This window comes from Niallia laureatilytica (genome assembly GCF_046613985.1).
Classification (GTDB): Bacteria; Bacillota; Bacilli; order Bacillales; family Cytobacillaceae; genus Niallia.
Genome location: NZ_JBKKHP010000001.1, coordinates 979,392 through 1,030,977 on the forward strand (window position 1 = coordinate 979,392; position 51,586 = coordinate 1,030,977).

Consider the following 51,586-nt stretch of genomic DNA (forward strand, 5'->3'; position numbering starts at 1 on the left):
CCCTTTTTCATTCACTAACGAGATTCCGATAATTGGCGCATAATGATAGTTATCTTCTAACACTTCCACATACAGGACGTTCTCGTCGGCAAAAATATCTGCCGTAATCTCCTTCACATGTTCAAATTCAATTTGTTCCAGCTCTGCAGCTTCTTCCACAGGTGCATCTCCAAGCTTGTCCAAAAGAGAATTAAAGCCGAGCTCCTTGAAAAATGGGCGGAGCTTCTCTTCGTTCATGCCCGGAAATTCCAGTTCCCCTAATCCTACAGTTAACGGAGCCTCTCTTGTAATCGTGGCCAGCTCCTTGCTCATTAACGCTTGGTCTTTGAATTCCTCGAGTTTTTCTTTCAGCTTTTTACCACTGACTTGATCGATGGACTGCAGAAGATTTTCAAGTGTTTCAAATTCCTTCAACAGCTTAATCGCCGTCTTTTCTCCGACTCCTGGCACCCCAGGAATATTATCAGAACTATCACCCATTAATCCCTTCATGTCAATAATCCGGTCTGGAGTCAAGCCGTATTTTTCTTGAATATGATCAGGCGTATATGATTCAATATCTGTAATCCCTTTTCTCGTAATGTAAACAGTCGTTTTATCTGAGCTCAGTTGAGTCAAGTCTTTGTCACCTGATATAACAACAACCTCATATCCATCCTGTTCGCCTTGCAAGGAAAGTGTACCGATAATATCATCTGCTTCATAATTCTCCAGCTCATAGTGGCGGATGCCATATGACTGTAAGAGCTCCCTTATATATGGAAACTGCTCCGATAATTCAGGCGGAGTCTTTTGACGACCTCCCTTATATTCACTGAAGGTTTTATGCCGGAATGTTGTTTTGCCAGCATCAAAAGCAACGAGCATATGTGTCGGCTTTTCATCCTCCAATATTTTCATCAGCATCATTGTAAAACCGTAAACTGCATTTGTATGTACACCTTTGTCGTTGTTCAGCAGGGGCAAGGCAAAAAACGCCCTGTATGCAATGCTGTTCCCGTCAATCAGAATCAGTTTTTTCTTCAAATTCAGTTCCTCCATTCCTTATGTTCCTCTATATCAGCCGCCTTTGCTTTAACAGCAAAATAAGTAATATTATTATGGTCTAATCTCTTTTATTTTACCATGAGTAGATAAAGATTGTAAGGAATAGCCCTTGTTCATAGCCTGCTCATGCTAATCCCTTTTATAAGACAGAAAAGCATTTACTACCGTTAAAAAATAGAAAAAGTGCAGAAAACAATTCTGCACTAAAAAGATTATGTATAGATGCACCTAATTAATTGATTTTCAACGATAGGATCTCTTTTAAGTAGATTAACTCTTGTAAATGTAAGAAGCCGAAAGCGGGGTGGCTTTCGGCTTCAGCTCTTAACCTAATGGATAAGGGGGGTCTTCACTAGTATTTTAGCAAACCCTTGTAAATACTTTGCAAACCATATGTAAAAGTAATGTAAACTTGTACAATTAATATGGGAACTTTTTATGCAGCAATATGGTGAAAGTTGTTCCTTCGCCAACTTCACTATCCACCTTTATTAATCCTTTATGGAGTTCAACAAGATGCTTTACAATTGCCAATCCAAGGCCAGTTCCGCCAGAGTTCCTGCTTCTTGCTTTATCGACTCTGTAAAAGCGTTCAAAAATCCTTGGAATTTCACTTCTTTCAATACCTATTCCCGTATCTGCTACAAAAACTAATACATCCCTTTCCTTGTTTTCGACAGAAACGGAAACCTTGCCGCCGCTTGGTGTATAAGAAATCGCATTAGATATCAGATTCATAAACACTTGAATAAGACGGGCCCTGTCACCTTCAATCCAAACTTCCTCACTAGGACGTTGAAAATCAAGAATTAAATTCTTGGCATCCGCTTTATTCGCAAGAAGTTTGCTGACCTCTTCCAAAATATCCAGGATATTAATTGGCTCCTTAACTAATGAGAAGTTATGCTGCTCCAGCTTTGTTAAGTCAAGTAAGTCCTGAATAAGCGATTGCAGCCTGTCACTCTCTTTTAATATGATTTGCAAAAACTCTACTAATGCCTCTCTATTATCCATCGCCCCGTCCAATAGAGTTTCCGAAAATCCTTTAATAGAGGTGATTGGTGTCTTCAGTTCATGAGATACATTGGCGACAAAATCTTTTCTGATTTGTTCGAGTTTTTTCAACTCTGTAATGTCATGGAAGACGAGCAATATGCCCATCCACATATCATTTGTCCCGATTATAGGCACACCATAAACTTGGAAGCTTTTTTTCTCAAAATTAATAGTAAGCTGTAATTGCTTAACAACCTTATGCTCCGTCATAAAAATTTCTTCAACTAAATCAGATATTTCTCTATGTTCTATAACGTGATAGTAAAGCTTGTATAAATAATCAGATGAATTAACAGTAAATAAATCCTTGTAAGCTCTGTTTACTAGATTTATATACCCTCTGCTGTCAATCAGCAACAGCCCGCTCCCAATATTTTCAATAAGAGTTCCAAGCCGGTCCTGCTGAATCTCCTGAGCCTTAACCATCTCTTGCAGGTTTTTTGCCAGCTTATTTAAAGAGGAGCTGAGCATACCTGTCTCATCCATATTATCCTCATATGTACGTGCATGATAATTGCCTTTTGCCAAATCAACCGCTACCTTTGCAGCAGATTCGATTGGTCTCATATAGCGGAACACAAGTGTTAAACCAATAACAAAGATTAAAACAAAAGCAATGAGCAATGCAGCAAGGACATATGTATTCATCTGCTGATACGCATCCTTCTGTGATGACAAATCAAGACCTAAAAAAAGATAGCCTTGCTTGTCCCCATTAAACTTCAGCTCTTGCCAATAATAATGGAAACTCGTATCTCCGCCAGTAAAGTCATCTTGCGGCTGGCTCGATGCTTTGCTGACGACTGAACTCAGTGATTGTAAAAATTCATCATGCGCCTTTTCTCCCTCATCAATGAGGATATTTCCTTTTGTGTCTGTTACTGTTATTTGGATATCCAAAAGCCTGCTGTATTCTGCCATCTCACTTGCATCTATATCCTCAATAGAATCAGCATTGGCCATTTGAGCTACAAGCAAACTGCTTTCCCTTTCCAGCCTCGTATCAGACGAATTTATGTAAGAAGATTTATTTAACTGGTAAATAAACAAACCCAGCACCAAAAAGACAATGGCGACGACCAGAAGTAAACTGGCCAGCAGCCTGGATTTAAATGTTTTCATTTTATTTTGGTTCCTCTAGTTTATATCCTAATCCACGAATCGTTTTAATGTAGATTGGCTTCTTCGTGTTATGCTCCATTTTCTCACGCAAATGGCTTATATGAACATCAACGATTCTTGTGTCTCCAACAAAATCGTAGTTCCAAACCGCACTTAACAGCTGATCTCTAGTTAGAACACGTCCTTTGTTTCTCGCCAAATACAGAAGCAGTTCAAATTCCTTTGGAGTAAGCTCTAAAAGTTCTTCCTTGAAATATGCTTCATAGTGGTTTGGCATGACTTTAAGCTCCCCAATTTTAAGCGTATCTCTTTCTTCCTTTTCCTGCTCTGATGATTCTGATATTAGCTGAGAGCGTCTTAATACTGCTTTAATACGGGCAATAACTTCCCTTGGGCTGAATGGTTTTGTCATATAATCATCTGCACCAAGCTCCAAGCCAAGAACCTTATCGAACTCATCATCCTTTGCAGTCAGCATAAGAATGGGTGTAAATATTCTTTGCTGCCTCAAGTTTTTGCAGACATCCATCCCGTCCATCTTCGGAAGCATCAAATCAAGGAGGATGACATCAGGATTTGACGTAACCGCAAGATTCAGCCCTTCCTCACCATCCATTGCTGTTATAACATCATAGCCCGCCTGTTGCAGGTTATATTTTAGTAGTGTTACGATAGACTGCTCATCATCAACCACAAGAACTTTCTTCTTCATAAATGCCTCCAAGTTTAAAAAATTCCCCTAAGTCCCCCAAAATTTACATGTCTATTATAGTATAAATCAGCAGCAGACGAACAACAAGCTAAGCTTGCTCTATCCTTCCTACTTCCTGCATATTTTTGGTCCGTATTGGAGAGTAGGTAAAAAAGACCCATCTAGTACTAGATGGGTCTTTTTATAATACATTTTATGTAAGCACATTAAGAACATTTTTCACGGAAATTACTGACTTGTCCAATGCTGCTTTCTCTTCTTTTGTCAGTTCAAGTTCAATTACCTGCTCGATACCGTTTCCGCCAAGTATGGTCGGAACTCCCAAGTATATATTAGAATAGCCGTATTCTCCATCAAGATAAGCAACTGCAGGCAAGACTCTTCTTTGGTTTTTGATTATCGCTTCGCACATTTCGGCAAGTGATGCTGCCGGAGCGTAATAAGCGCTTCCATTTCCGAGCAGATTAACGATTTCAGCACCGCCGTTTCTTGTTCGGTCAATAATCTCATCCAAGCGATGCTTTGGTATCAATGTTTCCAGCGGAATACCACCAGCATAGGAATAACGGATTAAAGGAACCATATCATCTCCGTGGCCGCCAAGAACAAAGCCAGTAATATCCTTAACAGATAAATTCAATTCCATTGCTACAAAGCTTCTGAATCTTGCTGAATCCAGGACACCAGATTGTCCAATGACTCTATTTTTCGCAAAGCCTGACTCCTTGTACACCGTGTATGTCATTGCATCTACCGGGTTGGAAAGGACAATGATAATGCAATCCGGCGAGTACTTGACCACTTCATTTGTGACCGACTTCATAATACTTTGATTTGTTTGCACTAAATCATCTCTGCTCATCCCAGGCTTCCTTGCGATACCCGCCGTGATAACAACTATATCCGAACCTTCTGTATCCTTATAATCTGATGTTCCTTTAATATTTGCATCAAAGCCTTGTACTGGACTCGCCTCAAACATATCAAGCGCTTTTCCCTTTGTTGGATTTTCCATCTTCGGAATATCAAGCAGCACAATATCGCCAAGCTCCTTTTGAGCCAGCAGAAATGCAGTCGTAGCACCAGTAAATCCGCCGCCAATAATGGAAATCTTTTTGCGCAAACTCATACTAATTCCTCCTTTAAATCTTTTTTATGCAATAAAAGAGGGAAGAGGCCCCTCAACACTCTTCCCTCGAATAGACTAAGCCTTAACAGTCAAGGGCTTGATTTTAGCAGGTATTCTTTTGGAATACTTGGCAAATTCAAACGATGAGCTATTTTAGTCCATATTTTTAATTAATTCATCACCGAATTCAGAACATTTCACTTCAGTCGCTCCGTCCATTAAACGAGCGAAATCGTAAGTTACCACTTTAGAAGCGATAGTCTTTTCAACTGATGAAACAACTAACTGAGCTGCCTCATTCCAGCCTAAATGTTCAAGCAACAGTACACCTGAAAGTAGAACAGATGAAGGATTCACTTTATCTAATCCAGCATATTTTGGCGCAGTTCCATGTGTCGCTTCAAAGATAGCATGACCTGTTTCGTAGTTGATATTCGCTCCTGGAGCAATTCCAATTCCGCCTACTTGTGCTGCAAGCGCGTCAGAAATGTAGTCTCCATTCAAGTTCATTGTAGCAACTACATCGAACTCAGTTGGACGAGTCAGGATTTGCTGCAAGAAGATATCAGCAATGGAATCTTTTACGATGATCTTTCCAGCTGCTTCAGCTTCTGCCTGAGCTTTATTTGCTGCATCTGAGCCTTGCTCTTCTTTAATGCGGTCATATTGCGCCCAAGTGAACACTTTATCTCCGAATTCTTTCTCAGCTAGTTCATAGCCCCAGTTCTTAAAGGCACCTTCTGTAAATTTCATGATATTGCCTTTGTGTACAAGTGTTACAGACTTTCTGCCTTCTTTGATGGCATAGTTAATTGCAGCACGCACTAAACGGCTTGTGCCTTCTTCAGAAACCGGCTTGATTCCTAAACCGGAAGTTTCCGGGAATCTGATTTTGTTAACACCCATTTCATCTTGAAGGAATTTTAGTAGTTTAGCAGCACCTTCAGACCCTTTTTCATACTCGATTCCTGCATAGATATCTTCTGTATTTTCACGGAAGATAACCATGTCTGTATCTTGCGGTCTTTTAACAGGAGAAGGCACGCCTTCAAACCATCTAACAGGTCGCAAGCATACATAAAGGTCAAGCTCTTGACGAAGTGCTACGTTCAACGAACGAATTCCACCGCCGACAGGAGTTGTTAATGGACCTTTTATAGCAATCAAGTATTCTTGTATTTGTTCCAATGTTTCAGAAGGCAGCCATTCACCTGTTTCATTAAATGCCTTCTCTCCAGCCAACACTTCTTTCCAAACAATCTTACGATCACCGCTATATGCTTTTTCTACGGCAGCATCCAGCACTCTTGAAGCTGCAGCCCAGATGTCAGGACCGATTCCGTCACCTTCGATAAATGGTACGATTGGATTTGCTGGTACATTTAATACACCATCAACTACTGAAATTTTTTCACCTTTCATATGTATCCCTCCGTTAAAAAAGTATTTCCTGCAAAAGAAGCGTTACTCCTTTTGCAAGAATGGCTAAAGTAAGTTGCGCATATTGGCTTCGTCTAAGAAGGGCGCTCGGCACGTATGCCGCTTAATCGCACATTCCCCGCTTTAGGAGACTCCTGACTTTGCTTGTTCTATGCTGCAATAAGTATATCATAGACGCGTAAATTTAGCGTTCATGAACTGGAATGTAAACAGCTCTTTCAGGTCCTGTATAATCAGCTCTTGGCCTGATCAAGCGGTTATTTTCGTATTGCTCTAAAATATGGGCAAGCCATCCGGAAACCCTGCTCACAGCAAAAATCGGCGTGAACAAATCATGATCTATTTCCAGGCTGTGATAGACAGACGCAGAAAAGAAATCTACATTAGGAACAAGGCCTTTCTTTTCCTTCAGCAGTTCTTCAATCCTTAAGCTCATTTCAAACAGCTCTGATTGACCCGTCAATTCTGTCAGCTTCCTTGCCATTTCCTTCAAGTGCTTAGCACGCGGATCACCTTTACGGTAAACGCGGTGACCGAAGCCCATGATTTTTTCCTTCTTATCCATTTTGTCAAAAATATAAGCATCAACATTATCAACACTGCCGATTTCTGTCAGCATCTTCATGACTGCTTCGTTAGCACCGCCGTGGAGCGGTCCCTTCAATGCACCAATTGCAGATGTGATACCTGAATATACATCAGACAATGTTGCCACACAAACCCGTGCTGTAAACGTAGAAGCATTCAGCTCATGGTCTGCATGCAGCACTAATGCTTTATTAAATGCCTCTACCGCAATGCTCTCAGGCTCTTCTCCTGTCAGCATATATAAAAAATTTGCTGCAAAGTTCAAATCTTTTCTCGGTGCAATCGGATCAAGCCCTTTTCTTAATCTTGAGAAGGCTGTAACGATAGTAGGGATTTTGGCTTGTAATCTCAATGCTTTTTGATAGTTTGTGCTTTCATCCATAAAGTCAGCATCCTTATCGTAAACACCCAGAAGGGATACTGCTGAACGGAGTACAGCCATTGGGTGCACATTTGCAAGCGGCAACAGCCTAAGCTGTTCAAGCAGCGGCGCAGGCAGCTCTGCATTATCAGCTAACTCTTGCTTTAAATCATCCAATTCTGCTTCTGTCGGCAATCTTCTGTTCCACAGTAAAAAAACTACTTCTTCAAAACTGGAGTTTTCCGCCAAAACATCAATGTCATAACCAACATACGATAATGAATCATCAATGATAGAGCTGATAGAAGAAGTGGTTGCAATTATTCCTTCTAGACCTCTTGTTACTGCCATAAACTATCTCTCCTTTTCTCCTTACTTCTCTCCAATACATCGCAAAATATAAGTCCCCATATTATTCATGAATGTAGTTACGTATATAATTACAGATTTCTTTAATGAATCTTGCCTCTACATTGAATTTTTAGATTATTCAGACTAAAATTTGATTAAGACTTGTTTGGAGCCATTTAATAAAAAATTAGGTAGCAGCTGAAAAACAGCCTCTAAAAAAAGTTCACTATTTTGTTAGATTAACTGATTATGTACCTAAAAATCAATAAAAATTGTTTTGCGGATTGATAAAACCAGATTTTGAGGGGCCTTTTTCTAACATTTCCACCATAGTATCATTTCTCTTTTCTGTTAAAATAAGACATTGTAAATGCTTACATTTTTCGTCAAAAAAATAAGGAATACCATCTTTATAATACGGGTGTTCCGTAACTACATTTTTATTATACCTAAAAATTCTCCAAATGTCTCATATTTTACACCTATAAACTATCAATATAGTAAAAAATATTACATACTTACCATGCCTTTAGTAAAATATATTCTTTTCACACCGCTAATATTCCGGATTTTTTAGCACGGCATTGGAGACAAGTTGTGACATATAAATTATTTTTCTGCTAAAACAGTAAGTAAAAAAAAGGAAGCACAGCTGCTTTCATCTGTGCCCCCTCACCACTATCTTCCGACAGCTGCTCCATCACTTCTCGGGTCAACACCGCCATAGAAAAACCCTTGCTCATCAATGAGAATTGCGTTCGCATGACCCATAATCCCAGCATAGTCATCAACTCTATTCACTGAATGGCCTAGCTTTTGCAGCTTTTCCAAAACGTCATTTGCCACCCGACCTTCGATTTTCAATTCTTGGGTTTTTTCTCCCCAAGTTCTGCCCCATACAAATCTTGGACCGCTGATTGCAGCTTGTGGGTCCATCCCGTAGTCAAGCATTCTAGTGATCATCACCGTTTGTGTTTGCGGCTGTCCTTCACCGCCTTGTGTGCCGTATAGTACATATGGCTTATCTTCTTTAAAAGCCATCGCCGGCATCAACGTATGAAAAGTCCTTTTATTTGGTTCTAATGCATTAATATGGTCTGCATCAAGGGAAAAGAAGGAGCCTCTGTTTTGCATCGTAATTCCTGTATCTCCGGCAATAATTCCTGATCCAAACTCGAAATATAAGCTTTGAATAAAGGAAACTGCATTGCCGTCTTCGTCCACAACTGCAGCATGCGCAGTATCACTGCCGACAGGCTGTGTCGGCAAATCACATGTATGGTCAAATGATATGGAGGCAGCCAATTCCTTTGCATATTCTTTGCTTAATAATTTTTCTAACGGTATATTATGCCACACAGGATCTGTTAAGTGATTGTTCCGATCCTGGAAGCTTTTTTTCACAGCCTCCACTAATAGATGGTAATATTCGTATGATTCATGTGGGATTGCTGATAAATCGAAATTTTCCAAAATATTAAGTATCATCAGACCAACAAATCCTTGCGAGTTAGGTGGTACTTGGAATATGGTATAGTCCCGATATGTGGACGAAAGAGGTTCAGTCCATTCACCTTGATGTGCAGCAAAATCCTGTTCTGTCAGCAAACCGCCCTTTTTTTGGATACTGGAAATAATTCTCTTTGCTAAATCTCCTTTATAAAAATCATCTCTTCCTTTATCCGCCAAGCTTTGAAGTGTACACCCAAGATTTTTCTGCACAAACTTGCTGAATGTATTGGGCACTTTTCCCTCAGGCAAAAATACTTTTGCCATGTCTTTATCTGACTGTAACAGTTCGATACTCTTTACCGTATTTTCATATTGGTCATTGGAAACAGGGAATCCATTTTCGGCATATTCAATAGCAGGTGCAAGCACTTCCTTGAGTGACATCCTTCCATATTCCCTTAGGACTGCATCCCAGCTGTCTACCATCCCTGGCACTGTAATAACACTTTCTATTCCGCGAAAAGGAATCGCCTCTTTGCCTTTATATTTGTCTCTCGTTACTTTTGAACCGGAACGGCCACTGCCGTTGTAGGAGCGGACCTTCTTTTTTTCTGCATGATAAGCAAGCCAAAAGGAATCACCGCCAAGACCTGTCATATGAGGATAAACAACTGCAAGGCAAGCACTCACTGCAACAGCAGCATCAAATACGTTCCCTCCTTGTTGTAAAATCCTTTCACCAGCCTGTGAAGCTAAATAATGGGGGCTGACCACCATCGATTTTGTGCCGACAATTACTTTCTTCAAATCAGCTTCTCCTCCCTTTTCAAAGTGGCGATTGATTCAATCGAATTAACATCCGCTTGTTTTTTATCTGTCGTGAACAAAAATAATACTGCACCGATAATTAGCAGCCCCCCTGATAAATAGAAGCCAAATTCAAGACTTCCTGTCTTATCTGCAAAATAGCCTGTTATATATGGTGCAAAAATAGAGGAAAGCATACCGCTGAAGTTGAAAAACCCATAAACTCTCGAATACATGGACTGTGGCGTAATATCTGCCATATAAGAAATCAATACTGGGTCTAGCGCTAATTTCCCAAGCAAACCGTACAGGCATAAACCAACGATTAAGAAGGAGTAATTTTCTGTGTAAGGAATGACAAACTGACAGATTGCCCCTGCCAGGGAAAGCCCGATAATAAGCGGTTTTCTGCTTTTAATTCGATCAGATAAATAACCAAAAAGAATTGCTCCAGGAATGGAGGCCCACGGTACTAAGGAGGAAATAATGCCTGTTTGCGAAGCCTCTATATCTCTTGCTGTCTGCAAATAGTAAGGAAGCCATGTCAGCATTCCGAAAAAGCCATATAAGGAACAGAAAATCAACACATAAACGAATATATGGTTTTTTGTAAAAATGCTTTTTAATTCTACTTTTTCTGCTCCTTGAACAGCCTGTTTTTTCTCTTTATGTGAGTTATCGCGGACAAAAATACCAATTAAGATACCGACGATTATCGTTGGGATGGCAAAGACATAAAAGGGAAACTGCCACCCTTTATTTAAAGTATAGGTAAAGTAGCTTGATGACATAAATCCAAGTGAGATACCAAAGGCCATGCCGCTGTTTATAATCGCAGAAACGAGGCCGCGGTACTTCTTCGGAGTAATGGTGGAGGAGATGCCGTATTGCGAGCCATAATAGGTGCCCTCACCTAATCCAGTAAGTGCGCGCATCAGTAGAAATATCCCAAATGTTGTAGATGCACCACTCAAATATGTTCCGATACCAAAAACGATAAAGCCGATCACTAACACTTTGACACGGCCGAACTTATCTGCCAAAAACCCTGTAGGAATTTGCATGAAGGCATATGCAGCAAAAAAGACGGTCGCCATTAATCCTAACTGCGTTTGATTTAAACTCCATTCCTCGCCGATACTGCCCATGACAGGTGATAAGATATTTCTGTCAGCATACATAAATACCCAGCCTAAAAAGAATAAAAAGATAGTGAGTACAGGACGTGTTTTTTTCATGTAATTGTCTCCTTTTACTAAAATGTTGACACAATCGTACCATGATAAAAACAAAAGGAAATGAATTCTGTCAGATAATCTGACAGTGTTTTTTCGTTTTGAAAATAATTATCTTTAAATAATTTCATTATGTATAAATTAAAAACTTAAAATTTACTATTCGAAAGTTGGCAGCATTTACATGAAAGGATTTCTTACAATATGTAGAGGAGATACAAAAGTGAGAGGAGATGAAACAAAAGAACAATAAAGGGAACCTCAGAACGTGTTCCCTCGCCTATTTCGCTATTTAAACCACTCCATAGCCCTCATCGCCATGTATGCAATCCCTGCTCCTATTAACGGACCAACAGCAACCCCTTTAAACAAGGAAACAGCTAAAATGGTTCCTAATACAAGTGCAGTAGTGATTTGGGGATCTGATGACAGCAAGTTAACCCCGCCTTTGGCAAGCAGTGCGACTGCAATTCCAGATAAGAGGGCAATCCATGCAAAAGGAGATTTAAAAGCGGCAGAAAGATCTCGGAAACCGATTTCACCAGTTGCGATGGGTGCCAGTACAGCTATTGTAATAATGGTAACCCCCCAATTAATCCCCTTTGACTGGATGAAAGAGAAGGATTTTGCATCAAGGCCGATCACCTTTAAAATCAATAATGCTCCGACTGCGAACAGCAGAGATGTGTTTTTGGCAATAAGGGCGATAATGACAAGCAAATATAAAAATAGGTATGATTGACTAAACATATTATGTACTCCTTTCTAAAGCTAAATTACCATTTATTGACCCATCCTTTTCCTTTCCTCTATAATCAATGATATAAGCATAGATGAGCCGTTAACAGATTATACTTTATGGCTGCATTGTTTAAGTTTACATATGAAATGATAACATTTCGGAAAGACTGCTATGTATTTTCCAAAGAATGGAGGACGTCTATTGAACCTGACTTTGATTCACCGTTCACTTCGTCTGCTGTTTGTAATTGCAGTGACGGTACTAGTATTTGTTGGTTTTTTTTATTTATCAAAAATAACCTATCCCTTTATTATCGGTTTTTTGATTGCGTTCCTGATGAATCCACTTGTAAACTTCCTGCAATTTAAGTGTAGATTACCTAGGTCCTTTGCCGTAGTTTTAAGTATTATTATCATTTTATCTGTGTTTGCAGGCCTTATTACACTGTTAATCGCAGAAATTGTCACAGGTGCTGCCTATCTTGCTAATGTCGTACCACAGCATATTAATACACTGATTGAATACATAGAGAACTTTTTTACCGCCCAAATTATCCCGCTTTACAATCAGCTTGCAAGCACATTTAACAGCTTAGGTACTAACCAGCAGGATACCATTATTTCCAATATCAAAAATGTTGGAGAGCAAATCGGGACAAGTGTGGGAGCGTTTATCCAATCGTTTTTCCAAAACATCCCGATTATCTTGTCTTGGTTTCCCAATGCTGCTACTGTGATTATTTTCTCTTTATTGGCCACCTTCTTTATCAGCAAAGACTGGAATCGCCTCATACGAAAACTTTCAAAATTGCTTCCTCCGCGTTTGAGCAGAAGCGGAAAATCCGTGTTTGTCGATTTAAAGAGAGCATTGCTTGGTTTTTTGAAGGCTCAGCTTACATTAGTATCTATCACAACAGTCATCATTTTAATCGGCTTAATCATTCTTAGAGTCGATTACGCAATCACTATTGCCTTAGTAACTGGGATTGTTGATATTATCCCTTATTTAGGCACTGGGCTAGTCTTTGTTCCATGGATTATATACGAAATGATTGCCGGACAAATGCCTTTAGCTGTCGGACTGACAGTATTGTATATAGTAGTTCTTGTGCAAAGACAAATCATGGAACCAAAAATCCTTTCTTCTAGCATCGGTGTTGATCCTCTTGCAACATTAATTGCCTTATTTGTCGGCTTTAAGCTGATCGGTTTTTTAGGATTAATCATCGGTCCAGTCACACTTGTCATTATTAGCACATTGAATAAAGCTGGAGTTTTCGCTGATTTATGGAGCTTCATAAAAGGAGACGAAAAAAAGATATAACAAGCAAACAAGCGGCCTGGAATAAATCCTGGCCGCTTGTTTTTTCCTACATTCATTGTTGAATGATAATCCTGTTCTTTTGCAGCAGTTTTTTCTGCATGTAGTTAAGCAGCAGCTTCTTGCAAAGCTTCCTCGTCGGTGGAAGCAACAGTAAAGCACCTGCAATATCAGACAGAAAGCCTGGCAGCAGCATAAGTATTCCTCCGAGAAGTACACAAAAACCGTTCAATATGGCATCGCCTGGAAGTCTTCCTGAATTTAATTGCTCTTGAACATTTTTTATGGCTTTTACGCCTTCCTTTTTAAGAATAAAAGCTCCCAGCGCACTGGTTACCACCACTAACAGCAAAGTCTCCGGTATGCCGATAAACCGTCCTGACAGCAGAAATGCAGCCAGTTCGACAAGCGGAAGAAACAATAATGCGATAAAAAGATTGCGCAAAATGATGCTCCTCCTTCAAAACCACTTTTCTCTATTATAGCTTTTTCTGCTTGATTAGAAAAATATTTAGTGAATGCATATTCTTCCAAACAAAACAAAACGCCAAGGGTAAAGAACCATTGGCGTTTTTATTATTAACTATTACAGCACACTTGCATGTCCGCTGTAGATTGTTCCAATACGGGAATCAACTGTAATTTCTTGTCCATCTTCGAAGATGCTAGTTGCATTTTCAACACCTACGATTACTGGGATACCAAGATTTAGTCCAACTACAGCAGCATGGCTTGTTAATCCGCCCTCTTCTGTAATCAAAGCACTGCATTTTTCCAAAGCTGGAACCATGTCACGATCTGTTCCTGTAGTTACTAAAACAGAACCTTGCTTCACTTTATCAAGTGCATCCTTCGCATTGTTAGCAACGATAACTTTACCGTAAGCTGTTTTGCGGCCGATACCTTGACCTTTTGCTAAAACGTCTCCAACAACATGAATTTTCATGATGTTTGTAGTTCCTGTTTCCCCAACTGGCAGACCAGCTGTAATAACAACCGTGTCACCGTGTGTCACGATAGAGCTGTTAACACTCTCTTGTACTGCTACATCTAGCATTTCATCAGTAGACTCTGATCTTGTGCTTAGACGTGGATAAACACCCCAAACTAGAGCAAGCTGTCTTAAAATATGCGCATCATATGTCACAGCAACAATTGGAGCTTCCGGACGGAATTTAGAAATCATTCTTGCCGTTTGTCCACTTGCAGTTGGTGTGATTACTGCTTTAACATCAAGATTCAAAGCAGTGTGAGCAACAGATTGTCCAATTGAATCAGTGATGTTGTGCTCAATCTCTCTGCTGCGTTTTGAAAGGATCTCTTTATGGTTAAGAGCTGTTTCTGCTCTTGACGCGATATTATGCATTGTTTGAACAGCTTCAACAGGGTATGTTCCAGCAGCTGTTTCTCCAGAAAGCATGATAGCATCTGTACCGTCAAAAATCGCATTTGCTACATCACTTGCTTCCGCTCTTGTTGGACGCGGATTGCGCTGCATGCTGTCAAGCATTTGCGTAGCAGTAATAACCGGCTTACCTAAGATATTACATTTTTTAATCAATAATTTTTGAACCAATGGAACTTCCTCTGCAGGTATTTCCACACCTAAGTCACCGCGTGCTACCATTAAGCCGTCGGAAACTTCCAAGATTTCATCGATGTTATCGACACCTTCTTGGTTTTCGATTTTAGGAATGATATGAACATGAGAAGCGTTATTGTCTTTTAACAACTGCTTAATTTCAAGTACGTCAGATGCACGGCGAACAAATGAAGCTGCGATGAAGTCAATGCCTTGCTCCACTCCGAATAGAATGTCGTTAGCATCTTTTTCTGTGATTCCTGGAAGCTTAACAGAAACGCCAGGCACGTTAACACCTTTTTTGTTTTTCAATGTGCCTGTATTGAGGATTTTTGTATGTATTTCTCCTGCTGCTTTATCAATGCTTGTTACTTCAAGTCCAATTAAGCCATCATCCAAAAGGATTTTGCTTCCTGCTTCGACATCATCGATAAGTCCTTCGTATGTAATGGAGAATTTTTCTGTAGTACCTTCTACTTCTTTCATAGAAACAATGATGTTGTTTCCAGCTACAAGCTCAATAGCACCGTCTTTCATATTATTCGTACGAATTTCCGGGCCTTTTGTATCAAGAAGAATCGCGATGTTTTTACCAGTAACTTCAGATGCTTCACGGATGTTTTTAATACGAGCTCCATGCTCATCAAAATCACCATGAGAGAAGTTTAAACGTGCAACGTTCATACCTGCTTCCATAAGTTGTGTCAGCTTTTCAACACTTTCACTAGCAGGACCGATTGTACATACTATTTTTGTCTTACGCATTATTATTGCCTCCAATTTAAATATTTTTTATTCATGGCAGAGACTCCAAGTAGAAATAATTCTAATTCGAGTCTCCTGTTCTATCATTAGATGGACAATTCTTTTGATAGGCGATATAAGTTCTTGTCGATTGTATGTTTGCGTGATAATGCTTCAATTATATCATAATCTACCAATTGGTTCTTTTCGATACCAACTGCTCGTCCGCCTTTTCCTTCTACAAGAAGCTCGACTGCGTATGCGCCAAGTCTGCTTGCAAGCACACGGTCTGCTGCAGTTGGAGAACCTCCGCGCTGCATATGACCCAATACAGAGACGCGAGTGTCAAACCCAGTGTGCTCTTCAATTTGTCTGCCGATTTCGACACCTGAGCTTACACCTTCAGCAACAATGATAATGCTGTGTTTTTTGCCGCGTTCACTACCTTTTTTCAGACGGTCAACCACTTCTTCAATATGGAAGCCTTCTTCTGGAATAAGGATTGTTTCAGCTCCGCCAGCAAGACCTGCCCAAAGTGCAATGTCTCCAGCGTTTCTTCCCATAACTTCGACAATAAATGTACGCTCATGGGATGTTGCTGTATCGCGGATTTTGTCAATCGCATCAATAACAGTGTTCAAAGCTGTATCAAATCCGATAGTCAGCTCTGTTCCTGGAATATCGTTGTCGATTGTTCCTGGCACGCCGACACATGGATACCCTTGTTCTGTAAGCGCCTTCGCACCCATGTAGGACCCGTCTCCACCGATAACTACAAGACCATCAATACCGTGCTTTTTAAGCTGCTCAATACCTTTTTGTTGACCTTCTTTTGTTTTAAACTCTTCACAACGAGCAGAAAATAAGAATGTTCCGCCGCGGTGAATGATGTCTCCAACAGAACCAACTTCTAGTTTCTTGAAGTTTCCATTGATTAGACCTGCATATCCGCCAATTACTCCGTATACTTCCACGTTATGGAAAATAGCTTTACGCACAACTGCTCTTACTGCTGCATTCATTCCTGGCGCATCTCCGCCGCTAGTTAGTACCCCAATTCTTTTAACCATTACAATCACCTCATACAATTTAATCCACTGCTATGTAGATAAAAACATACATATACTAAATTATATAACATCTTTCTGCAATATCTGTCACAAATATTACACATAAAAAGATAATATTCCCTAAAAAATAGTAATTCCCAAGGCTTTCTTTTCCTTATTATGATAATTTAGCGTTCATTTAATTACATTTGACTATAACAATTCTAACATATCATGAAGGCTCATCTATCTCAACTTTATCTAAAAAAAAAATTAAAGACGGAATTGTCAGCAAAATCTTATTTGCTCCCTCTTTTATCTTTTCCCGAATAAGAAAGCTTAAACCCTCTAGCATGCTATTTAAGAATCTTTGATGATTCCTTTTTTGCCGACATCTGCATTTTCTCATTTTCCGATGATAATTGCTATATTTTCATTCAATATTTTTATATTAAGATTTGCACAAAAAAAAATAAAGCTTAAACAAGAAGCTTATGCTTCCCATTTAAGCTCTTTACGTTAGAATCACTCAGAGATATGTTCTCCGATGCTTTTGAATTTATTGTAACGGTGTTCAACAAGCTCACCTTCTGTCATTGCCCTCAATTCCTTAAGGGATGCAAACAACACCTGTTCAATCTCACCAGCTTGTGCTTCGACATCGTGATGTGCTCCGCCTCTTACCTCTGGAATGATCGTATCAACAATACCCAGCTCCTTCAAATCAGGTGCCGTGATTTTCATCTTTTCTGCAGCTTGCTTTGCCAGATTAGAGTCTTTCCATAGGATGCTTGCTGCACCTTCAGGAGAAATAACGGAATACGTGGAGTTCTCAAGCATATGCATATGGTTACCAACACCTAATGCCAGCGCTCCGCCACTTCCTCCTTCTCCAATTACGATGCAGATAACAGGCACTTTTAAAGAAGCCATCTCAAATAAATTTTTCGCAATAGCTTCACTTTGCCCGCGTTCTTCTGCCGCTTTTCCAGGATAAGCCCCTTTTGTATCAATAAAGCAAACAATCGGCCGTCTAAACTTATCTGCCTGTTTCATTAATCTCAATGCTTTTCTGTATCCCTCAGGATGAGGCATACCAAAGTTTCTGCGGATATTTTCCTTTGTATCCTTCCCTCTTTGGTGGCCTATAACTGTTATCGGAAGACCTTTAAATTTAGCAATACCGGCAACTATTGCTGCATCATCACCAAATGTTCTGTCACCATGCAGCTCGATAAAATCGGTGAAAAGATATGGAATATAGTCAAGAGTTGTCGGTCTGCTTGGGTGTCTTGCAATCTGCACCCTGTCCCAAGGCTTCATGTTCTCATATATATCCTTTTCCAATTTCTCCAATCGTTTTTCCAGTTTTTCAATTTCAGTAGAAAGATCAACATTTGCTTTTTTCGAGAAATCTTCAAGTTCTTTAATCTTGTTTTTCAGTTCAACGACTGGCTTGTCAAATTCTAGTTCTACCATTCTGAATCACCGCCCGCTTGATGCATTTCTAATACTAAATGGAGTTTTTCTTTCATTTCCAGTCTCGGTATAACGGCATCGAGCTGACCATGCTTTAATAAAAACTCAGATGTTTGGAAGTCTTCCGGCAGCTTTTCGCCTATCGTCTGTTCGATAATTCTTCTACCTGCGAATCCGATCAGGGCGCCTGGCTCAGCAAAGTTATAGTCTCCTAACGAAGCAAAACTTGCAGACACTCCACCTGTTGTTGGATGTGTCATCACCGTAATGTACAACCCGCCATTGTCGCTGAATTTCTTCAATGCTGTACTTGTTTTAGCCATTTGCATTAAACTGAGGACACCTTCCTGCATCCTTGCACCGCCTGATGCTGTGAAAATGATGAATGGCACAGAAAGTTCATCTGCTTTTTCTATTGCCAAAGTGATTTTCTCTCCGACAACCGATCCCATGCTTCCCATTCTAAAGGAAGAATCCATGACAGCGACTACTACTTGAAGACCATTTATTTCACCAGTGCCCGTTACAACCGCTTCATTCATATGCGTTTTTTTCTGATCGCCTGCGATTTTTTCCTCGTAGCCTGGGAAATTTAATGGATTGCCTGTTTTCATTTCCTTGTTCATCTCTGTGAACGTGCCTTCATCAAGCAAGCTGTCGAGCCTCTCATAGCCTGTCATTGGCAAGTGGAAGCCACAGTTCAGGCAAACCTTGAGGTTCTTTTGCAATTCCTTTGTATACATGATTTTTTTGCAATTGCTGCATTTTGTCATGACACCTTCTGGAACATCATGTTTAGATGATTCTGAAGGGATGGTTGCATATTTCTTTTTTTTCGATTTCGAAAATATTTCCTTTATCATCAATGTGGAAGCCTCCCCATTTTTTTGCATTTTGCGCTTTATCTAAGACCATATTTTTAATCTTAGCAGCACATTATAGAAAAAAAAGCATACTGATACTTGCCTGACTGGCATTTTTAAAAAGTATCTAAAAATCAGGATAATAAATAAAATAATAGCTAATTTTCTTTAAAGTTGCTTTTTTTCCCTATAGTTCATGATCAGTTCTAGTTCATTTTTGCTTTTTATATTATTTAATAGCAGCAAATAGTCTTCTTTTGTCCAGTAGACATTGGAAAACCCTAAAGAATAATAATAATCCTTTAGAATAGTCCATAAACGAAACAGCAAATAGTTGTCGGCTATATGGACAATCTTGAAAAAGAAATCACTCTCACTGACCTTTTCAGACTCAACCCATTCTGTGATTTCGGCCAGCTCTTTCTCTGTCATTTTTTCCATTGCAATTTGCAAACAATTCAATTGTATAAAGTTCTTTGTTTCTAATACATCCAATTTAGCCTTTTCATCACGCAGTATAAATGTGCTGATTAACTGTACAAGACGATGTCCTTGAAAATCCCGAAGAAAAGTGCCTTCGCCTTTTTTCGTCTCAATAAGCCCTAAAAGCTCTAAAGCCCTCAGCGCCTCTCTTACAGACGACCTTCCTGCATTTAGCCTTTCGGAAAGGGTACGTTCAGAGGGAAGCCTGTCTCCAGGTTTTAAGCCATCCTGCTCAATCATGTCCCTTAATTGATTGACTATGTCCAAATAAAGCTTGGAGCTGTTAGAAGAAGACTCGTTCACCGTTCATCATCACCTGCTTCTTGTTAGCATGTCCTTAAAACTTCTGGTCATCTTTCCTTTTCCCGCCATAAAAACTTCCTGTTTCTGTAAGAAAACTCGCGAACTTAGTGGTCAGACCAGTTGACTTATTAAACAATATAACAAGATTGCAGAGTTGTAAAGTTAATCAGACAAGATTACGTGATTTGTACCAAGCAATTCTTCAAGCCTTTGAAGGCATTCCTTTACAGGATCGATGAAGAAATCTTCATTCAGCTGAATTGTCTTTCCAGATTGCACATAGTGGATAATAACAGGGGTAGCCCCTTTATAATTGTTAATGATGTCCAATAGTCTTCCTTTTATTTCATCTGTTTCATTTTCCTGGACAATCTTAATAAATAATTTATGTTTGTTTGCTTTCTGTGATTGGACGATTTCCAAAACATTTGCAGCATCTTGGATAACAAATTGTTTGTTTCCGTTCCGTTCATCAACTTTCCCTTCCATAAATACAATTTTTTCCGTTTGAATCAAGTTTTGCAGTTTTTTATAAGCTGCCGGAAAAGCGACTGCCTCCATTTCCCCGCTCTGGTCACTTATGGAAAGGAACGCCATCGGTTCCCCTTTTTTTGTTCGGATTGCTTTCCAGTCCGTTATATATACTATAGTCCTGTATTTTCCGCCTGGAGCCATCTCACCTAAATGATTAGAGCGAAGCAATTGCTTGTATTGCTCATATATGGAAACTGGGTGATTAGATAGATAGAGTCCGAGAACCTTTTTCTCTAATGAAAGCTTATCCTCTGCGTTCATCGGATCTACTTGGACATATTTCGGCTTAAAGAAGAAGCCTTCTTCACCGAACAGATCATCTTGTTCCATGCCATCTGGATGAACAAGTTGAGCATGCTGAATTGCTACATCAATGGTCGCAAGCAATGTTGCCCTGTCCTCTCCAAATTCGTCAAAGCAGCCTGCGTATATAAAGGCTTCTATGATTTTTCTGTTTACTATCTTTGGAGAGGTTCGCAAACAGAAATCAAAAAGATCCTCAAATCTTTTTTGCCTTCTCGCACGGAACACTTCTTTCAAGACAGCTGCTCCGACCCCTTTAACAGCCGCTAAGCTGTATAAAATCTCACTGCCTTCGACCATAAAGGCGAAATGACTCTTATTAATAGAAGGAGGCAAAACCTTAATACCCATTTGCTTTGATTCCTGGATATACTGCATAATTTTCCCTTCATTTCCGACTGCTGACGTCAGAAGAGATGACATGAAAAACAGCGGATAGTTCGCCTTTAAGTAGGCAAGCTGGTAGGCAATCATACTGTATGCTACTGCGTGACTCCTATTAAACCCGTAATCTGCAAATCGGACAATCAGTTCATAAATTTCATCTGCGGCCTTTTGTGTATATCCCTTTGCCAACGCACCATTTACAAAATGAACCCGTTCTGACGCTAGCACATCCCGCTGCTTTTTGCTCACTGCTCTGCGAAGCAAATCTGCTTCGCCTAGAGTAAAACCTGCCATTTTAGAAGCAATTTGCATAATCTGCTCTTGGTAAACAATTACCCCGTATGTTTTCTCTAAGATTACCTGCAAATCAGGGTGGTAATAATCAATTTCTTCTTTGCCGTGCTTCCTGTTAATATATAACGGGATGTTCTCCATTGGACCGGGACGGTAAAGGGCATTAACAGCTACTATGTCTTCAAACTCTGTTGGTTTTAGCTTTTTCAAGACATTTCTCATTCCGTCAGATTCCAACTGAAATATTCCTGTTGTTTCTCCTTGGCTCAAGAGTTCAAACACTGCTGAATCATCTAAAGGAATTTCTTTAATTGCGATTCTTCTATGTGTTTGGCGCTGAATGGTTTCCATGATAGATTGCAGCAAGGATAAATTCCTTAACCCGAGAAAATCCATCTTTAATAATCCCAGTTCCTCCAAATGCTCCATGCTGTACTGTGTTAAATAAACCTCTTCATTGCCTCCTTGAATCGGGACAATCTGTACAAGGGGCTCCTCGCTTAACACTACCCCAGCAGCATGTGTAGACGCATGTCGCGGCAGCCCTTCTATTTTGCAAGCTGTTTCAAAGATTTGTTTATTTTTCGGAGATTCCGCAATAAATGCTTGAAGCTGCTTTGATTCCCGCAGGGACTGCTCCAATGTGATTCCAAGCTTCGAGGGCACTGATTTTGAAAGCTGCTCCAACTCTTTCATCGATAACCCAAAAACCCTGCCAACATCTCTTAAGGCAGCTTTTGCTGCAAGTGTCCCAAATGTAATAATTTGTGCTACATGCAGCTCCCCATATTTGTTTTTAACATATTCAATAACCTGTTCCCGCTTGTCATCCGGGAAATCAATATCGATATCTGGCATCGTAATCCGTTCAGGATTCAAGAAGCGCTCAAACAGCAAGTCATATTTTATCGGATCAACGTCTGTAATGAACAACACATATGCAACCATCGAGCCTGCAGCAGAACCCCTTCCAGGACCTGTTAGGATTTCGTTGTCTCTTGCATATTTCATAAAGTCCCAGACAATCAGAAAGTAATCGCTGTAGCCCATCCGGTTGATTACATCCAGTTCATAACGAAGGCGTTCCATATGTATTTTCGAAGGATTTGTATATCTAGCTTTCAGCCCTTGCTCGCATAAGTCCAGTAAATACCCGTCGGCTGTTTGTCCGGCTAAAAGAGGGTATTTTGGCAATGCAGCGACCTTCTCTCCAAGCTGGAATTCACATGCTGAAGCAACCGCCCAAGTATTCTCCAACGCCTCCGGCTCCTCGCTGAACAGCTCTACCATCTCCTGCTTGCTTTTCAAATAACGCTCTTCAGATTCCCATTCATCCTCTACTACCTCAGCTAAGGTGATGCCATGTTTAATTGCATTCAAACAGCTTTGCGCAAAACGGTCTCCCTTGCTTGTATACTTGACATCATTTACAGCAATCAGTTTTGTTGCTGAAGACTCTGCTAATTCTTTTAGCTTTTTATTCAAGGCTGTCTCTGCTTCTATCCCGTGCTTTTGTAGCGATAAATAAAAATGACCGGGAGCGAGTATGCTCTTAAATAAAGCCACTGTTTCTTTAGCGTGCTCTAGGTCTTCTGCCAGCAGAGACTGCTCTATTTCACCACTATGTCCTGGAGTAAACGCAAACAGCCCGTCAGCATAATGCTTTAGCCATCTGATTGGAATGCCTTGTTTGTTTTTAGTCTGGATGGCACTTGATAATTTCAACAGGTTTTGGAAGCCTTCCCCGTTTTTTGCCAGCAGCACTAGAGGGAAGGCCGTATCTGTGTGCTTTTCACTGATAATATCGACAGTTAAACCGATAATAGGTTTAATATTCTGCTTGATACATTCCTTATAAAAAGCTGCCGTCCCATACATAACATTGCGATCGGTCAAGGCAAGCGCACTGAATCCCCTTTCCTTCGCAGCGGAAACAAGCTGTTTAACGGACGCTGTACTCGACAGCAAGCTGTACGCGCTTGATACTTGCAGATGAACAAAAGACATATAATCACCACTCTTTTACAAAAACTTTCTACTATTATTCTTTATCGCCACAATCATTTAATTGTTCGACTATGGCAACTAATTATCCTTTTATTATAGTTCTATTGCATAAAAAAAGAAAATATGTTCTTACTTTTTCATTGTCTATACGAATTCCTTATAGCAAAGCCTAATTCATTTTAATATGGAAGTTTTTTCGTGTTTCCAAACTCCAACAATCATAATTCCCCCAGTTTGTCCATATGTATGATTAAGAGAATAATAGGGACTGTGAGGTTGACAAGATGAACCAAGAACCATTTTTCCCGGCATTTATAGAAAGCTATTTTATTGCCCTTGGTGTTGTGCTCGGAGGTGCCCTGTTAGGCGGTTTAGCCGCATTTATGACAGGCAAGCCTCTCTTGACAGAAATAACGAAATTGTCGGATATGATTAGGATTTGGGCGATTGTTACAGCTATAGGCGGCACTTTCGATGCAATCAATACAATTGAAAAGGGTATTTATGACGCCGGAACGAAAGATCTTTTCAAACAGATACTATTGATTGTTTCTGCATTCGGCGGGGCCCATACTGGTGCAACGATCTTACGATGGATAACACAGGAGTATATTTAACATGAGGATACCACCGTTTTATAAAAATGTTTCCCTTCAGCGTTTTTTTGCTGGAATGGTGATAGGAGGCTTTATAAGCTGGTGTGTCTTTCTGTTTATGTTTGGTGTTTGGCAAGAAAGGTACAGCACTGAAATAAAAAATCAAAAAAGCACGATTGCAGACTTAGAAAAAGATAAGGAAATATGGCAGCAGGAGTTTTCCGAGCTGAATAAAAAAGCGGAGGAAAAACTGACAATACAAGGAATAGTCGTGAAAATAAACAGCAAAGACAAGGAAAAATACGATATCAAACCATTTAATGCTTTAGAAATGGAAGATGCTATTAAGGAAGATCTGCGGACAATTGTGGCTAAAGATATGGAGCTTGTATATAAAAGCCGGGCCCTGCTCAAGAAATCTATCGAAAATAAAGTGGTCGAATCAGATCAAAAGCGCTACAGATTCAAAGTCTCTGAGCTTATCATTTATACGACTGTATATGTAGAGCTGAGTGTAACCTTTGCCGATTAGCAGTATGATAAAAAACCCAAGAAATAATTCTTGGGTTTTTATTTTTTATTTACAAAGCTCATCTAAATCACGGATAACGTCTTGTGCAACATCCCAGCTAAATATACTCGCTCCAGATGCGAGGGGATGACCGCCCCCATTGTACTTTTTCGCAAGGACATTAATAATAGGACCTTTAGAGCGGAATCTGACCCTGATTTGATCGTCTTCTTCAATAAAGAACACCCATGCTGTAATACCCTTTACGCTTCCCAGTTCGCCGACAAGTAACGAAGCTTGCGAAGGAACAGCCTCAAAACGGCTTAATACCTCCTTATCAAGCTTCATATATGCTGCTCCGCTTGGAAGCATCGTAAAATTCTGCAGCACATATCCATTTAATTTAACGATATTTGGTTCAAGCTCATACATTTGATTGTACATGTCAGGCCGTGTGAAGTTGTAATTTATTAATTCTCCTGCATAGCTGAAGGTTTTTTCTGTTGTGCTTGGATATAAAAACCTGCCTGTATCTCCGACAATGCCGGCATAAAGCAGTCTTGCTCCTTCATCGTTCAGCTTCAAGCCTTGATCTTTGCCAAATAAATAAAATTCATAAATCATTTCGCTTACAGAGCTTGCCGAAGTATCGACCCAAACAATATCCCCGTATGGATCGTCATTAGGATGATGGTCAATTTTTATCAGCATACGCCCTTTTGTATATCTACTATCACATACTCTTTCTTGATTGGCAGTATCGCAAACAATAACTAAAGCATTCTCATACATGCTGTCCTCAATTACATCAAGTCTTCGTAAAAAATGAAGCGATTCTTCTTCCTTCCCTACTGTATAAACTTTTTTGGCAGGGAAAGATTTTTTGATGATTTCAGCCAAGCCTCCTTGAGATCCATATGCATCTGGATCTGGACGGACATGCCTGTGGATTATAATGGTTTCAAATTGTTTAATTGCATCTAATATGCTTTGTTTCATCTTCTATTTCTCTCCTTTCTAGTGTCTGTCAATTAACTGGCACATCATCATAGCCTTGCCGACAAGCACGCCTTGATTGAACACTTCTACATCGACTTTCCCAAATTTCCGGCCAACTTCCAGGATTTTCGGGACTATTTCAATGGTGCTGTCAATCTGAACTGGTTTTATAAAATAGATTGTTAAGTTTTCCACCACTAAATCGCCTTTTTTATGCCCTCTCAGCACTCGGTTTGCAGCTTCTGCAACAATGGTGGTGAACACTCCATAAGAAATGGTTCCTAAGTGATTTGTCATCTGCGGGGTAACTTCGCAAGTAAAGGAATTTTCTGACTTCGGTTTGCCTTTAGAAACATTGATTTGTTTTGTAATGATATCATCAATTGTTTCGCCAATCTGCGGCTGTCTCTGATTCATCTGCAGCGCTTTTAAGACATCCTGTCTGCTTATGATTCCCTGGAGCCTATTTGCTTCATCAACTACTGGAAGCAGCTCAATCCCTTCCCAAACCATAATGTGGGAGCAAGAGGCTACACTTGTTTTGCCGCCGACTGTAACAGGGCTTTTCGTCATAATCTTTTCAACTGATATTTCCTTTTGTTTACCGATAATATCTTTCGAAGTAACCATGCCTTGTACTTTCATGTTGGCATCAACAACTGGAAACCTGCCATGCATTGTCTCTTCATTATATTTCTGCCACATGGAAACAGGATCATCTGTCTTTAAATAAATCGTCTCTTCCAAAGGAGTCAGAACATCCTCTACAAGCACTATTTCCTTTTTAATCAACTGATCATAGATTGCCCTGTTGATCATGGTAGCAACAGTAAAGGAATCATAGCTTGTTAAAATAATCGGAAGCTGCAGCTCATCAGCAAGCCGCTTCACATGTTCCTCTGTATCAAATCCACCGGTAATTAAAACAGCCGCACCTGCTCTTAATACATGCTCCTGAGCCTTTATTCTGTTCCCAATGATCATTAAATTGCCTGCACCTGTATAGCGCATCATTGCATCTAGTTTCATCGCTCCAATGACAAATCGGTTTAGGGTTTTATGAAGTCCATCCCTTCCGCCAAGAACTTGTCCATCTACAATATTTACTACCTCAGCAAATGTCAGCTTTTCAATATTTTCTTTCTTTTTTCTTTCAATCCTTATCGTTCCAACCCGTTCAATCGTGCTGACATACCCTTTATTCTCAGCCTCCTTAATAGCACGATAGGCTGTTCCTTCGCTTACGCTCAGCGCCTTTGCGATTTGCCTGACGGAAATTTTTTCTCCAACGGGCAGTTCGTCGATATAATTCAGAATCTGTTCATGTTTTGTTGCCACTGTTCACCCTCCTTTTGGGTTTCATTCTCTATGTAGTCAACTCATAAACCTAATGAAAACGGGTAAGTTTAGTGAGTTTAGCTCTTTCGGTTGTCTTCTCTTTTATTATAGAATGTCCACTCGTTCGATTCAATCCAATATGTATATAACAGTGAAATTTTTATCGTCTTAATTATTAGTACAGTTTTGACCATTTAGTTATTTAATACTTGTATGACAAAGAAAAAAGAAAGTAACGAAAGAATTGTTACAAATAATTCATATATCTGTTATAGAATTAGAAGCAAAAAAAGAAGCTTGCCAAATCCCTTCTTCATTATCCACCAATGTTGCCCAATTATGCGAATGGACTCACCTGTGATTGAGAAGCTTTGACAAGCTTAAGTATTTTATTGATAGTAACGGATTTTTCTTTTCTTTTGCAGCTGCTGAAGTGTTTTTTTACTGTTCTGTTGTTTTGCTTTTGGCGTATACAGCAATGCAGTTAAGTTTCCTGCAAGCACAAAGATGGCAAATGCGAGCCAAGTAACAGAAAAGATTCCTGCCAAGCCAGCATCATACGGAGCAAGCCTTGGTACACCATAATATAAAAGAACACCACATAACAGAATGCATAATAAATACCGATTCTTCTTCATATTTTTCCTCCTTTTTTCACTTATAACCATTCTATGCGGACAAGTTTAAAAAAAGTCATTCTTCTTGAATATTTCGCATTACTAAAGGTTTACAAGCAATGGAGTTGTTGATAATCTTAAGAAGCGATAACATATATTAAGATAATGTTTAACTTTATTAAAGGAGGAATTATTCCTTGGAGAAGCAATTAAAGGAACTATCAACATGGATGGAACAAGAGGCAATCGATTTCACCTTCTTGACATCAACAGATAATATTTTTTATTTGAGCGGATTTTACAGTGATCCACATGAAAGACTACTGGCACTGATACTTTTCCCAAAAGAAGAACCGATTCTTGTATGTCCTGCAATGGAGCAAAATGATGCAAGAAATGCAGGCTGGAAGTATGACATAATCGGTTATAGTGACACGGATAATCCATGGGAAACAATTCAGGAAAAAGTCAGCAAAAAATCAGCAGCAAAACGAATTGCTGTTGAAAAAGAACATATGAATATTTCTAGATATGAAGCATTACAGCAATATTTCCCTGCCATTGAGAAATACTTGCCTGCAGAGGAAAAGCTGAATGAAGTGAGAATGGTCAAATCAGAGCAAGAGCTTTCCAAAATCCGCGAAGCTTGCAAGTGGGCAGATTATGCGATTGAGGTTGGCTGCAGCGAGATTGCAGAAGGCAAAACAGAAATGGAAATTTTGGCTGCCATTGAGTATGAATTGAAGAAAAAAGGCATCGGCAAAATGTCCTTCTCCACAATGGTGCTAACAGGCAAAAACGGTGCGTCACCACACGGCACTCCAGGGAATACAAAAATCAAAAAGGGAGATTTAGTTCTGTTTGATTTAGGCGTTGTTGTGGATGGCTATTGTTCCGATATTACAAGAACGGTAGCTTTCGGGGATATAAATGATGAACAGCAAAAGATATATGACACAGTATTGAAAGCCCAGCTCGCTGCTCTTGATGCATCTGTTCCTGGAGCTAAATGTATGGATGTGGACATGGCAGCACGAAATGTGATTAAGGACGCTGGTTATGGAGAGTATTTTCCACATCGCCTTGGACATGGTCTTGGTATAAGTGTTCATGAGTTTCCATCCCTCACATCAACAAATCCACTTACATTAAAAGCGGGTATGGTTTATACAATTGAGCCAGGTATATATGTGCCAAATGTAGCAGGTGTGCGAATCGAAGATGATGTGTATGTAACGAAAGATGGCGTGGAAATCCTGACGAAGTTTCCGAAAGAGCTTCAAGTAATTTCATAATGAATGAAGAAGGGGCTGACTCAAATGACCGTTTAACGGAGTTTTGAGTCAGTTTTTTTGCTTATTTCTCTTCTTGGCTGCGGATAATCAAGCTGTCAATGGCGCCGTCATTATAGGCGTCCATCACTTGTGCCGTAACTTCCAAATGACCATTTTCATCATAATCAAAGTTCGGGTTTCCCTTTATTTCCCTCATGATGGCTGTCCCCTCCTGTTTTGAAATGCTTTTTTATTTTTGCTTATTAAAGTTAATGTTATGCAATAGGAGGGTATATAATTAAATAGAAGAAATAGGAGGGTGTTAATATGGGGTTAACGTATAAGAAAATCATTGTTGCTGTCGACGGTTCGGAGCAAGGAGAAAAAGCCTTTGAAAAGGCTGTATCTATTGCAGCAGAAAATAATGCAAAGCTTATTTTAGCACATGTTATTGACACACGTTCTTTCGCTACAGTTGCAGCATTTGATCAATCTGTTGCTTCGAAAGCAGACGAATTTGCCAAAGAAATAATGGAAAAGTATACAAGGAAGGCAGCCCAAGGCGGTGTAGAAAATGTGGAGAAAGCAATTGAATTCGGATCACCAAGAGCTGTTATTCCAAGGGATATTGCCGAGAAATATGATGCCGATTTGATTATTTGCGGCGCTACTGGATTGAATACAGTGGAACGTTTTATTATCGGCAGTGTTTCTGAGGGAATTGCCCGCAATGCGCCATGTGATGTGCTTATTGTAAGAAATGGAATATAAGAAAGAGAGAGGCATCCCAACGGATGCCTCTCTTAAATTATGCCTTCGCAAAAGAATCAAGGCATGTTTTTGCTTTTTTAATAGCTTGTTCGACTTGCTGGAATCCAGTTCCGCCTGCACTGTTTCTTCTTTGTACAGCCGTTCTCGGATTGAGCACCTCGTAAATATCTCCTTCAAACAGCGGGCTTGCAGCTTGAAGTTCATCCAGCGGCAAATCTGCCAAAAAGCATTGTTTCTGCACACAGTGCAGCACTAATTTGCCTACAACCTCATGTGCTTCTCTAAACGGCATGCCTTTGTCTGATAAATAGTCGGCCAGTTCTGTTGCATTAGAAAAGTCATTTTTTGTTGCTTGCTCCATTGCATTTGTCTGAACCTTCATCGTCTGAACCATGCCAGCAAAAATCTTCAAAGAACCTGCTACTGTTTTGACAGTATCAAACATTCCTTCTTTGTCTTCTTGCATGTCTTTATTATAAGCAAGAGGAAGTCCCTTTAAGACAGTCAGCAATCCCATTAAATTACCGTAGACTCTGCCTGTTTTTCCTCTGATTAGTTCTGCCATATCCGGATTTTTCTTCTGCGGCATGATGCTGCTTCCTGTTGAGAAGCTGTCATCCAGTTCAATAAATTTAAACTCCTGGCTTGACCAAAGAATGATTTCCTCACTGAATCTAGATAGATGCATCATTAAGATACTGCTCGAAGATAAAAACTCCAAGATAAAATCACGGTCGCTGACAGCATCCATGCTATTCTCATAAATACCTTCAAAATCCAAAAGTTCAGCAGTTCTGTAACGATCGATAGGGAAAGTTGTCCCTGCTAATGCTCCTGCACCAAGCGGCGAGACATTAATGCGGTTCAAGTTTTCCTTGTATCTCGCTTTATCTCGTTCAAACATCCAAAAATAAGCCATCAGATGATGAGCAAAGGATATAGGCTGTGCTCTTTGCAAATGTGTATACCCAGGCATAATCGTTTCGATGTTGGCTTCCGCCTTTTCGAGCAACGCACCTTGAAGCTCCTCTAAAAGAGCAATGATATTCTTTACTTGCTTGCGCAAATACAAATGCATATCTGTTGCAACCTGATCATTACGGCTTCTTCCAGTATGAAGCTTGCCGCCAACAGGACCAACCAGTTCTGTCAGTTGGCTTTCAAGATTAAGATGGATATCTTCCAATTTAACAGAGAACTCAAGCTCTTCCTTGTTTGCTTTTTCTTTTAATAGAAGCAATCCAGCTTTGATTTTTTCCGCTTCCTCTATACTTAGAATTCCTGTTTCAGAAAGCATTGCCACATGGGCAATGCTTCCGTCAATGTCTTCTAAGACTAGCTCTTGATCAAAGGAGATGGATGCGCCGAATTCGTCTACCCATTCTTCTGCAGATTTTGTAAATCTGCCTCCCCATAATTTCTTCACACTGTCACCTTCTTGCTGTTTTCCACAATGCTTTGCACTTTTGTTGGCAGCCCCCATAGTTTAATGAAGCCAACAGCAGCTGCATGATCGAATTCATCATCTGAAGTGTATGTTGCCAGCTTTTCATCATACAAGGAGTTAGGAGATTTTCTTCCTTCAACGATTGCATGACCTTTAAATAGCTTAACACGTACAGTTCCTGTCACATTCTTTTGCGTTTCTTTCAGGAATGCCTGAAGAGCATTTGTTATTGGAGAGAACCATAAGCCTTCATAAATAACTTCCGTGATTTTCTTTTCGATAACTGGCTTGAAGTGAGCAACTTCTTTTACAAGCGTAATGTCTTCGAGCTCTTTATGTGCTTGGATAAGTGTAATAGCACCAGGGCACTCATAAACCTCACGTGATTTAATCCCAACAAGGCGGTTTTCTACATGATCAATACGTCCTACTCCATGCTTACCTGCCAATTTATTCAGCTCAAGGATTAAATCAGACAATTTGTATGAAATGCCGTCAATGCTGACTGGAATACCTTCTTTAAAGTCTATTTCGATAATGTCCGGCGTATCAGGCGCATTTTCTAGACTTACTGTTAAATCATATGCATCTTCCGGCGGTGCCGCCCATGGATCTTCTAAAATTCCGCACTCATTGCTGCGTCCCCATAAGTTTTGGTCAATAGAGAATGGGCTGTCTAAGTTAATTGGAATCGGAATATTTTTCTCTTTCGCATATTCGATTTCTTCTTCACGAGACCAACCCCATTCGCGCACTGGCGCCAACACCTTTAAGTTCGGGTTAAGAGCTTGGATAGAAACCTCAAAACGCACTTGGTCATTTCCTTTTCCTGTGCATCCGTGTGCAACAGCTACTGCATTTTCTTTTTCTGCCACTTCAACAAGTTTTTTTGCAATTAACGGTCTTGAAAGTGCAGAAACTAGCGGATATTTTCCTTCATATAATGTATGTGCCTGCATCGCTATCAAAGCAAAATCCTGTGCAAATTCTTCTTTTGCATCAATTACATATGATTGAACAGCTCCAACTGTTAGAGCCTTTTCTTGAATAAATTTCAAGTCCTTACCTTCTCCAACATCAAGACAGCAAGCAACTACATCAAAACCTTGATCTTGTAGCCATTTGATTGCTACGGATGTATCTAAACCACCTGAATATGCTAATACAACTTTTGGATTCGCCATGAGCGTTTTCCTCCTATATATACGAATAATTATTCATTTATTTATATTTTTATTCAAAAACTATACTAAACACTTTAGCAACTTTTTAAGAGAATTTCAAGCTTTTATTCTATAAAAATACAAAAATATTTATATTTATAATAATGCCTCTATACATACACTCAGGACGTCTAAAAGTATTTGTTGTCACATCAGTATTTTCATTGCCGGTTATAAAAAAAAACCGTAAAAAAAAGGAGGCTCTCCTCCCTTTTATGCAAAATCTTATTCAAATGTTCCTTATTTTTTATGTAGTTCACTGATGACATGGCTGAGCTCTGGAAGTATAAGTTTCTTCATTCCAAGCATTACAGCTCCTGTTGAACCTGGCATTGCAAAGACTGCACGCTCGCCAACCGTCCCGGCAATTGCTCTTGACAGCATAGCTGCTGCTCCAATATCCTCTGTATAGCTAAGCATCCTAAAAAGCTCACCAAACCCGCTTATTTCCTTTGTTAACAATGGTGCGACTGCTTCAATTGTGACATCTCTTGGAGAAATCCCCGTTCCCCCGTTCAAAATAATTGCTTGTGCTTCTGTATTTTTCAATAGTTCTGTTTGAATTTCCTTTATTTCATCTTTGACAATCACATAATTAGCTGTATAATGGCCTGCCGCTTCCAACAATTCCATTATTGTCTTTCCGCTTTTATCATCAGCCTCTGTTCTTGTATCACTCACTGTAATTACTTTGCACTTAATATGAGTATAATTCTTATTATTATGAGTATTTATGCTCAAACCTGCTTCCTCTCCTTTATTTTCTGCTTAACTTTGCAGCTTTTCATACAGATACCGGCGCTGGTAAAACTTATAAATAAATTCTGTTATCTTTTTCGTATACTGATAATTGGCCCCCGCACCGATAAACATGCTGACAAAAGGCATTTTCTTATATGTCTTTTTACCAAATAGAAAAATAAAAAACATTTTCATTGTCTGCTGCAACATGACCTCTGCCACTTCCGAACTTGCAACGTTTTCTGTTCCTTCATAAAAATAATTGTTCGGTCGTCCCAGCTCTTCCATTAATTCTGCCCAAGCCTTGCCTTGAAGTCTTTTTGGCAGGCATGCACCATGAAGAACCTTTAATGCAGTCATTATTTCAGTAGGAGTGTTGCCTGGTGAACCAAACAAGGAAGATATTTGCTGACAAAATCTTATATTGATTGCCATCAGTCCCAAAAAGTCAGAAGCTGCCGCTGCAACACCGCCAGTTCCTGTAATACTGCCTTGAAAACAGGCATACAAACGGTGTTTCGCCATTTGCTGCTGCCCAATAAAGTGGAGTTGATCAATTGTTAAAGACTTCATATCCGTTATTTCCGTAATATTCTCATTAAATATTCTAGCGGTTGACAGCATTCGCTCATTTGCATTTTCGTGAAGGCTGGAACTTAAAAGCATCGTATATGCATGAAATAAAGAATTATCAATAACTGCATAAATATCCTGCCACTTGCTTTCTTCTATATATGACATGCTTTTTTTCACATACTTTTCATATAAACTCACCATATCATTCTTTTCATATGAAAGCAGTTCTCTCTCCCACTCAGATAGCTCCTTAAGTACTTCTTCTTCTCTAAATGTCAGCATAATACAGCTCCTTTCAAGTTACCAAAGCCTTTAGTATTTACAGTATATCATTTGGCCAGGCACTAGCATTGTATCCATACATAAAAAAAGACAATCTTTTGCAATTACAAAAGATTGTCTTTCCCTTTTAATACAGCTTACACACTTGCAATTCTTGCAACGTCGCGTGCAATCATAACTTCTTCATTTGTTGGGATTACCATAACTTTTACTGGTGAGTGAGGATAGTTAATAAATGATTCCTCACCAGAAATTTTATTTAGTGATTGATCCCAATAAACTCCCATAAATTCAAGGCCTTTCAACACTCGTGCACGAACAACTTCACTGTTTTCACCGATACCAGCTGTGAAGATGATTGCATCTACACCGTTCATGCCAGAAGCGTAAGAACCAATATATTTATGAATATGCTCAGCAAATACTGTCAATGCCAATTCAGCACGGTCATTTCCAGATTGAGCTTGTTCTGTAATATCACGAAGGTCACTTGAGAATCCGGAAATTCCTAGCAATCCGCTTTTTTTGTTCAATACTTGCAGTACTTCATCTGCAGATTGGTCTGTTTTTTCCATGATATATGGAATCAAGGCAGGGTCGATGTTACCTGAACGAGTCCCCATTGTTACACCAGCAAGCGGTGTGAAGCCCATAGAAGTATCAATTGATTTACCGCCTTCGATTGCAGCGATACTTGCTCCGTTACCTAAGTGACAAGAAATCAAACGAAGCTGGTCAATTGGACGGCCTAGCATTTCTGCAGCGCGTTGTGAAACATATTTATGGCTTGTTCCATGGAAACCGTACTTACGAATACCGTATTTTTCATAGTATTCATAAGGAAGACTGTATAGATAAGAGCTTTCAGGCATTGTTTGGTGGAAAGCAGTATCAAATACAGCAACAGCCGGCACATCTGGAAGAACGTTTTGGAATGCACGGATTCCAGTCAAGTTAGCTGGATTGTGCAGTGGAGCCAATTCAGACAGCTTGTCGATCTTCTCCATAACTTCATCTGTAATTAAAGCAGAATCAGCAAACTCTTCTCCACCATGTACAACGCGGTGTCCGATACCTTCAATTTCATCTAATGATTTAATGATTCCAAGTTCTGTCAACTTATTCAAAAGAATAGTAACTGCTACCTCGTGATCAGGAATGTCTGTCACTTCTTTGATTTTTTCACCATTAACGGAAATATTGAATACTGCCTCATTTAAACCGATTCGTTCAATAAGACCTTTTGTGATTACGTCCTCACTTGGCATTTCAAACAGCTGGAACTTAAGTGAAGAACTTCCTGCGTTGATCGCAATAATTTTTGCCATAAAGTATTTTACTCCCCTTTTATATAACAACATTTTATTGTGCTAATCTGACATTGAACAGCTTCATATAATAACCTTACTGGACAAATATCTCTCAATTTCTCATTTAAACATTGTGTCACAAACATTTCAAGTTATATTGATACAGTTCTTTGTTTTTTTCTTGTTTTTTTGTTATTTTCGTGAATTTGTCCAAAAAACAAGGAAAAACTTTTATATAATAGTGTCAGACTGTATTAGTACAAATGCTGTTTTTTTATAGAACAGGTATACGTGTACTTTTGGCGTTACGGTCTGTTTTTTACTGCTTGTTTTCTGTCAGCCATTGTTCAACCTGGCCGAGTATTTTTTCCATTGCCTGCATATTAGAGAAGCTTGGAATGCTTGCAAGGAGCACTTGTTTCGGTGCCTTTATAGTATCTCCTTTTTTCTGCAATATCAAAATGCTTTTTCCTGCCTGTTTATTTTTAAATAATGTCAATGGAAGCTGCATGATGGCTTGAATATGAACGGCATCCTTTAAATAAGCATGAAGTTTAGGTGCCTGTTCACTTTCAAATAATCCATTTGGAACCATAAAAAATCCAAATCCACCAGGTTTTAAATGATTGATGGACTGCTCGATAAAAAGATGATGGGCATAAGAATGACCGCTGTCTGCCTTAAGCTCATACTCACTTGCACCAACATCATTTGGATAGTATCCTACTGGCAGATCACTTATAACAATGTCCACTGGATCGATGAACAATTTCTCAAGACTGTCCTGATTAAAGAACTCTATTGGCTGTTCCTGAAGATTCGCATTGACATACGCAAGCTGAAGAAGTAAATCATCGATGTCTACCCCAATCGCCTCTGCTTGCTTGTCACCTTGTTGGTTAATGACAGATGTTAACAAATTGCCTGTGCCTACAGCCAAGTCTAGTAGACGCAGTTCTTTTTCTGTATAGAACTTTTGCACAAGATAACCAATAAACATTCCAATTGAATCTGGTGTCATCTGGTGATTAGGCTGTGTGTTTTCTTTCATGCCTTTTAAGATTGCCAACTGAAAGCTTTTACGGATATCCTCTTTGCTGAATGCTGAAAGCGAAATGGTCTCATAGCTTTTAGCAAGTCTTTTCTTTGCAATCTCGCTAATTTCTTCCTGCAAGATTGCTTCCTGGAAGATATTTTCTCCCGTTTCAGCTAACGCTTCTAAATAGGTACAGTGCAGTTCTTCTTGAAGCACTGTAGCTGTTTCATTAAAAATAGTAAATAATTGTTCGACAGGACTTATTTTCATGCCTCTCACCTATCTTTCCTATATGTTAAGTTAATTTTTACTAATCCCGCACAGAAAAAGCCTCGAAACTCTTTCGAGACTTTCTGCGTTATTCCCGATTACTCACAAATCACTTATTATTTTGCAGCCTTTACTGCTTCTATAGCTGCATCATAATTCGGATGATTACTCGCCTCTTCCACATATTCGGCATATGTAACAACGTCGTTTGAATCCACAACAAAAGTAGCTCGTGCAAGCAAACGCAGCTCTTCCATTACTACACCGTACGCTTTGCCGAAGGAAAGATCTTTATGGTCTGATACAGTAATGACATTTTCCAATCCGGCAGCAGCACACCATCTTCTTTGAGCGAAGGGAAGGTCTGCACTTACTGTAATTACTTCTACATTATCAAGTTTTGCAGCCTCTTCATTAAAGCGTCTCGTTTGAGCATCGCATACACCCGTGTCAATGGATGGGATGACACTGAATAAGCGTACCTTTCCTTTAGAGCTATCCAGCGTAATTTCCGTCATGTCGTTTGCCAACACTTTAAAGTCAGGAGCCTTGTCTCCAACCTTTATCTCATTGCCAATTAATGTGACGGGGTTGTTTTTGAATGTTACTGCAGGCATTAAAGTCACCCTTCCCGTAATTTTAATATGTATATGTGTTTATCATAGCGATACACGGGTCTATTTGCAAAGAAAATGTCTGCTAAAAAAATAATAGTCTGATTCCACAGGCTAAAAAAGACTGCCTTAAAATGTGGTTTCAGACCTATTATCTATTATTAAAATTCAATATCTTCCTTCTTGCTGGCAGTTTGGCTGGAAGATTGCTGCTGCTGTCCGGAACCTGACTGGCTGTCTCCGTTTTTAGAGAACATTTGCTGAATTTTATCAACAGCTTGCGGAGCAAAATCCAATAGTTTTTCATATAGGTGTGTGCTTTCGTCAAGGTGAACCATTTTTACTCCTTGGCCATTAACAATTAAGAATGCTATTGGCGTAATAGAAACTCCGCCGCCGCTTCCGCCGCCAAATGGGTGTTTGCTTACACCATTGTCATGCAAAGAATGATCTTCAAGAGTAAATTCACTTCCACCTGCTGCAAACCCGAAACCAACCTTTGAAACAGTAAGGATTACACTGCCGTCCGGAGTTTCAACAGGGTCTCCGATAATCGTATTGACATCGATCATTTCCTTTAAGTTTTCCATTGCAGTTGTCATTAAGCCTTGTATTGGATGATCAGACATGTTTATTCCTCCATTTTCGTTATTCATTATTATTTTTGGATGGCCGGCGCTTCATTATTTGCTTTTAAATGAGGCATACCGCCCTTCCAATATTTCACTAGTTTAATTCCTGCAATCATAGCATGCCCTAAGCGAAATCGAATCATACACTTAAATAAAGTTTCTGAAGCATTGCGCTGGAATTGCGGATATATATGTATATGAGGCATATTTTGCATTTTCATATAATTGCTGATGATACCGATAATCGCACCTTTAACCGCCCAAACAGCTCCTGCTATCGCCCCTGTATGGGCAGCATCTCCCAGTCCGATAATGGAGCTCCATTCGATATCCTTTATGCGGACTTTTGACAGTAAATAGCGGAAAATGCGGTGAAAGCCTACAACATGCTGAAGCAGTTCCTTTGTGTTGGAAAAGGTATTAAGTAAATCGTCGCCTGTAAATTGGTTTGTCTTCTTATCACCTTTCTGTTCAGGTCCATCCTCTCCAACCTTCACTTTTGTTTCTTCTTTAACAACAAGAGAAGGAGAGTTATCATCTACTTTAATCAGCGGGAATTTCTTCTTGATTCTTATCAGACCAAAAAACACTCTAATTTCAATAGAAAGATCATCATTGTCTTTTGCATGGTAATATCGTATCCTTACAGTAATTTTCATCAATAAAAGCAGTAAAAACAAAAGAAGAAGGCATAGAATAATGATGCCGATGATGAATATAACTCTCACACTGTGCACATCCTTTCAGCCTTACTATTATTTGCTAATGAATAAAAAAATAAACCTGCCATAAAGGCAGGTTTCTCTTGAACTTATATGCTAGCGTCTTTCGTGTACAACAGCAGTATCTGCAAATAAATCATGCAAGCCTTGTTTCTTTGGCAGAAATGCGACTAGAAGATAGAGAATAAAAATACTTGCAGATATAAATCTGCCTATCCACTCCCGGAAAATAACGGTGTCCCACGTTAATTGATCTTTCTTCAAGGGAATTACCTTCAAACCGAAAATCATTTTTCCTAACGTCTGCTTAAAATACTTTGTCATCAATACAAAATACAGGTAGAAAACGAATGCTGTCAGAATATTTATGGCAGAAAACAGGCCCGTGTTTTCCGTAGACAAGTCCATTAAGCGAAATATAGGATAAATTATAATCCGGTGTATGCTAGTAATGATAATGATATCAGCAATATACGCCCAAAACCGCATCCAAAAACCAGCATAATGATGTAAATCATTTTTCGTACTTGCCTGTTCTTCAGCATGTCCAGTGAGTTGATCGGTTCCTGTGTTTGTTATATCCATATCCATTTATCCGACCCCCTATTCTGCATACAAGTACATAAGCCGCGGTGAATTTGCATTAGTTGCGATTGTAAGAATATTGGCCAACTCACGCTCTTCTCCGCTAAGCAAACTTTTTGCTGACATGCCAAACATGGAAGCCAAGCTTCCTGAATCGCTATAGCTCACAACCATTGCATCATTCCACTTATAGTCAGCTTTCATCGCAGCAATGACATCATCCAAGTAACCAAAATCATCTATTAAATTCAAATCCTTCGCCTGTCTGCCGTCATAAATTCGGCCATCGGCAATCTCTCTGACTTTATCCTCTTTTATGCCTCTGCCTTCTGAAATAACCTTTACAAATCCATCATAGGAATTGTTAATCATCGTCTGAAGAATATCTCTTTCTTCATCTGTCATTTCTCTTGTAGAACTCATGATATCTTTATATGGACCGCTTTTGATTGTCACAAATTCAACCCCGTACTTCTCAGCAAGTCCTTCGAAATTATAACCTGACATAATAACACCTAATGATCCTGTCATCGTTTCCTGGCTGGCGTAGATTTTGTCAGCAGGTGCCGAGATATAATACCCTCCCGAAGCCGCCATTGATCCCATTGAAACATATACAGGCTTTTTAGTTTCTTCTTGTATTTCGACGATTTTGTCATGGATTTCTGCACTTTCGACAACTCCTCCGCCTGGGGAGTTCACCCTAAGAATTATCCCTTTAACATCGGAATCATCCTTCACTTTATCAAGCTTTTTCATAAAGGCTTTGTGATTGTATCCCGCAGATGAAAGGATTGATTGAGTATCTCCAGTATCCTGAATCGTCCCATCCACTTCAAGCACAGCTATTTTATTAAACTCATCTCCACTCTCCAACGTAGTTTCTGCAAATTCCTCTTCACTGCTTGCCATTAAATCGGAAAAAACACTGCTGAAATCAGTAGTTAACGCTGTCGACACAAAGCTTGTGATTATTGAAAACACAAAAATGAATCCAGCGATTCCAAGTGCCGCCCATCTTTTTTTATTCATTGCTTATGTATCCCTCCTTCTCCTTACTTTCTACGAATGACTATAATAAATGTTTCAAGATTCTTCTGTTTTATAGTCTGCTTATAAGAATAAGTTCATTCTTAACTAGCAAGAGACTCTATATGACTTCTTAAATTTCTGCGCTTTTTTTGCCTTTTGCACTGCTTGCATGAGAAAACAGCTTTGTCTTTGATAAAGAATAAATCGATAATGCAGCCCAAATAAACAGGAAGGATAATAAATGGGTTGTTGTAAATGGTTCATCATAAACAAATACACCTAAAATAAGAGTCAAAGTTGGTGTCATATATTGGATGAATCCCAGCATGGATAGTGGTATTCGTTGAGCACCTTTAGCAAAAAATAGGAGCGGAACTGCTGTTAACACACCAGAAAGAATGACTAACAAATCCAATTGTGGTGAAACTGCCAGAAAAGCATGGTCTCCCTTAACAAATAAATAAGCAATATACATTAATGCAATTGGTGTTATAAACAATGTTTCTAATGTGAGCCCTATACTTGAATCAATTGAAATAAGCTTCTTGGCCAAACCATATAATCCAAACGTGAATGCAAGGGACAAAGCTATCCATGGAAAGCTTCCATGGGAAAAGGTTAAAATTATTACTCCAATGGCTGCTAAACCGACAGAAACATACTGTGTTTTTGTCAATTTTTCCTTCAGCACAATCATGCCAAGCAATACGCTGACTAAAGGATTAATATAATAGCCAAGACTAGTTTCAATAATTTGGTCTGCATTAACTGCCCAAATATAGATAAACCAATTGCAGCTAACTAACAAAGAAGCAACAAATAGCATCAAGCCTTGTTTTTTATTAGTTTTGAAACTGGAAAGCACTCCAATCAGTTTTTTCCATTTCTTTGTTACTGTTATTAGCAATACCATAAATACAAAAGACCATAACACTCGATTTGCGAGAATTTCGTCTGCTCCTACCCCTTGCAGATTCTTCCAATAAATCGGAAATAACCCCCAGATTAAGTAAGCGATGGCAGCATACAGCACTCCCGTTTTCATTTGGTTATCCTTCATCTTTATCTCTTCTTTCTATTTTCGAAATATTTCATATTATAATTCTATTCCAGATAATGCACAACCCGAAATTTTCCAAAAAAGAAAAAGAGATTAAGTATTCCTTAATCTCTCTCTTCTTTTTGATATACAGTTTCACTTGCAATAATAGTTTGTACAACTTGTACTTTCTGGATATCTTTAGGCTCTATTGTAAATAAATCTTGATCAAGCACCGTGAAATCTGCAAGATATCCTTTTTCAATTACGCCTCTGTCTTTTTCATGGCAAATAGCATAGGCGCTGCCCTTTGTATACAAGCTTACTGCTTCATATACAGATAATGCTTGTTCCGGCATATAGCCTGCTCCGCTTAAATCTTCTGTATTCGTTCTCGTCACGGCAGCATAAATACCTGCAAGAGGGTCAGCGGATTCAATTGGTGCATCAGAACCGCCTGCACAATGAAGTCCGCTTTTGAGCAATGTTTTCCATGCATAACAATATTTCATATTATCCTTGCCAAGTCGGTCATACACCCATGGAAAATCTGATGTAACAAAGCTAGGCTGAATATCTAGTATAAGGGGAAGGCCTTTCATACGGTTGATTAAGTCTTCACGCAGCATGGTTGCATGAATGAGTCTGTCTCTGCCGTATCCCTTTAACGGATGCTTCTCAATCATTTGTAAGACCATATCAAAAGCGGCATCCCCAATAGCATGCACTGCTACAGGCATATTATTTTCTCTTGCCTTCTTGATTAGCTCCTCTAACTGCTCCATTGTAAAGATGCTGACACCTTGTGTGGAGGGATCATCAGCATAAGGTCTGCTTAAAAATGCTGTCCTCCCGCCAAATGCGCCATCTGCAAATATTTTCATGGCGCCAAATTCTACCCAATCTCCCCCAGATTGATAAGTATTTCCGGACTTCACCATCTCATCAAAAACACGATGATGTACAAGCAAATGTGCCCTAAACAGATGCCCCTCTTCTTCTATCACTTCCTTGAAGGCTGTTTGAGTTCCCTCAAAACCGTGATAATAAAATAAATCTTCTGTATGAGCACCTGTCAAACCAAGTCTGTAAGCATCCTTGATGCCTTCACGTAATGCATTTTTAACATATTCATGACTTTTCTCAGGTATGACCTTAGTAATAAGCTCCTGCGCTTTATCCTTCAATACCCCAGTAATGGCACCTGTTTCATCTCTTTCTATTACTCCGCCAAAGGGCTCTTCTGTCTTATTTGTCACGTTTGCTAATTGTAATGCCTTTGAATTCACTGCAATGGCGTGTTTGCAGATTCTGTCCAAAACAACTGGATTATTCGGGATTGCTTTATCAAGTTCTTCTTTAGTGAGTGGAGATTTGTCATCCCAAATATTCTCATTCCAGCCTCCCCCTAAAATCCATTCACCTGCTGTTGCCTTCTTTCCTGCTTTCTTTATAAGCTGCAATGCAGCTTCTTTTGAAATACATGCGGACAGGTCGAGACGAAGCAGTCTTTCCCCATGTCCAATAAGATGCATATGACTGTCCACAAAGCCCGGCAGCATGGCAGCACCTTTTAAATGGACCTGATCCGTTATGTTGCTTCTATATTTTTTTTCAAGCGTCTGTTTATCGCCATAATCGACTATAAGCTGTCCTTCTGTATATACAGCCTCTATCATTTCGCCCTCTTGCTTCATTGTGTATATTGTTCCACCATAAAATAAAGTACCCATTCTTTTCCTCCTAAACAAATAAGCAGCTATGTATATATTTTGCATACATGCTGCTTATTCCTTCTTTGCTTATAGGGTATTTCATAAACCGAAATTTCGGTTATCCATTGTTTTTCTGTTCATTATCCCTTAGTTCCACTCTTCTTGTTTTACCAGAAGCTGTTTTAGGAAGCTCATTGATAAATTCAATCTTACGCGGATATTTATAAGGCGCAGTCATAGTCTTAACATGTGTCTGCAATTCCTTCACTAACTCATCTGTCCCTTCGATACCATCACGAAGCACAATAAATGCTTTTACGACATTTCCTCTGATAGGGTCTGGACTTGCGACAACAGCACACTCTTTTACTGCAGTATGTTTAACTAGTGCATCTTCGACTTCAAATGGCCCGATTGTATAGCCAGAGCTTATGATGATATCATCACTTCTGCCTTCAAACCAGAAATAACCGTCTGCATCCTTTTTCGCTCTGTCGCCAGTAATATAGTATTCGCCTCTGAACTGCTGTCTAGTCCGCTCCGGCTCTTTAAAGTACTCTTTAAATAAAGCAGGTGTGTCTTTATGGACAGCAATATCGCCAACTTCTCCCACTGCACATGGTTTACCATTTTCGTCGACAACTTCAACAATATTTCCAGGTGTTGGTTTGCCCATCGAACCTGGACGAAGTGGAACTCCTTTTGTAATGCCTAACAGCAGCGTATTTTCTGTTTGGCCATATCCATCTCGTACATCAAGATTGAAATGAGCTTTGAATACATCGATTACTTCTCTGTTCAGCGGCTCTCCTGCTGAAACTGCACTTCGTAAGCTAGGAAGCTTGAATGAACCGATATCTTCTACTTTAGCCATCAGGCGATACTCTGTAGGAGTACAGCATAATACATTGATTTCATAGTCTTCGAGCAGCTGTAAATATTTGCGAGGATCGAACTTGCCGTGGTAAACAAATCCGACTGCACCTGATCCTAATACGGAAAGAAGCGGACTCCAAACCCATTTCTGCCAGCCAGGTCCAGCTGTAGCCCAAACTAAGTCGCCACTTTCAATACACAGCCAGTTTGGCGCAGCTGTACGAAGGTGAGCATATGCCCAGCCATGTGTATGTACAACACCTTTTGGATTACCTGTAGTTCCAGACGTATACGAAATAAATGCTGTATCTGATTTTTTTGTTATCGTTAACTCCAACTCATCAGAAGCGTCTACTGCTGCTTCATCTAAATATCTCCATCCATCTGCTTCTTTGCCGATAACAAATCGTTTCAGGCTGTTGAGCTCTTCTACTTTGTTAAGCTCGTCCAAAAATGGATAATAGCTGATGACAGCTTTCACTTCACCGTGTGTAATCCTGTATTGCAGATCCTTCGCCCGAAGCATTTCTGAGCTTGGAAGGATTGTAAGCCCTAATTTCAGTGCAGCTATGTATACTTGGTACGCTTCAATCAGTCTTGGTACAATGACCAATACAACATCACCTTTTACAAGGCCCGCTTCCTTAAAAACATTGCCCATCTTATTTGCCTGCTGCATAAGTTGGCTGTATGTAATTTCTTGCTTATCTCCGCTTTCATTTTGCCAGCGCAATGCAAGCCTTTCTTTGTTTTGCGCAAACTTTTCAATCTCGGAAACGAAGTTATACATTTCCGGAGCCAATAATTCTTCCCGACCCATTTCATTTCCCCCTAGTGATTAGGTTTAAAAATACTTATGTCATTATACTACTAACTCTTTCATTTTTAAAATATTTCATTTTCGCTAAGGAGATAATTAGTGATTTATAAGCAAAAAGAGATGAGGCAAAGGCCTCATCTCTATCGCCATATTATTTTATTATTGTTGGTATCCGCCACCAAGTTGTTGTTCAGCCATTTGAACTAGACGTTTAGTGATTTCACCACCAACAGAACCGTTAGCGCGAGCAGTTGTTTCTGCACCTAAGTTAACGCCAAATTCTGAAGCGATTTCATATTTCATTTGTTGTAGAGCTTGGTCTGCACCAGGTACTACTAAGTTATTGCTGCTGTTGTTGTTTGCCATGTGTATCACCTCCTTGTTGATAATAGAATGTGTAATACACATGGACTTCATTCATTTTTTCTAATTGGTAATTGTTCACATTATTACCACTACTAGCAAATAGGTTACTTTCTGTTAAAACAAGCTGTCTAACAGACTGTTTTCTTCCTGTTTGCCAGTTAGTATAATTGTTTCTACTTTGTCGACAGCTTCCTTAATCATTGGCTCAAAGTCCACAAAACTCTCATAAAACTCCACCTTCTCTTTTTTCGGTTTTGTTTTTGGGGAAGCAGGAACAAATACTGTACAACAATCCTCATAAGGTCTGATGGAGATGTCATATGTTCCAATAGACTTAGCAATGTCGACAATATCTCCTTTATCAGATGCGACCAATGGTCTGATAATCGGTGTATTTGTAACTGCATTTATCGCATACATGCTTTCAAGGGTCTGGCTGGCAACTTGACCGAGACTTTCCCCTGTAATGATTGCTAATGCTTCTTGCCTTCTTCTGATTTCATCTGTGATTCGCAGCATTAGCCTTCTTGTCGCAGTCATTGTATAGTTTTCTGGTATTTGTTTATGAATTAACTGCTGTATCTCTGTAAAAGGTACAATGTGAAGGACAAACCGCCCATTCATGGAAGCAAGCACATTGCCAATATCGACAACCTTTTGCTTAGCTCTTTCACTAGTGAATGGAGGACTAAAGAAGTGAACCCCTTCAAGTTCAAGCCCTCTCTTCATAGACAAGTAGCCTGCAACAGGACTGTCTAACCCGCCTGATAGCATAAGAACTGCTTTTCCGCTCGCACCAGAAGGCAGTCCACCAGCACCAGCAAAGTTTTCACTCGACAAATACACTGCCTCACTTCTCACTTCGACCTGCAGTGTAATATCAGGATTTTTGACATCTACTTTTATACCAGGAATATTTTTCAAAATATGAGAACCAAAAAAATGGTTCAGTTCATTTGTGTCTAGGGAAAAGGTCTTATCAGATCTTCGCGCACTCACTTTAAACGTATTTCCATCCTTATAGATTGAAGATACAAGCTCTAATGCTGTGTCTTTCAGCAAGTCTAAATCTCGGTCGACCTTAATAGCAGGGCTGAATGACTGAATTCCAAAGATGTTCCTTAATGAATGAACGACAGCTTCTGCTTCCGTCCCATTTAAAATGACATACATACGGTCACGCTGTCCGTCAATTTTGATGCTAGGAAAACTGCTTAAAGCATCTGCAATGGAATGTCTTAATTTATCAACGAATTTTTTTCTGTTTTTTCCTTTAGTAGAAAGCTCTCCATACCGAATTAATATACGATCATACTTCATCTGTTCATTACTCCTCTTAGCCAGTTGATAGTTTCCTTTAATACAGACATTGCTTCCCGAATATCTTTTAACTCATTATCATAAGCCAAGCTGATTCGAAAAGAACTTTCTGCGATATTTTCCGGTACTCTCATAGCCAATAATGTTTTGCTGACTGTGTTTGTCTTTGATGAACACGCACTAGTAGTCGACAGAAAAATACCTTTTTCCTCGAGGGCGTGAATCAATACCTCTGCTTTGATACCACTTGCTGAGAAATTAATAATATGCGGAACACTGTTAACCGGGGAGTGGACAACAACATTATCCATGCTTTCTAACTGATCACGGATGAACTTGTTCTGTTCAAGCATTTTCCCAAACTGATTTTTGTAGTTATCAAGCTGCATTCTTAAAGCTTTCGCTGTTGCTACTGCACCTGCCACATTTTCCGTTCCGCTTCTTACATTGCGCTCCTGTCCTCCGCCGGCAAGCAATGGAGAAATATTAATTCCGTCCTTTGCAAACAGGATACCATTGCCTTTTAGTCCATGAAATTTATGTGCGGACATTGTATATAAATCTATATGATAATCTCTTAATGAAAGAGGCGTTTTCCCTATCGCCTGAACACCATCTACATGAAAAAATATCTTAGGATATTCGTTCAATAACTTTCCGATTGCTTCAATCGGTTGGATTGCGCCTGTTTCATTATTAACATGCATGATAGAAACAAGTATTGTATCACTCTGTATATGTTTTTTAATATCCTCAACAGATACAATCCCATCCTCGTTAACAGGAAGGTATGTTACGGAGAAACCGTCTTGCTCCAGCTGTTCCATTACCTTCATTATCGAATCATGCTCTATGCTTGTTGTGATAATATGTTGACCTCTTGACTTAAACCTTCGAGAAATCCCTTTTAGTGCCATATTGTTTCCTTCTGTACCGCCAGAAGTAAAATAAATCTCGCTTTCCTTAACATCTAGCAACGCGGCAATTTGAGCCCTTGCTTGTATCAAAAGCTTCTCTGCTTCCATCCCTATTCGATGCAAAGAAGAAGGATTTCCAAAATAGTTTGCTGCAACTGCTGTATAGGATTCAATCACTTCCGGAAACGGCTTTGTTGTCGCACTATTATCCAAATATATCATAAGCCCCTCCTAACTAAGAACTCCAGCACTTTATGGTATCATAGTAAACATTATTTGAAAATATAATAGAGCTATGCGTTAAAAACAAAAAGATAGTTTGAATTGCACTGCAAAAAAAAGATAGCCTTGCTCGGGCTATCTTCTTTTTTCTATTTCATTTGCTTTTCCCTTAAATCGCCAATCAAAGCTTCCATTCGCTTCATACTGCCAGGTTCAATTTCCTCAACCGCCGCAGCTGCTTGCTCTAACGCTTCCTTATAACGATACTTACGGAAAAGCATTTCCGCTTCTGCAAGCGACTTTTCAGCCTTTGGATATTTACGGCGGTATCTATTACCATATTGGATGACCTTCTCAGCCAACAGAACCGTCTCAACCAGTTCTTCCGTAGCATTCACCAGCGCATGTGTAACATGCTCTGCATTTTCAACCATGCTTTGAACCGTCGGCAAATCAAGTGGCGCCTCCTGCAATACGGTTTTAAGCTTAGCCATAGCTTCCTTTGTCTCTTCTGCAAGCTCATTGTATTCTGCTGTAACACCAGGCAAATTACTGTTCGCAACCATCCGAAGAGCATTTGTCATTTGCTTTGTGAGCTCTGTCATTTTTTCATGTGCAACTACTTCATCTTTTCTTAAGGCATGAAGCTTGTCAAAGAGGTCCTCCTGTTCTTTTGAAGCACTCTCAAGCTGCTCTTTAAGAACCTTTAGTTCCTCACTTAAAATCGTATGTGCCGCAGACTCTGTCAACAGCTTATGCTCAAGCACCTCATATTGCTTGTATAATAGCTTCAGACGTTTCTCGAGTTTGAACTGCAGCTCTAAATCTTCATCATTCAAATTATAGCTTCTCTGCAGCAAGGATACCTCTACTTGAAGGCGAGAGTTCCCTTCCCTGATTTCTTCAAGGATTGCCTTAGCAGGATCTAAGTTTTTGTTCCAGTAGTTTCTTGCAATTACTTCTTTTTCAAGCAAGTCATACAGAAGATCCAGTTTTTCCTGTATTTCTGCAATAACATTTTGCACCTGCTCTATCTTTCCTTCTACAAGCAGCTTGTTGCTTTCTTCCAGTTCCACTTCAATTTCCTTCACTTCTGTTTCAAGCTGGATATGTTCAAGAATGAAGCCTTGTTCCAGCATATCTGCATATCCATCTTTTAAATCATTCAGCTGTTCAGGAAGCTTCGTTTGGCACTCAATAAGCAACGGAGGCACATTATCAATCAAGTAGCGAATATCGCCAGTGAGCTTTTCGATTGCATGAATAATTTCCCTTGCTTCCAAATAATCGCCATTATTCGTTTTTTCTTCATACTCTTTTAGCTTTACAGTAGTTTCCTGCAGCATTTCTTCTATTTTGCTTTCTGTTTCTCCGAAAGAGTGTCTATGTGCTAGCAATGTCTTTTTGCTTTCTCGATAGGATTCCTTTAAAGCATCAATTTCAGTTCTGTTCTTTTCTTCGCTTCCAATTAAATTATTAAGCTCCTCAAGCATTGTTTCGATGCTGCTCTCCATGCTCTCCAATTTAACGCGGATTTTTTTCTGAAGCTCTTTTGCTTTTCTGAACTTATATTTATCAATCGACTCTTCTGTATCAAACAAAAGCTCTTCGAGTTCCGGCAACTGATCTGTCACGATACCATCCCAATCAGCTCTCCATTTTTCAAAGAGTTCCTCCGTTTGCCCAATCATATTAAGCTTTTTCACTTTCGAAAGCTCATTCAACACAGGCCGATTCATTATATCGATTTTCCAGCTTTCCAGCTCATCCACTGTTCCATAATATTTTCTTCTAATAAAATATCCTGCTGCAAATAGGCAGATTAAAATGCCTACTCCTCCGATTATGTAGTTCATTTGAAGCCCCCTGTTCATACACCGACCAAATTTATTTCAACATACTTTTATATGTAAAGGTTATATATTTGTATTTATGATACCATGTAAACGACAATTTTTGACTAATATTTTATTTTTTTTTAAAGAAAATTGTTATTTTCCAAGACAGTTTTTCTTTATGTGAATTTACGTAAGGCAAACAATAGTTCTCCCAGCATCTTGCCGGCACTTACTCCCTAATGAAATTCAGTCCGATTTCCGTCTGTTTTTAAGCATTTATAGAATATTTAAAAAAAAGCATTCCTGTATATCGGAACAATAAAGGTATAATAAATATAGCCATACTGGGAAAGGGTGAGAGTCATGTACAAAAGAGATGGTCATATTCATACACCATATTGTCCGCATGGGACAAAGGACGGATTAAAAGAATACATAAAAAGAGCTATAGACCTAGGATTTAAAGAGATAACGTTCACGGAACATGCCCCGTTACCGAAGGGGTTTGAGGATGCAGCCCCGACAAAAGACAGCTGCATGACAATGGAGCAGCTGCCTTCTTATGTCGAAGATGTCTTAGAAGTAAAGGCGGAATTCAGCAGGGAACTGATCATTAATCTTGGTCTAGAGATTGATTATATTGAAGGCTATGAGAATGGAACGATGGAGTTCTTGCTAGAGTGGGGGAAATTTTTAGATGACAGTGTATTGAGTGTGCATTTTTTAAAAAATCCACACGGAAAATATGATTGCCTTGATTACAGCCCCGAAATATTTGCTAGTATGATTGAGAAATATGGACATGTTGATTGTATCTATGAATGCTATTTCCAAACACTCTCTAAATCGATATTAGCTGATTTAGGTCCATTTAAACCGAAAAGAATCGGACATATGACGCTTGTCCATAAGTTTCAAAAGCAATTCCCTCCGGTTCAGGATTTTTCACTTGCTATAAAGGAAATACTTCATCTTGTGAAACAAAAGGAGCTTGAGCTGGATTATAATGCAGCAGGATTATTTAAGCCATTATGCGAGGAGACATACCCTCCCATTTGGGCGATAGAGGAAGCAGTGCGTCTGCAAATCCCGCTTATATATGGATCAGATGCCCACCAAGCCAAGGATTTAGGACAAGGGCAACATCTATTAATTGGGAACAGCTAAGCGCTGCGGAAAGCAAATTACTTCATCAATCCATTTATCGATTTCCTCTAGGTATTTTTTGATGAAATATGGTTCATTTAAATAAATATAAAGAACCTCTTGAATATACGATGCATTTAGAAAAGGCATAGAAAGGAAGCTTTTTAACTGAATGATGCTGTATGGAACAGATTGTTTTTTAAATTCCTTTTTTTCTATGCCACTTTCCAAAATGCTTGATAAATAATAGCGTTCCTTTACATAATAAGTAGACAATATTTCCCTGACAACTTGGGAATCAATAGATACTTCTCGGAGTACGAACCTTGTTAACTGTAAATTCTTCCATTGAAATTCAATGATTTCTTTTACGACTGTTTTCAGCTTTTCCGACATGCTGCTATAATTATGGCGGCAAACCTCCTCCAGGACAGCCATATAATTCTCAAAATAATTAGTGAAGCAATACTCAAGCAAACCATTCTTACCATTAAAGTAGTAGGAAATATTTGCAATATTTACATTGGCATGGCCTGCGATGTCTCTGATAGATGTACCATTGTAGCCTTTTCTGTTGAATAATGTAATCGCAGATTCGACTATTGCTTCCTTTGAATTTCTTTTCACCCATATCGCCTCTTTTCTCTTGCTATTCAAAGTAATATATGTTTGAATAATAATTATTTTTGTGCAGCATAAATGATAGAAGAATAGCCTCTATATAAATTTCTTGATTATATTGGCCAATCCTTTAAAAGAAAGTCGACAAAACTTTTTCATATTCGCTCTAATCTGCTAAAATAATGAGAATAATAGAAGGAAAGTTAGGTGATTTGCTTGTTTAACGTCGAAACATACAAAGGCAATCGAGAACAGCAATACGAATTGGTAATTAAACAGCTGAAAGCTCTTCTTGAAGGCGAATCAAATACAATTGCAAACTTATCAAATGCAGCTGCTCTTTTGAATCAATTTTTGGATCGTGTCAATTGGGTAGGCTTTTATTTAACAGAGGATAATAAGGAGCTTGTACTCGGCCCGTTCCAAGGTTTGCCTGCATGTGTCCGTATTCCTTTCGGAAGAGGTGTTTGCGGAACTTCTGCCGAGAAGAAGGAGACAGTATTAGTGGAAGATGTCCATCAATTCCCGGGACATATTGCTTGTGATGCTGCTTCCCAATCAGAAATTGTCGTGCCATTGGTGAAAGAAGACGGCACATTATTAGGTGTTCTCGATATTGATTCACCTGAAAAATCCCGCTTTGATGAAACAGACAAGAAGTATTTAGAATTATTTGTTTCTGCCCTAATGGATTTTGTGAATTAATTTGTTCTAGTTCATACGAAAAACACCCCGAAACG

Annotated in this window: 46 protein-coding genes (1 of these 46 running past the window's edge); 7 read left to right on the forward strand and 39 right to left on the reverse strand. The window is 39.4% G+C overall.

Features of this window, described 5'->3' with window-relative positions; genetic code table 11:
• The 9 genes from polA to ACLIJJ_RS05020 form a co-directional block, all read right to left on the reverse strand.
• Window positions 1-1,026, reverse strand: the start of a protein-coding gene (gene polA, locus ACLIJJ_RS04980; protein ID WP_233317458.1) for a DNA polymerase I. It extends 1,599 nt beyond the left edge of the window; the window shows 1,026 of its 2,625 coding nt (coding positions 1-1,026); it begins with the start codon at window positions 1,024-1,026; the stop codon falls past the left edge of the window.
• A gap of 441 nt (window positions 1,027-1,467) precedes the next feature.
• Entirely contained in the window at window positions 1,468-3,225 is a 1,758-nt protein-coding gene (gene pnpS / locus ACLIJJ_RS04985) for a two-component system histidine kinase PnpS (RefSeq protein WP_233317456.1), read from the reverse strand.
• A gap of 1 nt (window position 3,226) precedes the next feature.
• Complete coding sequence (locus tag ACLIJJ_RS04990) at window positions 3,227-3,937, reverse strand: response regulator transcription factor (protein ID WP_233317454.1); 711 nt, start codon at window positions 3,935-3,937, stop codon at window positions 3,227-3,229.
• 193 nt (window positions 3,938-4,130) lie between these two features.
• Window positions 4,131-5,066, reverse strand: coding sequence for a malate dehydrogenase (gene mdh, locus ACLIJJ_RS04995; RefSeq protein WP_233317452.1), 936 nt, complete (start codon window positions 5,064-5,066; stop codon window positions 4,131-4,133).
• A 153-nt stretch (window positions 5,067-5,219) separates the two neighbouring features.
• On the reverse strand, window positions 5,220-6,488 hold the full coding sequence (icd, locus tag ACLIJJ_RS05000; protein WP_233317450.1) for an NADP-dependent isocitrate dehydrogenase: 1,269 nt from the start codon (window positions 6,486-6,488) through the stop codon (window positions 5,220-5,222).
• A 202-nt stretch (window positions 6,489-6,690) separates the two neighbouring features.
• The gene (citZ, locus tag ACLIJJ_RS05005) at window positions 6,691-7,806 is read right to left on the reverse strand and encodes a citrate synthase (protein ID WP_233317447.1); all 1,116 of its coding nucleotides are present in this window, start codon (window positions 7,804-7,806) and stop codon (window positions 6,691-6,693) included.
• A 678-nt stretch (window positions 7,807-8,484) separates the two neighbouring features.
• The gene (ggt, locus tag ACLIJJ_RS05010) at window positions 8,485-10,065 is read right to left on the reverse strand and encodes a gamma-glutamyltransferase (RefSeq protein ID WP_411410607.1); all 1,581 of its coding nucleotides are present in this window, start codon (window positions 10,063-10,065) and stop codon (window positions 8,485-8,487) included.
• Complete coding sequence (locus ACLIJJ_RS05015) at window positions 10,062-11,303, reverse strand: MFS transporter (RefSeq protein ID WP_233317443.1); 1,242 nt, start codon at window positions 11,301-11,303, stop codon at window positions 10,062-10,064. Before ACLIJJ_RS05015 ends, ggt begins: the two co-directional genes overlap by 4 nt.
• A gap of 285 nt (window positions 11,304-11,588) precedes the next feature.
• Window positions 11,589-12,050 (reverse strand): DUF441 domain-containing protein, encoded by a 462-nt coding sequence (locus tag ACLIJJ_RS05020; protein ID WP_233317441.1) that lies wholly within the window; start codon window positions 12,048-12,050, stop codon window positions 11,589-11,591.
• Between the two features lie 193 nt (window positions 12,051-12,243).
• Between ACLIJJ_RS05020 and ytvI the strand changes: the two genes are divergently transcribed.
• Entirely contained in the window at window positions 12,244-13,365 is a 1,122-nt protein-coding gene (gene ytvI, locus ACLIJJ_RS05025; protein ID WP_233317439.1) for a sporulation integral membrane protein YtvI, read from the forward strand.
• Window positions 13,366-13,417: 52 nt separating this feature from the next.
• Here ytvI and ACLIJJ_RS05030 read toward each other — a convergent pair whose 3' ends face one another.
• From ACLIJJ_RS05030 to dnaE, 7 genes are all read right to left on the reverse strand, one after another.
• Entirely contained in the window at window positions 13,418-13,807 is a 390-nt protein-coding gene (locus ACLIJJ_RS05030; RefSeq protein ID WP_233317437.1) for an FxsA family protein, read from the reverse strand.
• A 141-nt stretch (window positions 13,808-13,948) separates the two neighbouring features.
• Window positions 13,949-15,709, reverse strand: a complete 1,761-nt coding sequence (gene pyk, locus ACLIJJ_RS05035) for a pyruvate kinase (RefSeq protein WP_233317434.1) — start codon at window positions 15,707-15,709, stop codon at window positions 13,949-13,951.
• A gap of 86 nt (window positions 15,710-15,795) precedes the next feature.
• Window positions 15,796-16,758, reverse strand: coding sequence for a 6-phosphofructokinase (gene pfkA / locus ACLIJJ_RS05040; RefSeq protein ID WP_233317432.1), 963 nt, complete (start codon window positions 16,756-16,758; stop codon window positions 15,796-15,798).
• Between the two features lie 504 nt (window positions 16,759-17,262).
• A complete protein-coding gene (accA, locus tag ACLIJJ_RS05045; protein ID WP_233317429.1) occupies window positions 17,263-18,216 on the reverse strand; it encodes an acetyl-CoA carboxylase carboxyl transferase subunit alpha in 954 nt (317 codons plus the stop codon).
• A complete protein-coding gene (gene accD, locus ACLIJJ_RS05050; protein WP_237942333.1) occupies window positions 18,210-19,079 on the reverse strand; it encodes an acetyl-CoA carboxylase, carboxyltransferase subunit beta in 870 nt (289 codons plus the stop codon). The genes accA and accD overlap by 7 nt, the downstream gene beginning before the upstream one ends.
• A gap of 168 nt (window positions 19,080-19,247) precedes the next feature.
• Window positions 19,248-19,865, reverse strand: coding sequence for a FadR/GntR family transcriptional regulator (locus tag ACLIJJ_RS05055; protein WP_233317427.1), 618 nt, complete (start codon window positions 19,863-19,865; stop codon window positions 19,248-19,250).
• A gap of 162 nt (window positions 19,866-20,027) precedes the next feature.
• Window positions 20,028-23,390: a DNA polymerase III subunit alpha gene (dnaE, locus tag ACLIJJ_RS05060; RefSeq protein WP_341078108.1), complete on the reverse strand. Its 3,363-nt coding sequence runs from the start codon at window positions 23,388-23,390 to the stop codon at window positions 20,028-20,030.
• 284 nt (window positions 23,391-23,674) lie between these two features.
• On the opposite strand from dnaE, the gene ytrH reads away from it, so the two are divergent.
• Complete coding sequence (gene ytrH, locus ACLIJJ_RS05065) at window positions 23,675-24,007, forward strand: sporulation membrane protein YtrH (protein ID WP_233317424.1); 333 nt, start codon at window positions 23,675-23,677, stop codon at window positions 24,005-24,007.
• Window position 24,008: 1 nt separating this feature from the next.
• Window positions 24,009-24,518 carry a sporulation membrane protein YtrI gene (gene ytrI, locus ACLIJJ_RS05070; RefSeq protein ID WP_233317423.1) on the forward strand — a complete coding sequence of 170 codons (510 nt, stop codon included), beginning with the start codon at window positions 24,009-24,011 and terminating at the stop codon, window positions 24,516-24,518.
• 45 nt (window positions 24,519-24,563) lie between these two features.
• On the opposite strand, the gene ACLIJJ_RS05075 is transcribed toward ytrI, so the two are convergent.
• The 3 genes from ACLIJJ_RS05075 to ACLIJJ_RS05085 all read right to left on the reverse strand — a co-directional run bounded on the left by ACLIJJ_RS05075 (window position 24,564) and on the right by ACLIJJ_RS05085 (window position 27,472).
• Window positions 24,564-25,496: a DHH family phosphoesterase gene (locus ACLIJJ_RS05075; protein WP_411410608.1), complete on the reverse strand. Its 933-nt coding sequence runs from the start codon at window positions 25,494-25,496 to the stop codon at window positions 24,564-24,566.
• Between the two features lie 18 nt (window positions 25,497-25,514).
• A complete protein-coding gene (locus tag ACLIJJ_RS05080) occupies window positions 25,515-26,834 on the reverse strand; it encodes a DRTGG domain-containing protein (RefSeq protein WP_233317421.1) in 1,320 nt (439 codons plus the stop codon).
• Window positions 26,835-27,223: 389 nt separating this feature from the next.
• Window positions 27,224-27,472, reverse strand: coding sequence for a hypothetical protein (locus ACLIJJ_RS05085; protein WP_233317420.1), 249 nt, complete (start codon window positions 27,470-27,472; stop codon window positions 27,224-27,226).
• 176 nt (window positions 27,473-27,648) lie between these two features.
• Between ACLIJJ_RS05085 and ACLIJJ_RS05090 the strand changes: the two genes are divergently transcribed.
• Window positions 27,649-28,746, forward strand: a complete 1,098-nt coding sequence (locus ACLIJJ_RS05090) for a M24 family metallopeptidase (protein WP_411410609.1) — start codon at window positions 27,649-27,651, stop codon at window positions 28,744-28,746.
• Window positions 28,747-28,807: 61 nt separating this feature from the next.
• Here ACLIJJ_RS05090 and ACLIJJ_RS05095 read toward each other — a convergent pair whose 3' ends face one another.
• Window positions 28,808-28,942: a hypothetical protein gene (locus tag ACLIJJ_RS05095; RefSeq protein ID WP_267913463.1), complete on the reverse strand. Its 135-nt coding sequence runs from the start codon at window positions 28,940-28,942 to the stop codon at window positions 28,808-28,810.
• A gap of 110 nt (window positions 28,943-29,052) precedes the next feature.
• Here ACLIJJ_RS05095 and ACLIJJ_RS05100 point away from each other — a divergent pair, with 110 nt between their 5' ends.
• Window positions 29,053-29,496 (forward strand): universal stress protein, encoded by a 444-nt coding sequence (locus ACLIJJ_RS05100; RefSeq protein WP_233317418.1) that lies wholly within the window; start codon window positions 29,053-29,055, stop codon window positions 29,494-29,496.
• Between the two features lie 37 nt (window positions 29,497-29,533).
• Here ACLIJJ_RS05100 and argH read toward each other — a convergent pair whose 3' ends face one another.
• The 18 genes from argH to ezrA all read right to left on the reverse strand — a co-directional run bounded on the left by argH (window position 29,534) and on the right by ezrA (window position 49,097).
• Window positions 29,534-30,922, reverse strand: coding sequence for an argininosuccinate lyase (gene argH, locus ACLIJJ_RS05105; RefSeq protein ID WP_411410610.1), 1,389 nt, complete (start codon window positions 30,920-30,922; stop codon window positions 29,534-29,536).
• The gene (locus ACLIJJ_RS05110; protein WP_233317416.1) at window positions 30,919-32,127 is read right to left on the reverse strand and encodes an argininosuccinate synthase; all 1,209 of its coding nucleotides are present in this window, start codon (window positions 32,125-32,127) and stop codon (window positions 30,919-30,921) included. The genes argH and ACLIJJ_RS05110 overlap by 4 nt, the downstream gene beginning before the upstream one ends.
• Window positions 32,128-32,406: 279 nt before the next feature.
• Entirely contained in the window at window positions 32,407-32,907 is a 501-nt protein-coding gene (locus tag ACLIJJ_RS05115; RefSeq protein ID WP_237941798.1) for a MogA/MoaB family molybdenum cofactor biosynthesis protein, read from the reverse strand.
• Window positions 32,908-32,934: 27 nt separating this feature from the next.
• On the reverse strand, window positions 32,935-33,765 hold the full coding sequence (locus ACLIJJ_RS05120; RefSeq protein WP_233317414.1) for an EcsC family protein: 831 nt from the start codon (window positions 33,763-33,765) through the stop codon (window positions 32,935-32,937).
• Between the two features lie 137 nt (window positions 33,766-33,902).
• Window positions 33,903-35,093: an acetate kinase gene (locus tag ACLIJJ_RS05125; RefSeq protein WP_233317413.1), complete on the reverse strand. Its 1,191-nt coding sequence runs from the start codon at window positions 35,091-35,093 to the stop codon at window positions 33,903-33,905.
• Window positions 35,094-35,394: 301 nt separating this feature from the next.
• Window positions 35,395-36,381 (reverse strand): class I SAM-dependent methyltransferase, encoded by a 987-nt coding sequence (locus ACLIJJ_RS05130; RefSeq protein ID WP_233317412.1) that lies wholly within the window; start codon window positions 36,379-36,381, stop codon window positions 35,395-35,397.
• 116 nt (window positions 36,382-36,497) lie between these two features.
• Window positions 36,498-36,998: a thiol peroxidase gene (gene tpx / locus ACLIJJ_RS05135; protein ID WP_411410611.1), complete on the reverse strand. Its 501-nt coding sequence runs from the start codon at window positions 36,996-36,998 to the stop codon at window positions 36,498-36,500.
• Between the two features lie 158 nt (window positions 36,999-37,156).
• Window positions 37,157-37,624, reverse strand: a complete 468-nt coding sequence (gene ytfJ, locus ACLIJJ_RS05140; protein ID WP_233317410.1) for a GerW family sporulation protein — start codon at window positions 37,622-37,624, stop codon at window positions 37,157-37,159.
• Window positions 37,625-37,653: 29 nt separating this feature from the next.
• Window positions 37,654-38,355, reverse strand: a complete 702-nt coding sequence (locus ACLIJJ_RS05145) for a DUF2953 domain-containing protein (protein ID WP_233317409.1) — start codon at window positions 38,353-38,355, stop codon at window positions 37,654-37,656.
• A 90-nt stretch (window positions 38,356-38,445) separates the two neighbouring features.
• A complete protein-coding gene (locus ACLIJJ_RS05150) occupies window positions 38,446-38,934 on the reverse strand; it encodes an RDD family protein (protein WP_411410635.1) in 489 nt (162 codons plus the stop codon).
• An 18-nt stretch (window positions 38,935-38,952) separates the two neighbouring features.
• Window positions 38,953-39,966: a signal peptide peptidase SppA gene (sppA, locus tag ACLIJJ_RS05155; protein ID WP_237941800.1), complete on the reverse strand. Its 1,014-nt coding sequence runs from the start codon at window positions 39,964-39,966 to the stop codon at window positions 38,953-38,955.
• Window positions 39,967-40,096: 130 nt separating this feature from the next.
• The gene (gene rarD, locus ACLIJJ_RS05160; RefSeq protein WP_233317407.1) at window positions 40,097-41,026 is read right to left on the reverse strand and encodes an EamA family transporter RarD; all 930 of its coding nucleotides are present in this window, start codon (window positions 41,024-41,026) and stop codon (window positions 40,097-40,099) included.
• A gap of 104 nt (window positions 41,027-41,130) precedes the next feature.
• Window positions 41,131-42,738, reverse strand: a complete 1,608-nt coding sequence (locus ACLIJJ_RS05165; protein ID WP_233317406.1) for an amidohydrolase — start codon at window positions 42,736-42,738, stop codon at window positions 41,131-41,133.
• A 100-nt stretch (window positions 42,739-42,838) separates the two neighbouring features.
• Entirely contained in the window at window positions 42,839-44,416 is a 1,578-nt protein-coding gene (gene mbcS / locus ACLIJJ_RS05170) for an acyl-CoA synthetase MbcS (protein WP_411410612.1), read from the reverse strand.
• Window positions 44,417-44,575: 159 nt separating this feature from the next.
• On the reverse strand, window positions 44,576-44,782 hold the full coding sequence (locus ACLIJJ_RS05175; protein ID WP_233317404.1) for an alpha/beta-type small acid-soluble spore protein: 207 nt from the start codon (window positions 44,780-44,782) through the stop codon (window positions 44,576-44,578).
• Window positions 44,783-44,896: 114 nt separating this feature from the next.
• A complete protein-coding gene (thiI, locus tag ACLIJJ_RS05180) occupies window positions 44,897-46,102 on the reverse strand; it encodes a tRNA uracil 4-sulfurtransferase ThiI (protein ID WP_341078153.1) in 1,206 nt (401 codons plus the stop codon).
• Entirely contained in the window at window positions 46,099-47,241 is a 1,143-nt protein-coding gene (locus ACLIJJ_RS05185) for a cysteine desulfurase family protein (RefSeq protein WP_411410613.1), read from the reverse strand. Before ACLIJJ_RS05185 ends, thiI begins: the two co-directional genes overlap by 4 nt.
• Before the next feature lie 149 nt (window positions 47,242-47,390).
• On the reverse strand, window positions 47,391-49,097 hold the full coding sequence (gene ezrA, locus ACLIJJ_RS05190; protein WP_411410614.1) for a septation ring formation regulator EzrA: 1,707 nt from the start codon (window positions 49,095-49,097) through the stop codon (window positions 47,391-47,393).
• A gap of 345 nt (window positions 49,098-49,442) precedes the next feature.
• On the opposite strand from ezrA, the gene hisJ reads away from it, so the two are divergent.
• Window positions 49,443-50,246 (forward strand): histidinol-phosphatase HisJ, encoded by an 804-nt coding sequence (hisJ, locus tag ACLIJJ_RS05195; protein ID WP_411410615.1) that lies wholly within the window; start codon window positions 49,443-49,445, stop codon window positions 50,244-50,246.
• On the opposite strand, the gene refZ is transcribed toward hisJ, so the two are convergent.
• The gene (gene refZ / locus ACLIJJ_RS05200; RefSeq protein WP_411410616.1) at window positions 50,229-50,852 is read right to left on the reverse strand and encodes a forespore capture DNA-binding protein RefZ; all 624 of its coding nucleotides are present in this window, start codon (window positions 50,850-50,852) and stop codon (window positions 50,229-50,231) included. The two genes, hisJ and refZ, sit on opposite strands and share 18 nt — an antisense overlap.
• Window positions 50,853-51,062: 210 nt before the next feature.
• On the opposite strand from refZ, the gene ACLIJJ_RS05205 reads away from it, so the two are divergent.
• Complete coding sequence (locus ACLIJJ_RS05205; protein WP_233317398.1) at window positions 51,063-51,551, forward strand: GAF domain-containing protein; 489 nt, start codon at window positions 51,063-51,065, stop codon at window positions 51,549-51,551.
• Window positions 51,552-51,586: the final 35 nt, after the last annotated feature.

Excerpts from the sequence above, each read along its gene's own strand:
- pnpS (WP_233317456.1), bottom strand. The coding sequence starts at position 3,225 with ATGAAAACATTTAAATCCAGGCTGCTGGCCAGTTTACTTCTGGTCGTC.
- ACLIJJ_RS04990 (WP_233317454.1), bottom strand. The coding sequence starts at position 3,937 with ATGAAGAAGAAAGTTCTTGTGGTTGATGATGAGCAGTCTATCGTAACA.
- mdh (WP_233317452.1), bottom strand. The coding sequence starts at position 5,066 with ATGAGTTTGCGCAAAAAGATTTCCATTATTGGCGGCGGATTTACTGGT.
- icd (WP_233317450.1), bottom strand. The coding sequence starts at position 6,488 with ATGAAAGGTGAAAAAATTTCAGTAGTTGATGGTGTATTAAATGTACCA.
- citZ (WP_233317447.1), bottom strand. The coding sequence starts at position 7,806 with ATGGCAGTAACAAGAGGTCTAGAAGGAATAATTGCAACCACTTCTTCT.
- ACLIJJ_RS05015 (WP_233317443.1), bottom strand. The coding sequence starts at position 11,303 with ATGAAAAAAACACGTCCTGTACTCACTATCTTTTTATTCTTTTTAGGC.
- ACLIJJ_RS05020 (WP_233317441.1), bottom strand. The coding sequence starts at position 12,050 with ATGTTTAGTCAATCATACCTATTTTTATATTTGCTTGTCATTATCGCC.
- pyk (WP_233317434.1), bottom strand. The coding sequence starts at position 15,709 with ATGCGTAAGACAAAAATAGTATGTACAATCGGTCCTGCTAGTGAAAGT.
- pfkA (WP_233317432.1), bottom strand. The coding sequence starts at position 16,758 with ATGGTTAAAAGAATTGGGGTACTAACTAGCGGCGGAGATGCGCCAGGA.
- accA (WP_233317429.1), bottom strand. The coding sequence starts at position 18,216 with ATGGTAGAACTAGAATTTGACAAGCCAGTCGTTGAACTGAAAAACAAG.
- accD (WP_237942333.1), bottom strand. The coding sequence starts at position 19,079 with ATGATAAAGGAAATATTTTCGAAATCGAAAAAAAAGAAATATGCAACC.
- dnaE (WP_341078108.1), bottom strand. The coding sequence starts at position 23,390 with ATGTCTTTTGTTCATCTGCAAGTATCAAGCGCGTACAGCTTGCTGTCG.
- ytrH (WP_233317424.1), top strand. The coding sequence starts at position 23,675 with ATGAACCAAGAACCATTTTTCCCGGCATTTATAGAAAGCTATTTTATT.
- ytrI (WP_233317423.1), top strand. The coding sequence starts at position 24,009 with ATGAGGATACCACCGTTTTATAAAAATGTTTCCCTTCAGCGTTTTTTT.
- ACLIJJ_RS05075 (WP_411410608.1), bottom strand. The coding sequence starts at position 25,496 with ATGAAACAAAGCATATTAGATGCAATTAAACAATTTGAAACCATTATA.
- ACLIJJ_RS05085 (WP_233317420.1), bottom strand. The coding sequence starts at position 27,472 with ATGAAGAAGAATCGGTATTTATTATGCATTCTGTTATGTGGTGTTCTT.
- ACLIJJ_RS05095 (WP_267913463.1), bottom strand. The coding sequence starts at position 28,942 with ATGAGGGAAATAAAGGGAAACCCGAACTTTGATTATGATGAAAATGGT.
- ACLIJJ_RS05100 (WP_233317418.1), top strand. The coding sequence starts at position 29,053 with ATGGGGTTAACGTATAAGAAAATCATTGTTGCTGTCGACGGTTCGGAG.
- ACLIJJ_RS05110 (WP_233317416.1), bottom strand. The coding sequence starts at position 32,127 with ATGGCGAATCCAAAAGTTGTATTAGCATATTCAGGTGGTTTAGATACA.
- ACLIJJ_RS05120 (WP_233317414.1), bottom strand. The coding sequence starts at position 33,765 with ATGCTGACATTTAGAGAAGAAGAAGTACTTAAGGAGCTATCTGAGTGG.
- ACLIJJ_RS05125 (WP_233317413.1), bottom strand. The coding sequence starts at position 35,093 with ATGGCAAAAATTATTGCGATCAACGCAGGAAGTTCTTCACTTAAGTTC.
- ACLIJJ_RS05130 (WP_233317412.1), bottom strand. The coding sequence starts at position 36,381 with ATGAAAATAAGTCCTGTCGAACAATTATTTACTATTTTTAATGAAACA.
- tpx (WP_411410611.1), bottom strand. The coding sequence starts at position 36,998 with ATGCCTGCAGTAACATTCAAAAACAACCCCGTCACATTAATTGGCAAT.
- ytfJ (WP_233317410.1), bottom strand. The coding sequence starts at position 37,624 with ATGTCTGATCATCCAATACAAGGCTTAATGACAACTGCAATGGAAAAC.
- ACLIJJ_RS05150 (WP_411410635.1), bottom strand. The coding sequence starts at position 38,934 with ATGGATATAACAAACACAGGAACCGATCAACTCACTGGACATGCTGAA.
- sppA (WP_237941800.1), bottom strand. The coding sequence starts at position 39,966 with ATGAATAAAAAAAGATGGGCGGCACTTGGAATCGCTGGATTCATTTTT.
- rarD (WP_233317407.1), bottom strand. The coding sequence starts at position 41,026 with ATGAAGGATAACCAAATGAAAACGGGAGTGCTGTATGCTGCCATCGCT.
- ACLIJJ_RS05165 (WP_233317406.1), bottom strand. The coding sequence starts at position 42,738 with ATGGGTACTTTATTTTATGGTGGAACAATATACACAATGAAGCAAGAG.
- mbcS (WP_411410612.1), bottom strand. The coding sequence starts at position 44,416 with ATGGGTCGGGAAGAATTATTGGCTCCGGAAATGTATAACTTCGTTTCC.
- ACLIJJ_RS05175 (WP_233317404.1), bottom strand. The coding sequence starts at position 44,782 with ATGGCAAACAACAACAGCAGCAATAACTTAGTAGTACCTGGTGCAGAC.
- thiI (WP_341078153.1), bottom strand. The coding sequence starts at position 46,102 with ATGAAGTATGATCGTATATTAATTCGGTATGGAGAGCTTTCTACTAAA.
- ACLIJJ_RS05185 (WP_411410613.1), bottom strand. The coding sequence starts at position 47,241 with ATGATATATTTGGATAATAGTGCGACAACAAAGCCGTTTCCGGAAGTG.
- ezrA (WP_411410614.1), bottom strand. The coding sequence starts at position 49,097 with ATGAACTACATAATCGGAGGAGTAGGCATTTTAATCTGCCTATTTGCA.
- hisJ (WP_411410615.1), top strand. The coding sequence starts at position 49,443 with ATGTACAAAAGAGATGGTCATATTCATACACCATATTGTCCGCATGGG.